This window comes from Bacillus sp. ISL-47 (genome assembly GCF_018613175.1).
In the GTDB taxonomy this organism is placed as follows: Bacteria; Bacillota; Bacilli; order Bacillales; family Cytobacillaceae; genus Cytobacillus.
In genome coordinates this window covers 1-57,671 of the sequence record NZ_JAGGQS010000009.1, presented here as the reverse complement: position 1 = coordinate 57,671, position 57,671 = coordinate 1, and the positions used below count along the sequence as shown (strand labels likewise).

At 43.3% G+C, this 57,671-nt stretch carries 49 protein-coding genes (1 of these 49 running past the window's edge); 11 read left to right on the top strand and 38 right to left on the bottom strand.

All coding sequences use genetic code 11. The annotated features are described in order from the left end of the window. The 19 genes from J7I93_RS04430 to J7I93_RS04340 form a co-directional block, all read right to left on the bottom strand. Positions 1-706, bottom strand: partial view of a GntP family permease gene (locus J7I93_RS04430; RefSeq protein ID WP_214723705.1) — the 5' portion only. It extends 647 nt beyond the left edge of the window; the window shows 706 of its 1,353 coding nt (coding positions 1-706); its start codon is at positions 704-706; its stop codon lies off the left edge, out of view. Positions 707-728: 22 nt separating this feature from the next. Continuing rightward, positions 729-1,925, bottom strand: a complete 1,197-nt coding sequence (locus tag J7I93_RS04425; RefSeq protein WP_214723703.1) for an iron-containing alcohol dehydrogenase — start codon at positions 1,923-1,925, stop codon at positions 729-731. A 152-nt stretch (positions 1,926-2,077) separates the two neighbouring features. Beyond that, on the bottom strand, positions 2,078-3,886 hold the full coding sequence (locus J7I93_RS04420) for a sigma 54-interacting transcriptional regulator (protein ID WP_214723701.1): 1,809 nt from the start codon (positions 3,884-3,886) through the stop codon (positions 2,078-2,080). 394 nt (positions 3,887-4,280) lie between these two features. After that, positions 4,281-5,591, bottom strand: coding sequence for a GntP family permease (locus J7I93_RS04415; RefSeq protein ID WP_214723699.1), 1,311 nt, complete (start codon positions 5,589-5,591; stop codon positions 4,281-4,283). Between the two features lie 37 nt (positions 5,592-5,628). Continuing rightward, positions 5,629-6,633, bottom strand: coding sequence for a LacI family DNA-binding transcriptional regulator (locus J7I93_RS04410; RefSeq protein ID WP_214723697.1), 1,005 nt, complete (start codon positions 6,631-6,633; stop codon positions 5,629-5,631). A 51-nt stretch (positions 6,634-6,684) separates the two neighbouring features. Then, entirely contained in the window at positions 6,685-7,968 is a 1,284-nt protein-coding gene (gene hisD, locus J7I93_RS04405; RefSeq protein WP_214723695.1) for a histidinol dehydrogenase, read from the bottom strand. A gap of 53 nt (positions 7,969-8,021) precedes the next feature. Continuing rightward, complete coding sequence (locus J7I93_RS04400; RefSeq protein ID WP_214723693.1) at positions 8,022-8,783, bottom strand: SDR family NAD(P)-dependent oxidoreductase; 762 nt, start codon at positions 8,781-8,783, stop codon at positions 8,022-8,024. A gap of 12 nt (positions 8,784-8,795) precedes the next feature. Then, positions 8,796-9,737: a 3-hydroxyacyl-CoA dehydrogenase family protein gene (locus J7I93_RS04395; RefSeq protein ID WP_214723691.1), complete on the bottom strand. Its 942-nt coding sequence runs from the start codon at positions 9,735-9,737 to the stop codon at positions 8,796-8,798. 213 nt (positions 9,738-9,950) lie between these two features. Next, positions 9,951-10,364, bottom strand: coding sequence for an acyl-CoA thioesterase (locus tag J7I93_RS04390; RefSeq protein ID WP_214723689.1), 414 nt, complete (start codon positions 10,362-10,364; stop codon positions 9,951-9,953). 190 nt (positions 10,365-10,554) lie between these two features. Continuing rightward, positions 10,555-11,190: a TlpA disulfide reductase family protein gene (locus J7I93_RS04385; protein WP_214723749.1), complete on the bottom strand. Its 636-nt coding sequence runs from the start codon at positions 11,188-11,190 to the stop codon at positions 10,555-10,557. Positions 11,191-11,575: 385 nt separating this feature from the next. Continuing rightward, the gene (locus J7I93_RS04380) at positions 11,576-12,997 is read right to left on the bottom strand and encodes a YfcC family protein (RefSeq protein WP_214723687.1); all 1,422 of its coding nucleotides are present in this window, start codon (positions 12,995-12,997) and stop codon (positions 11,576-11,578) included. Positions 12,998-13,009: 12 nt separating this feature from the next. After that, complete coding sequence (locus tag J7I93_RS04375; protein ID WP_214723685.1) at positions 13,010-14,125, bottom strand: mandelate racemase/muconate lactonizing enzyme family protein; 1,116 nt, start codon at positions 14,123-14,125, stop codon at positions 13,010-13,012. 99 nt (positions 14,126-14,224) lie between these two features. Continuing rightward, entirely contained in the window at positions 14,225-15,511 is a 1,287-nt protein-coding gene (locus J7I93_RS04370) for a hypothetical protein (protein ID WP_214723683.1), read from the bottom strand. Positions 15,512-15,677: 166 nt separating this feature from the next. Continuing rightward, positions 15,678-16,967, bottom strand: coding sequence for a M20 family metallo-hydrolase (locus tag J7I93_RS04365; protein WP_214723681.1), 1,290 nt, complete (start codon positions 16,965-16,967; stop codon positions 15,678-15,680). Between the two features lie 343 nt (positions 16,968-17,310). Continuing rightward, on the bottom strand, positions 17,311-17,763 hold the full coding sequence (locus J7I93_RS04360; protein ID WP_214723679.1) for a hypothetical protein: 453 nt from the start codon (positions 17,761-17,763) through the stop codon (positions 17,311-17,313). Next, entirely contained in the window at positions 17,756-18,583 is an 828-nt protein-coding gene (locus J7I93_RS04355; RefSeq protein ID WP_214723677.1) for a DUF3100 domain-containing protein, read from the bottom strand. Before J7I93_RS04355 ends, J7I93_RS04360 begins: the two co-directional genes overlap by 8 nt. A 26-nt stretch (positions 18,584-18,609) precedes the next feature. Further along, positions 18,610-19,470: an NAD(P)-dependent oxidoreductase gene (locus tag J7I93_RS04350; RefSeq protein ID WP_214723675.1), complete on the bottom strand. Its 861-nt coding sequence runs from the start codon at positions 19,468-19,470 to the stop codon at positions 18,610-18,612. A gap of 18 nt (positions 19,471-19,488) precedes the next feature. Then, the gene (locus tag J7I93_RS04345; protein WP_214723674.1) at positions 19,489-20,985 is read right to left on the bottom strand and encodes an aldehyde dehydrogenase family protein; all 1,497 of its coding nucleotides are present in this window, start codon (positions 20,983-20,985) and stop codon (positions 19,489-19,491) included. Between the two features lie 109 nt (positions 20,986-21,094). Beyond that, positions 21,095-22,690 carry a helix-turn-helix domain-containing protein gene (locus tag J7I93_RS04340; RefSeq protein WP_214723672.1) on the bottom strand — a complete coding sequence of 532 codons (1,596 nt, stop codon included), beginning with the start codon at positions 22,688-22,690 and terminating at the stop codon, positions 21,095-21,097. Positions 22,691-23,272: 582 nt separating this feature from the next. Between J7I93_RS04340 and J7I93_RS04335 the strand changes: the two genes are divergently transcribed. Beyond that, positions 23,273-24,802, top strand: a complete 1,530-nt coding sequence (locus J7I93_RS04335) for a Na+/H+ antiporter NhaC family protein (protein ID WP_214723670.1) — start codon at positions 23,273-23,275, stop codon at positions 24,800-24,802. 69 nt (positions 24,803-24,871) lie between these two features. Here J7I93_RS04335 and J7I93_RS04330 read toward each other — a convergent pair whose 3' ends face one another. The 12 genes from J7I93_RS04330 to J7I93_RS04275 form a co-directional block, all read right to left on the bottom strand. Beyond that, a complete protein-coding gene (locus J7I93_RS04330) occupies positions 24,872-26,263 on the bottom strand; it encodes a sigma-54-dependent transcriptional regulator (RefSeq protein WP_214723668.1) in 1,392 nt (463 codons plus the stop codon). After that, complete coding sequence (locus tag J7I93_RS04325; protein ID WP_214723666.1) at positions 26,260-28,395, bottom strand: sensor histidine kinase; 2,136 nt, start codon at positions 28,393-28,395, stop codon at positions 26,260-26,262. Before J7I93_RS04325 ends, J7I93_RS04330 begins: the two co-directional genes overlap by 4 nt. Before the next feature lie 144 nt (positions 28,396-28,539). Next, the gene (locus tag J7I93_RS04320; RefSeq protein WP_214723664.1) at positions 28,540-29,460 is read right to left on the bottom strand and encodes a glycine betaine ABC transporter substrate-binding protein; all 921 of its coding nucleotides are present in this window, start codon (positions 29,458-29,460) and stop codon (positions 28,540-28,542) included. Positions 29,461-29,484: 24 nt separating this feature from the next. Next, the gene (locus J7I93_RS04315) at positions 29,485-30,228 is read right to left on the bottom strand and encodes an ABC transporter permease (protein ID WP_214723662.1); all 744 of its coding nucleotides are present in this window, start codon (positions 30,226-30,228) and stop codon (positions 29,485-29,487) included. A gap of 12 nt (positions 30,229-30,240) precedes the next feature. After that, a complete protein-coding gene (locus tag J7I93_RS04310) occupies positions 30,241-31,206 on the bottom strand; it encodes an ABC transporter ATP-binding protein (protein ID WP_214723660.1) in 966 nt (321 codons plus the stop codon). 87 nt (positions 31,207-31,293) lie between these two features. Then, positions 31,294-31,947 carry an ABC transporter permease gene (locus J7I93_RS04305; protein WP_214723658.1) on the bottom strand — a complete coding sequence of 218 codons (654 nt, stop codon included), beginning with the start codon at positions 31,945-31,947 and terminating at the stop codon, positions 31,294-31,296. 613 nt (positions 31,948-32,560) lie between these two features. Beyond that, positions 32,561-33,031 carry an inner membrane protein YiaA gene (gene yiaA / locus J7I93_RS04300; RefSeq protein ID WP_214723656.1) on the bottom strand — a complete coding sequence of 157 codons (471 nt, stop codon included), beginning with the start codon at positions 33,029-33,031 and terminating at the stop codon, positions 32,561-32,563. 175 nt (positions 33,032-33,206) lie between these two features. Continuing rightward, positions 33,207-34,475 (bottom strand): cytosine deaminase, encoded by a 1,269-nt coding sequence (locus J7I93_RS04295; protein ID WP_214723654.1) that lies wholly within the window; start codon positions 34,473-34,475, stop codon positions 33,207-33,209. Then, complete coding sequence (codB, locus tag J7I93_RS04290) at positions 34,465-35,733, bottom strand: cytosine permease (protein ID WP_214723652.1); 1,269 nt, start codon at positions 35,731-35,733, stop codon at positions 34,465-34,467. Before codB ends, J7I93_RS04295 begins: the two co-directional genes overlap by 11 nt. A 328-nt stretch (positions 35,734-36,061) precedes the next feature. Next, positions 36,062-36,943 carry an alpha/beta hydrolase gene (locus J7I93_RS04285; RefSeq protein ID WP_214723650.1) on the bottom strand — a complete coding sequence of 294 codons (882 nt, stop codon included), beginning with the start codon at positions 36,941-36,943 and terminating at the stop codon, positions 36,062-36,064. 695 nt (positions 36,944-37,638) lie between these two features. Further along, the gene (locus tag J7I93_RS04280) at positions 37,639-37,995 is read right to left on the bottom strand and encodes a SpoIIAA family protein (protein ID WP_214723648.1); all 357 of its coding nucleotides are present in this window, start codon (positions 37,993-37,995) and stop codon (positions 37,639-37,641) included. A gap of 109 nt (positions 37,996-38,104) precedes the next feature. Next, positions 38,105-38,995 carry an acyl-ACP desaturase gene (locus J7I93_RS04275; RefSeq protein ID WP_214723646.1) on the bottom strand — a complete coding sequence of 297 codons (891 nt, stop codon included), beginning with the start codon at positions 38,993-38,995 and terminating at the stop codon, positions 38,105-38,107. Positions 38,996-39,355: 360 nt separating this feature from the next. On the opposite strand from J7I93_RS04275, the gene J7I93_RS04270 reads away from it, so the two are divergent. The 3 genes from J7I93_RS04270 (at position 39,356) to J7I93_RS04260 (ending at position 43,009) form a co-directional block, all read left to right on the top strand. After that, entirely contained in the window at positions 39,356-40,411 is a 1,056-nt protein-coding gene (locus J7I93_RS04270; protein WP_214723644.1) for a C40 family peptidase, read from the top strand. Positions 40,412-40,998: 587 nt separating this feature from the next. Then, a complete protein-coding gene (locus J7I93_RS04265) occupies positions 40,999-42,168 on the top strand; it encodes a copper amine oxidase N-terminal domain-containing protein (RefSeq protein ID WP_214723642.1) in 1,170 nt (389 codons plus the stop codon). A 109-nt stretch (positions 42,169-42,277) separates the two neighbouring features. Further along, on the top strand, positions 42,278-43,009 hold the full coding sequence (locus J7I93_RS04260) for a DUF4184 family protein (RefSeq protein WP_214723640.1): 732 nt from the start codon (positions 42,278-42,280) through the stop codon (positions 43,007-43,009). 150 nt (positions 43,010-43,159) lie between these two features. Here the strand turns inward: J7I93_RS04260 and J7I93_RS04255 are convergent, their stop codons facing one another. The 4 genes from J7I93_RS04255 to J7I93_RS04240 form a co-directional block, all read right to left on the bottom strand. After that, on the bottom strand, positions 43,160-45,700 hold the full coding sequence (locus J7I93_RS04255; protein ID WP_214723638.1) for an S-layer homology domain-containing protein: 2,541 nt from the start codon (positions 45,698-45,700) through the stop codon (positions 43,160-43,162). A gap of 286 nt (positions 45,701-45,986) precedes the next feature. After that, positions 45,987-46,706 (bottom strand): hypothetical protein, encoded by a 720-nt coding sequence (locus tag J7I93_RS04250; protein WP_214723636.1) that lies wholly within the window; start codon positions 46,704-46,706, stop codon positions 45,987-45,989. Positions 46,707-46,708: 2 nt separating this feature from the next. Continuing rightward, positions 46,709-47,767, bottom strand: a complete 1,059-nt coding sequence (locus J7I93_RS04245; RefSeq protein WP_214723634.1) for a hypothetical protein — start codon at positions 47,765-47,767, stop codon at positions 46,709-46,711. Between the two features lie 127 nt (positions 47,768-47,894). Continuing rightward, entirely contained in the window at positions 47,895-49,199 is a 1,305-nt protein-coding gene (locus J7I93_RS04240; protein WP_214723632.1) for a PD-(D/E)XK nuclease family protein, read from the bottom strand. 200 nt (positions 49,200-49,399) lie between these two features. Here J7I93_RS04240 and J7I93_RS04235 point away from each other — a divergent pair, with 200 nt between their 5' ends. From J7I93_RS04235 to J7I93_RS04215, 5 genes are all read left to right on the top strand, one after another. Beyond that, positions 49,400-50,212, top strand: a complete 813-nt coding sequence (locus J7I93_RS04235; protein ID WP_214723630.1) for a hypothetical protein — start codon at positions 49,400-49,402, stop codon at positions 50,210-50,212. A gap of 383 nt (positions 50,213-50,595) precedes the next feature. Beyond that, entirely contained in the window at positions 50,596-51,090 is a 495-nt protein-coding gene (locus J7I93_RS04230; RefSeq protein ID WP_214723628.1) for a sigma-70 family RNA polymerase sigma factor, read from the top strand. A gap of 76 nt (positions 51,091-51,166) precedes the next feature. Next, positions 51,167-51,385 carry a DUF1659 domain-containing protein gene (locus J7I93_RS04225; protein ID WP_214723626.1) on the top strand — a complete coding sequence of 73 codons (219 nt, stop codon included), beginning with the start codon at positions 51,167-51,169 and terminating at the stop codon, positions 51,383-51,385. A 40-nt stretch (positions 51,386-51,425) separates the two neighbouring features. Further along, positions 51,426-51,644, top strand: a complete 219-nt coding sequence (locus J7I93_RS04220) for a DUF2922 domain-containing protein (protein ID WP_214723624.1) — start codon at positions 51,426-51,428, stop codon at positions 51,642-51,644. Between the two features lie 90 nt (positions 51,645-51,734). Continuing rightward, positions 51,735-51,872, top strand: coding sequence for a YvrJ family protein (locus tag J7I93_RS04215; RefSeq protein ID WP_214723622.1), 138 nt, complete (start codon positions 51,735-51,737; stop codon positions 51,870-51,872). Between the two features lie 26 nt (positions 51,873-51,898). Here J7I93_RS04215 and J7I93_RS04210 read toward each other — a convergent pair whose 3' ends face one another. Continuing rightward, positions 51,899-52,288 carry an HTH domain-containing protein gene (locus J7I93_RS04210; protein ID WP_214723620.1) on the bottom strand — a complete coding sequence of 130 codons (390 nt, stop codon included), beginning with the start codon at positions 52,286-52,288 and terminating at the stop codon, positions 51,899-51,901. A 223-nt stretch (positions 52,289-52,511) separates the two neighbouring features. On the opposite strand from J7I93_RS04210, the gene J7I93_RS04205 reads away from it, so the two are divergent. Further along, positions 52,512-53,237 carry a hypothetical protein gene (locus tag J7I93_RS04205; protein WP_214723617.1) on the top strand — a complete coding sequence of 242 codons (726 nt, stop codon included), beginning with the start codon at positions 52,512-52,514 and terminating at the stop codon, positions 53,235-53,237. Positions 53,238-53,295: 58 nt separating this feature from the next. On the opposite strand, the gene J7I93_RS04200 is transcribed toward J7I93_RS04205, so the two are convergent. Both J7I93_RS04200 and J7I93_RS04195 read right to left on the bottom strand, forming a co-directional pair. Continuing rightward, the gene (locus J7I93_RS04200; protein ID WP_214723615.1) at positions 53,296-53,490 is read right to left on the bottom strand and encodes an acyltransferase; all 195 of its coding nucleotides are present in this window, start codon (positions 53,488-53,490) and stop codon (positions 53,296-53,298) included. 405 nt (positions 53,491-53,895) lie between these two features. Next, positions 53,896-54,396, bottom strand: coding sequence for a hypothetical protein (locus J7I93_RS04195; RefSeq protein ID WP_214723614.1), 501 nt, complete (start codon positions 54,394-54,396; stop codon positions 53,896-53,898). Positions 54,397-54,814: 418 nt separating this feature from the next. Here J7I93_RS04195 and J7I93_RS04190 point away from each other — a divergent pair, with 418 nt between their 5' ends. Further along, positions 54,815-57,544: an IPT/TIG domain-containing protein gene (locus J7I93_RS04190; RefSeq protein WP_214723612.1), complete on the top strand. Its 2,730-nt coding sequence runs from the start codon at positions 54,815-54,817 to the stop codon at positions 57,542-57,544. Positions 57,545-57,671 lie beyond the last annotated feature (127 nt).

The window sequence follows — 57,671 nt, the reverse complement described above, 5'->3', positions numbered from 1 at the left end:
TTTGCATAGCCAGCTCTGCCTCAAGAGCTGCAGCCGATTCATTGGCTGCACTTGGCGGCTGATTTGGCAGGGAGAATACCTCTCCATTTTTAACCGCTTTTTTCACCATTCTGCTGAGCAGCATCCCGCCCACAACCATGATCAAGAGTGCCATTAACACCCCGATGATTCCGCCGGCAGTCGGCTTTGTTCCGAAAAATTCGGTCGGAATCAGGTTTTGGATTTCCGGTGAGCCCGGAGCTGTCATCGTAAAGGATATCGATCCAAACACTAATGCCGCCGGGATAAAACGGTGCGGCAGATTCGCCACTCTAAATAGAGAAACCGCAATGGGATAAACGGCAAAGCCTACGACAAACAAACTGACGCCTCCATATGTCATAATTGCCGCTGCAGCCACGACAGCAAATACGGCTCTGGATGGGCCAAGCGTATCCTTCACCCAATTCGCAATACTATCAGCTGCTTTCGTCACCTGCATAATTTTTCCGAAAATCGCTCCCAGTAAAAAGATTAGGAACCAGGAGTAAAAATACTTTGTAAAGCCTGTCATATAATGCTCTGTCAGGGCAGTCTCAAGGTTTAATCCCCCTGTAAGAGCCACCACAACCGCACTAATGATGGCGGCTATAATAATATTAATGCCTTTCATAGTCAGATACATTAATAGAAGCAGTGAAGCGATTAACCCAAGCATTCCGATCATCTGTTATTTCCCCCGTCCCCTGTTAGACTTTCTCTGTTTCAGAGGAAAATTGATAATCATAGCAAACATGATAGAGCTCTTCCAGTTCGCTTTGAGTTGGCACTCTTGGGTTGTTGCCCGGGCTGCCGCTGTCAATTGCGTCTGCTGCCATTTTTCCTACAGCCGTCTTAAACGCTTCTTGATCAATTCCCCATCCTCTTAAGTTAGGAATATTTAATTTCAGGCACAGGTCTTTAACAGACTGAACGGCAATCTCAGCCGCTTCCTCGTTGGAAAGGCTTTCATTGTCAGGCTGAAAAATTCTGCCGATATCAGCTAGCCGATCCACACATGCTTCCTGGCTGAATTCTAAAACGGCCGGCAAAAGCATCGCATTTGAGATACCATGCGGCACATGGAATAAAGCGCCAATTGGACGGCTCATGCCATGCACTAGGCATACAGAAGCATTTGAAAACGCCATTCCAGCTTGAAGAGATCCAAGACTCATCGCCTCACGGGCATCGACATTGTCTCCTTCATTGTAAGCGGTTAAAATATTATCCACGATCAGCTTCATAGCCGATATCGCCATTGTGTCTGTCATCGGATGAGCTTTTTTGGAAAGGTAAGCTTCGACCGCATGACTTAGTGCATCCACCCCGGTTGCTGAAGTAACATTCTTCGGTGAAGATACCGTCAGCAGCGGATCAACAATCGCTACGCTTGGCATAAAAGCAGGCTGCTTGATCATCATTTTCACATCATTGGATGAGTTCGTGATGACCGTTACATCTGTCGCCTCAGAGCCTGTACCTGCTGTCGTCGGGATCGCAATGTGAGGAACTGGTGCATGCTGGGCCAGCTTCTTCCCTCCCATATAATCGCCAATAAAGCTGCCGTTGGTTGCAAGGACCGCTATCGCCTTTGCTGTATCGATACAGCTGCCGCCTCCTACTGAGATGACCAGATCACATTGTTCTTTTTGGAAAAGCTCCAATGCTTCTGCTACATACTCATCTGTCGGTTCAGAGGCTACCCCAAGATAAACCTCGCTTTGAACACCCTCTTCTTGAAGATAAGTTCTGCATTCACTTACATATCCAAGCTGATCCATTATTTTATCACTGATAATTAATGCCTTTTTCCCTCTTAGTGCCGCTTCAGCTCCAACCTTTTCAAAAGAGCCTCTACCATAAAAAATCGCTTCCGGCACCCGGAAAACTGCTGGTTTCTCCATTGAGCATTCCACCCCTTTTGTTCTGTTACTACTATACTTGCAAGGAGCGTGCCAACTTTGAAAACCTATTAAAATCAGGGTTTTTGAATTTCAATAGTGTAGTCACTACACTACAGTTGTAGATTTTTTGTAGCGGAACCCCTACACTACATTCACGAAATTCCGTGCTTTTTCAGCTTTTGGTAAAGAGTCGTCCGGTGGATTCCCAGCAAATCCGCTGCCTTCGATTTATTCCCGCCCGCTTTTCTTAAGGCATCGAGAATTAATTCTGATTCTCTTTGGTTCCCGAGAAACCGGGCTTCTTCTATGGATCCGACAGCTGATGGGGTTTCTTTCACTTTTTTAATAGAAGGTTCTGCCCTTTTCAGCATTTCCGGCAAATGATGATAATCAATGACCTTCCCATCCACAAGCGTCACCAGCTGCTCAACCGTATTCACCATCTCGCGAATATTCCCTCTCCACGGATGCTGCACAAAAGCGTTCACTGCCTCAGATGTAAATAGTTTTCCAGGTGTCTTGTACCGTTCACAGATTTCTCTCAAATAATGAACCAGCAGAACCGGGATGTCCTTTTTTCGTTCGCGCAGCGGCGGGATGTGGAGCTGAATGATGTTAAGCCGGTAGTATAAGTCCTCCCGGAATTCCCCGTCTTCGATCATTTGTTTGAGGTCACGGTTTGTCGCCGCAATGACTCTGACATTGATTTGATATTTTTTTACACTGCCTACCCGTTCTGCTTCCTTTTCCTGAAGGACCCGCAGCAGTTTCGTTTGCATGACGAGCGGCATTTCCCCGATTTCATCCAGAAAAATCGTGCCGTTATCAGCCAATTCAAATTTCCCCGGCTTACCGCCTTTTTTCGCACCGGTAAACGCCCCTTCTTCATATCCAAACAGCTCGGATTCGAATAAATGCTCAGGAATGGCGCCGCAGTTGACGCTAATAAACGGCCCGGTCGAGAATGGGCTTAAGTGGTGAATGCTTTTGGCGAACATCTCTTTTCCCGTTCCGCTTTCACCGGTGACCAGTACAGTAGCCGCGGTTCTTGCCGCCTTTCGTGCCAGCCGCTTAACCTCCGTGATTCCCTCGCTCGTCCCAATAATTTGATCAAGGGTAATCCGGCTGTCGCTTTCCTTTTTCTTTGTTAACAGATCCGGGTTTGCTGTTTGGTTTTCCTGCAGCTTTTCATAGATTTTATAAACCTCGGTTACCCCTTCAAAAATCAGCATCCCGATGGCGCCGGCAATTCGGCCTTCCTTCCAGATTGGAATCCGGTGCACCACCATGTCATGGCCTTGAATGTTTTGCAGCACCCCGCGTTCCGCAACCCCGGTTTTCACGGTCTCATGGAGATGAGTGTTATCAATTACTTCAGTCACATGCCTGCCGATCGCATCCTCCCGTTTGATTCCGGTAAAACGGCTGTACGCCTCATTGAACTCCTGAAGGATGCCATTTTCATCCACAACCGCTATTCCCTCATACGCACTTTCCAAAATGGCACCAAGAGCACCGGCCGAATTATGCTGCTGCTTAAGTCTATAAATATATTTGGAAAGGCCATCAAGAATATCCCTAGTGGTCAGGATGCCAAGCAGCTTCCCATCCTCCCCCATAACCGGCAGCTGATCATACGGAAGCGATAACACATCCAGAATGGAATCATCCGGCCGAACAGCAGGCAGATTCGATTTCGGAATGCTGCCAATCAGATCGTCTCGCCGATTGCCCTGCGCAAAATAATTGAGCAGCTTTCTCGAAGTAATCATCCCAACCAAACGATTGGTTTCATCTACAACAGGCAAGCTATCCAGGCGAAGCTGCACCATCATTTTCGAAGCTTCTTGCAAAGTTTGACCCGGCTGAATGCAATAAGGACTGGGTGTCATCCAATTTTTCACATGGAAGAGTTCATCACTATGTAGATCATGATTTTTTTCAGAAACAACTTGAGGCATGTCGGATCCCTCCGTCAGTCTTAATTTTCTAAATTATAACACTCTTTGGGAGCGGTAAAAACTGGCGGGTATTGACAAGGATACGGGTAAGTTGTGAGTCAGTCTGAGAAAAATGCAAATAAACCAACATTGTTCAGCTTCACCTATATACAAGAAATGTTGCTCTGATAAATTTGGCCTGTTGATTTCCGCTCCAGGCACTCGCTTTCCGCGGGCGGTCCGGGAGCCTCCTCGGCGCATTCGCGCCTGCGGGGTCTCCCTTTGACTCGCTTCTCCCGCAGGAGTCTCGTGCCTTCCGCTCCAATCAACAGGGTGCTAAAATCAAAAAATCAGCTTTCACACAGCTAAAAAGAAAGACAGAGAGCATTTCCCCTCTGTCTTTCTGCAAAGCTTTTTAGAAAATCGAGAACAACACAACTGCTAAAATAACACCCAGGATCGGCACAACAACTGTCAGTGCACCAAATGCAGGGTATGCATCCTTATGAGACTCACCGGCAATCGCACGAATCGTGGTCACAACGTATCCGCCATGCGGCAGGGAATCAATCGATCCGGATGAAATCGCCACAACACGATGGAGCTCGTCTGCATTAACACCCATATCAAGATAATGCGGTGCAAGGAGCGGCAGGGCAATGGATTGTCCACCCGATGCAGACCCAGTCAGTCCTGCAATGACAGCGACCGCAAGAGCTCCGCCGATTAATGGACTTCCCGGAATGCCTGTCATTACATCAACCGCACTTGCAAAGGCAGGAGTCGCTTTTGCTACACCGCCAAAGCCGACAACCGCGGATGTATTGGCAATCGCGATTAAGGCACCAATTGTTCCTTCCGATACAGCTCCCCATACATTTGCAAAGTACTTCCGGTTAAGAAAATAGGTAGCAAAGCAGCCGCTTAACAACGCAATGATTAGGGCTGACTGTGCCAATGAATCATGGAAAATAAATGAGATCACAAGAACAACCAGCAATGGAATCATGCTTAACATCGGGCTTGGCAAGTTTTCGCGGACCAAGGTAGAATCGGTTTCCCTTGCCTCAAATTTTTCACCATTGCGGATAGCCTTATTGATCATTTTCTTTAGCCACCAATAACCAAACGCCATCATGAAAACAGCGACAATCAAGCTGACTTCCCATGCTGCGTATGGGGAGGTTCCCAAGAACTCAATCGGAATCCAGTTCTGGATTTCCGGAGAACCGGCTGATGTCATCGTAAACGTAGTCGAACCGAAGGCAAGAGCTGCCGGTATAAACCTTCTTGGCAGGTTGGCTTCCTTAAATAGGCTCAATGCCATTGGATAAACGGAGAACGCAACGACAAACAAACTTACGCCGCCATACGTTAAGACTGCACAGGCAATAACCACGGCTAAAGCTGCCCGCTTCATGCCAATTTTGTCAATAATCCATTTGGAAACGCTGTCCGCTGCTCCGCTGTCCTCCATTAATTTTCCGAAAATCGCACCAAATAAGAACATCAGGTACCAGGACGTAATAAACCCGGCAAATCCATTCATATAGTTGGTTAGAAAATTGACCTCACCTTCACCTGCAAGCTGAGGAAAAATCGGTAATCCGCTGAATATTGCAACAATAAATGCTGCAAGAGGGGCAGCAAGCAGCAGGTTCATCCCTCTCATTGTGAGAATGATTAGCAGTGCAATGCCCCCAAGCAATCCAATCATACTTAGCATAAAATCCTCCTATCCCGAAAACCCTGCCTTCTCTCCGTCACCTTCTGTCCTTTACGGATCCTCTTTCAACCAAATGCCCTTCTACTCTTTGGATCTCAGGAGTTTCTGTATCTCCTGTAATATGCTCCAGCAGCAGGTGAATGGAATCATCGACCATTTCATCAATCGGCTGATGCCAGGTGGTTAATTCATAGGATGACCAATCTGCCATCGCCACATTGTCAAAGCCTATGACTGAAATATCCTCGGGAATTCGGATTCCCTGTTTTTTCAAATAATCCATCGCACCAAACGCCGATATATCATTTGCACAGAAGATGGCGTCTATCTTTTTATCACGTTCCAGCAGTCTTTGGGCTGCTGCAAATCCTCCTTCATAGGAATAATGACCGTTTTCTATTAAAAAGGAAGAGATGCCGTGTTCAGCCAAGGCTTCCTGGAAGCCATTTTTCCGATCAACTGTTGTTGATGTATTCATCGGTCCGGAGATAAAGGCGAGATTTTCATGTCCTTTTTCTAGTAGGTAGTGCCCAATCCTTTTCCCGGCAGCAAAGTTATCGCATACAACAGCACTGCTTAAGGAATCGTTCACATATCGGTTAAACAGGACGACCGAGATGCCATTGCGGGTGAATTTCTGTACAGTCGAAGAGGTCAAAAGCGCATCCGTGATGATGGCTCCCTCTACGCTGTATTCAATTAAATGGCTCACTTCGTCTTCTTGGATTTCATTATTCTGGGAGTTGATAAACATCACCTTATACCCTTTTTCCGCCAGCCTGCTGTAAAACTTATCAAGGACTTCCGGATAAAAAGGGTTCTGGATATTCCGCATTACTACGCCTATGATGCGGGACTGGTTCGTGATCAGGCCGCGTGCAATGGCATTCGGCTGATAGCCCAGCTGTTCGGCAGCCTCCAGAATAAGCTTTTTCTTTTTCGATGAGATACTTGAATTTTCACTAAAAGCCCTGGATACGCTCGATTGCGAAACACCAGCCAATCGAGCGACATCCACTGCTGTCACTTTTTTATTTTTCAAAGCATGTTCCTCCTGCCTGAATCTAGACAGAGAAATTATAACAGATTCCGCTTACTTTACGAGGCTGCCGTAGCGCTTCACGCGAAGATCGGCCTGTGCCTGGTGTCCCTTAAAGCCTTCAAGATCACATAGACGGGAAGCATATTCACCGATCATGGCACTCGCTTCAGGCGTTGTTCTCTGGTATGTGCACGTTTTCAGGAACTTTCCAACCCATAGTCCGCCAGTGTAGCGGGCAGCTTTTTTCGTTGGAAGCGTGTGGTTGGTGCCGATGACTTTATCTCCATATGCTACATTCGTTTCAGGCCCAAGGAAGAGCGCACCGTAGTTTGTCATGTTTTCAAGGAAGTAGTTTGGATCTTCTGTTAAAACTTCTACGTGTTCATAAGCCAATTTATCCGCTTCCACCACTGCTTCTTCCAGGCTGTCTACAAGAATGATGGAACCGTAATCCTTCCATGCTGCACCTGCAACATCAGCTGTTGGCAATGTTTCCAGCTGGCGCTCGATTTCTGTTACGGTTTCATTCGCTAATTTCTCTGAAGTTGTAATCAGACATGCCGGAGAGTTCGGACCATGCTCAGCCTGTCCTAAAAGATCTGTTGCAATCATTTCCGCATCGGCTGTTTCATCCGCAATGACAAGAACCTCTGTTGGGCCTGCGAACAGGTCGATTCCGACTCTTCCGTACAATTGGCGCTTTGCTTCTGCAACAAACGCATTTCCTGGTCCAACTAGCATATCAACCGGTTCGATTGTTTCTGTTCCAATTGCCATTGCACCCATTGCCTGGATTCCACCCAGAAGGTAAATTTCGTCAGCGCCTGCAAGATGCATCGCTGCAACCGTCGCAGAAGGGATTTCCCCTTTAATCGGAGGCGTGCAGGCAATCACGCGCTTAACGCCCGCCACTTTAGCTGTCAAAACACTCATATGGGAGGAAGCAACCATTGGATAGCGTCCGCCAGGAATATAGCAGCCCACACTGTTTACCGGAACATTTTTATGGCCAAGGAACACACCAGGCAATGTTTCTACTTCAATATCCTGCAATGCTGCTTTTTGATGTTCAGCGAAATTGCGGATTTGTTCCTGCGCAAATTTGATATCGTTGATCGTCTGTTCAGGTACAGATGCAACAATTTCCTTGATTTGCTCTTCAGATAGTCTGAATTGTTCCGGTGACCACTTATCAAACTGCTCGGAAAGCTTGCGAACCTCTGCATCTCCGTTTTCTTCGATATTTTTAAGAATCGCACTTACCGATTCTCTTACTTTTACATCTGCTTCCTGTACCTCTTGATCGTTCTTGCCTTGTTTTAAGAAAGTTGCCATTTTGTATCACTCCTGTTTTATATTTTGAATACGTATGCAAAAATCAGTAAAAATTAGATGGCTGTCCAGCCGCCGTCTACTTTAATCGTATCGCCTGTAATAAACTTTGATAGATTGGAAGAAAGGAATAGAGTTGCTGCAGAAACATCCTGAGCCTCAGCCAGCTTTCCCAGCGGAATCCTGCCGTAGACTTCTTTTTCGAATTCCTTATCCTCGAACATCCTGGCAGTCAGTTCCGTCTCGATGAAGGTTGGAGCCACTGCATTGACATTAATGCCATGGGATGCCCACTCAACCGCAAGTGCTTTTGTCAGCTGAACCATTCCTCCCTTGCTGGCACAATAAGCGGCGCGTTTGTAATAGCCGACAAAGGCCATCTGGGAAGCAATATTGACAATCTTGCCGGATTGATTCGAAATCATGTATTCGGCTGCTTTCTGGCTGCAGAAAAAGGCTGCTTTCAGGTTTGTATCGAGCGTGAGGTCCCAATCCTCTTCCGTTACTTCCATGGCAGGCTTAGCCCGGTTAATTCCCGCGTTATTGACCAGTACATTGAGAGAGCCCATATAATCCACTGCCGCTTCTGTCATTCTTTTAATCTCTGAAACATTGTTCAAATCAGCGGAAACGTAATAGCTGCTGCTGTTTATTTTTTTCAACTCATCGGTTGTCTGCTGGAGAGCCTCTTCGTTTCGTCCTACAATTACAACCTTCGCTCCGTTTTTGGCAAAAGAAAGGGCGATATCCCTACCGATTCCCTTGCTTCCGCCCGTTACAATCACTGATTTATTCTCAAGATCGGGAAAGTTCCTCATACCATTCCTCCATCAGTTTGATTGGATTCCTAAATCCTTCTTTAAAAAGCGGATCAGCTCAGCTTCCCTTTTCTGATTGTACTCCTTGGAAAAAGCCTCGTCCCACTTGTAATAGCCTTCTCCTGTTTTATCGCCGAGCCTCTGTTCTGCCACAAGCTTTTTTAAAATCGGCAAGGATTCCTCTGCACTGGATAAATGCTGGAACAGATAATCAGATATGGCAGAGAATACATCCAGCCCGCCCATATCGGCTGTCATCAATGGACCGGAAACAGGCAGCCTGCGGCCAATTCCGTAAGTGACTGCATCATCAATATCTTCCTTGCTCGCGATGCCTTCCTCCAGAAGATACTGTGCTTCACGGAATAACGCATATTGAAGGCGATTGCCGACGAAACCGGGAACCTCTTTTTTCACTTCAATCGGCTTTTTCTTCATTTGCTTTAAAAGCTGAAAGGACCTTTCTACTGCTTCATCGCCCGTCTTCTCACCCCGTACGACTTCGACGAGAGGAATCAGATGAGCCGGATTCCAGAAGTGTGTCACCACGGTCCGTTCCGGGTGTGCCGTTTCTGAAGCAATCTCCGTTGGACTGAGGCCAGACGTATTGCTTGCGAGAATGACATCCGGAGTGCAAAGAGCGTCAAGACGCTTGAATAATTCTATTTTTAATTTAATATTCTCTGGCACAGCTTCAATCACGAAAGTTGTGTCTTGGACCGCTTCCTCTACCGAAGTGGTCATTTTGATGTTTTCTTGAATTTGGCCAGCTTCCGAATCGGATAAAATACCGTTGTCGAGCATAACCTCCAGCTTCTTCAGCATATTGGTCCAGCCCTGTTCCAGGTCGGCGTCACTGATGCCCTGCATCTTCACACTCAACCCGGCCCAAGCCGCATTAAGCGCAATCGAATGCCCCATTGTGCCGCACCCAAGCACAGCTATTCTCTCCAATCGTTCACCAACTTTCTGAAATTTCTACTTTTTGAATACGTATTCAATATACATTGTAAGCGCTATAATTTCAAGCGGAAAAATTAGACTATTAAAAAGGTTTGGGAAAATACCATGGAGAAATACAGTAGAAAACCTATTAAAAGAGGGGTTGGTGCGGGAGAGAGCGGAGTAGTTCTTGCAACCCCTTTTTTGCTATTTTAGAAGCCTGCTCTACTCTCCTAAACTTTCATCCCCATCATATAAATGCTTCTCCAGCTCACTTCTTATACTTTCAGGAATCGATTCAGAGCTTTGGGTCTTAAAGTTATAATTTACGTATATGACGGTTCCTTTTGCACATACATGACCATCCTGGTGAATCTCCTCATACAGCTCAAAGCTTGTATTTCCAACTCTTTTTACCCAGTTTCTCACCTCAACATCCATGCCAAAATAGATTTGGCTCAAATACTCCACATTCATTTTCAGCAAAATTAATTTCCAGTTCTCGAAGGTGTGCTCAGGTGTAAACAGCTTAAACACCTTATTCCGCCCCGCCTCAAACCAAACAGGCACCGTCGTATTATTAATATGGCCGACCCCATCCGTCTCAGAAATCCTGGGTTCAATAATCGTTTTATACAAATCTGCCGCCCCTTTCATTTCATCTCTGATTCTTTTTAAATTCTAGGCTTCTTTCCAAATTCCTGCTATTACTGGCACCACATGCTGCAACATGACCGTATTGGGACAAAGTTATTTTTAAACAAAAAAGTCTGCTGAAGATAAACTTCAGCAGACTCCTTTTCGACAAAATTCGGGAGGTACCTGGTACCTATTTGGATGTTCCAGGTATTTCGCAGCCCTCAGGACCGCATGCCAGTCCGCCTTTTAATTTGGCCTCTCTGGCTTTTTCTTGTGTTAATTGCTGTTGCTGCCATTCTATATCGATTGTCGGCGAGAATTTCTCCGGATGGCGGATATACCAGCGCTGCTTGCGGATCAGGAAGTTGTCTGTATCTAAAAGCAAAGCTTCATCCAGTTCCTTTAAGGCAGCGTCTTTGTTGCCATTCTTCGCATATTCCATTCCAAGCTTGTATTTGGTTTGTGCAAGCTGCTGCTCTAGATCACTCGGTGCTGTGGAAGGATTGAAATACTGGTCTTCCAGCTCAACTTTTTCAGCTTCTTTGTGAATCAATTTTTTAACAGCCTCAACATGTTCTTCTTTGGACACCTGAAAGCCCTGCTTCAGCAGGCGAATGGTTCCATCCTTATCAATGAAGATGCCATTTGGTACGATTTTAAAACCAAACAAATTGGCCAATTTACTTTCCGTATCAATCAAGGTTGTAAAAGGCTTGCCCTTTGCAAAAGGTTTTACGACTTCCGGTCCCTGGATATCAACCGCTACAGATAAGAGCTCAAAATCCTCATCTTTATTTTCTTCATAAAATTGCTGCCAGCCTGACAGCTGTTCCCTGCATCGTCACCAGGAAGACCACATGAAAATAAGTGTGTTTTTACTGAGATAATCCTGGATGGAAACTTGCTTTCCATCCAGGCTAACAAGCTCCACATTAGGCATTTTTTCTAATAGCAATATTATCCCACCTTTGCCACTCAGTTTACTAATTAATTATGGGTGTAACAAATATTTTGTATTTTAATTTAAAATATTTAGATAAATGTAAGACAGACCTACTGCTATTTTCTTAATTTACGGGTTTTACCAGTCTATTTCCAAAAGTTCATGATCTAGTTGCCGAATTCACAAATGTTCCCGCTGATTTAATCAAACGTTTGATTAAAATAAGGAGACGCCCTTTGGCATCTCCCTTTCCCATTCAAAATATCTGCTATTGTACTCCAGCCAATACAGCCACAACTAATGCTATGGAACCTATAATCAGCCATCCCATAATGAGTTTCCAGATGAACTTCACCCAGCGCTCATATGGTATTCCGGCAACCGCCAAATACCCCATTAGAGCTGCAGAGGTTGGAATAATGGAGTTGGTAATTCCATCTCCATATTGGAAGGCCAGCACCGCGATCTGGCGTTCGATCCCAAGCAGGTCGGCAAGCGGGGTCATGATTGGCATGGTTGTAGCGGCCTGCCCGCTTCCGGATGGAATGAAAAAGTTGATGACAACCTGAACAAAGAACATCCCAATTACATTTAACGTATTTGGCAGGGCACTAATGACGGAAGCAAGACCATTGATCATCGTATCAATTATCACGCCATTTTCCATGACAACTAAAATGGCGCGGGCGAAACCAACGATAAGTGCACCAAATGCAACCAGCTTCATCCCATCAACAAAGGAGTCAAACAAACGGTTGATTCCAATGCCGCCAACAAGACCAGAAGCAAAACCGATAATAATGAAAGATGCCGTCAGCTCGGTTAAATACCAGCCCCATTCAAAAACACCGTACATATTAAAAGCTAGTCCGCCTGCAATGATCAGGAGAACAAGGGCGTGGCGAAGGGAGAATTCTTGAAATTGGCCTTCAGGCGAATCCCTGCGCTTTTCTTTTTCCTTTAATTCAATATCGTACATCACGCTTTTTTCCGGATTTTTCTTTACTTTGGACGCATATCTCATCACGTAAAATATGGCTAGTGAAAGAACAAAAATATAAATAGCGAACCGGAAGCCAATTCCGCTGAAAAGCGGTACTTCTGCAATGGACTGGGCGACCCCAACCGTAAACGGATTCATCATCCCGCCAATAAAACCACTGGCTGCTCCAATGCTGATCATGGCCGTCCCGGTGATGGCATCATACCCCATCGCCCTTGCGATCGCGATCCCAATTGGCACAAAGATAATGCTTTCTTCTGCCATTCCGGTTGTGGCTCCGGCAATTGAAAAAATAATCATCGTGATCGGAATGAGCAGCTTTTCCCGCTTCTCCAATTTCCTTACGGCCTTATGAATCCCGGCTTCAATTGTTCCGGTTTCACGAATAATCCCAAAGGCTCCGCCTACCAGGAAAATATAAAAAATAATGGTAGACCCTTTGGCCATCCCCTCTGGAATTGCCTTAAACAATTCAAAGAAACTAATCGGATTCGATTCAACGACCTGGTAGCTGTCTTGAACCACAATGGTTCTTCCATCCTGCTCCATTCTTTCAAATTGACCTGCAGGTAAAATATAGGTAGCAATGGCAGCTAAAACTATAATGGCGAAAATGATGGCATACGTATGAGGAATTTTTCGTTTCTTTTCAGCCACAACCTCCTGGTGGGGCGATTCCACTTTCATCTCGGTTCCTCCTTATCCTTTTTCAATCGAATCATATTGAATGGTTAGCTCTTTTAAAATATCCTCGTTAACCGTAACTCCAAGTCCAGGCTGATCACTTAAATGAACAAATGGAATCTCATATCTCAAGTCCCCAATGTCTTTGCTGAATAGCAGCGGTCCTGTAAGCTCCGTGCTGATGATATTTTTTCTCGAAATCGCCACATGATAGCCTGCCGCAGAACCGATTGAAGACTCTACCATCGAACCAATCTGGCATTCGATTCCAGCGTATTCAGCTGCTTTGGCCATATGGACAGCCGGATAAATACCTCCGGATTTCATGAGCTTAATGTTAATTTTATCTGCAGCCCCATTCCGGATAATCTCCACTAAATCCTCCCCGGAATGAATGCTTTCATCAGCCATCAAAGGCGTGCTCGTTTTTTGCCTGATTTCGCCGAGGCCGTGAATATCCCCCATCCTAATCGGCTGTTCAAGCCAGGAGATATTGAGATTCTCCAGCAGTTTTATTGCCTGCAATGCTGTAGAGACATTTCTCCAGCCCTGGTTAACATCCACCCTAATGGGAACTTCCATGCCCACCTGCTCACGGACATGCGCAATCCGTTTGCAGTCTTCCAGATAATTTGTGCCTACTTTCAGTTTTAAGGACTGGTAGCCCTGCTCAATTGCCGCTTTAGCCTTTTTGGCCATCAAAGCTGGCTCTTCAATGCTCAGCACCTTTGGATAGGTAAGAGTGTCATGGTATTGGCCGCCGAGCAAGTTGTAGACCGGCTCTTGCTTATATTTTCCCAAAAGGTCATAGCACGCAATGTCAACCGCTGCTTTGGCAGAAGGATTGGAGTTTATAAGCCCATTCATCTTATGATGAAGTTCTTCCATGTTGATAGGAGAAAATCCGATCATGGCAGGTAAAAGGGTATGCTTCAGCAAAGATATGGTGCTGTAAAAGGATTCCCCTGTCACATGTTCATCAGGAACCGCTTCTCCGTATCCTGTTAGCCCGTTATCTGCTTCAAGGCGAACGATCACCGATGGCATATAATCGAAACTGGCATAAGAGATAATAAACGGCTCTTTTAGAGGCAGATGAATCCCAAAGATTTCGGCTTTTACTATTTTCATAAAATCAGTCCTTACATAGAATTTAAGTTGTCGTTAAGGTGTCGTTAATTGGTTATGTTTTATAATATACTGAAAATTCAGCAACGGTCAAGAGGCATTTTAAGCCTCTCTCAACCCTTTTAACATGGTGCCTGCTTGATAGAGCGAACGCGGACGCCCCTGATCATAAGGCTGCTCCTCTCCTGATACCTGCAGTAATTCCTGATCCAGAAGCTTTTTAACCATTCTTTCTGCTGACCTTCTGCTGATGCTGAAATAATCGGCAAGCTCCTGTGCTGAAAATGGCCTAAAATCATTTACCTGCAGAAAGTTAATAAACCTGGAAATGTTTTTGCTGCTCATTTTCAACTCGGCACTTAACTTCTTCACTGCCGGGTCTTCATTTTTCAGAGAATATTGCTCTTCATTGCGGAATAAAGGACCTGTCAGGTTTTTCTCCTCATCCACTATATAGACGGCATGTTCATCAGGTTTTTTCTCTGCAAAGTTCAATGCGGTAATAGCATGAGTTTCCGCTTCTTTTACCGTGTATCCAAACCCAATTCCAACCGCTGTTTTTTCAAATTCGTTTCGAATGCCGGTTAATAAACCATCGAGCTTTTGATTCATGATCAGCGTCTGCAGCACTCCGCGATTCGAAAGAACCAGCTGCAAGCCTGAATCACTTGAAGTCATCTTCGCTTGCAGAGCCTTTGCAAACTGTTCAATTTGGTGCATTCTATTGCTTTTAAAACAAATGGCTGCAACCTGCGAATTCTTGGATTGATTCAGCTCAGTAAGGGTCGCGGCCTTCTCCAGGCCTTCCTTTAACGTAGGAACCGACTGAATCATAAACATGGAGGGAATCCCTTTCTCCTGAAGCTGATCATATACAGCATGAATACTCGTTAGGGCAAAAGCTGTTTTCCCTTGCTCGTATAAGGCAGAATGAAATTCCACGAATTCATCGATTGATATTTCCCTTTCCTCCTGAAAATCGTATATCCACGGGTACTCCTTCACATGGCTAACACGCTCTGTAATCCCTGTTTCATTCAAGACTCCTTCAAGAAATCTTCTCCCCGGCAAATCAATCGATACCTCACCAAGCTTAAAAGAATGGTGGTAATGAATAGACAGCAGTGATAACGCTACCATATTTTCGTTAAAAGAAAGATAACTGGACCCGATCGGATAACGATCCAACAGCTTCTTGGCATGGTGATAAGGAATGATACCTGAAAACAGCAAAAAATGGCATTCCTTTACCGCCCGCTTAATCAGTGCGTTTAACTCCTTCGGGGTAGCGTATGTATAGGAAATCAATTTATATGCAGGATAATGATCATAAAACTGGTTGATCTCATCGATAAACTGCTGCGAACCAACAACACCAATGGCTAACAAATGAACTCACCTTCTTTGGCAAAACTCTAATTTCGTTTATATAGAATACTATCATAATAACTGCAAGGGCAAACAGAGTTTTGTAATGAGACCTTTCAATCAAACGTTTGATTGAAAATCTTTATTCGACAAAATTCGGGTGGTACCTGGTACCACCCGAATTTCATTAATCTTCCATCAAGCCCTCAACAAAATCCTTCAGCACATGCACGCCGTAAACGCAGTCATTTAATGACGTCCATTCCCGCGGGTTATGGCTGATGCCATCCTTGCTGCGGACAAACAGCATGGCGGCCGGGATTTCAGTTCCGACGATCATCGTGTCATGGCCGGCGCCGCTTGGGATGTAAACTGGTTTTATATCGAACTTCGTTAGAGAATCTGCTATTTTTGTCAGCAATTTTTCTTCAATGGGCAGCGGCATTATTTTTGCATTCAGGTTCATCTGTACTTCCATATTTCTTTCTTCAGCTATTTTACGTGCTTCGTTAGTGATTATGTCAAGCAGCCGGTCACGGGTATCTTCAAAAATATCCCGGATATCCACAATGAGTTTTACTTCCTGGGCGATGACATTAAAGCCATTTGGATGTACGTTCAGCTTTCCAACAGTGGCAACGGCTGTATCGCTGACCTGCTTTGGAAACTTCTCGATCGCAGCTACAAACAATGCGGCGGTCACCAGCGGATCTTTGCGTCCAGCCATTGGCGTATTTCCTGCGTGTCCGGCTTCCCCCGTAAAAGTAACCTCCAGCGAGGCTGGGCCTGCAATGCCTTTGACCACTCCAACAGGCTGATCTTCTCTTTCCAGCACCTTTCCCTGTTCAATATGAACTTCCACAAAGGTTTCAATTTCACGCCTGCTGTTCCCGGCCTTTAAGCATTCCTCAGCACTGCTTCCATATTCGGATAGCACCTCTCTAAACGACTTGCCTTTTTCATCCCGCAGACTATCCATTTCCTCCGGCTTCATTTGCCCCATAAAAGCCCGGCTGCCTGTTAAGCTGCTTTTGAATCTCGAACCCTCTTCATCTGAAAAAATAACAACCTCATAAGGCTTTTCCGGTAGGTATCCTGTTTCCTTCCACGCTTCCACTACCTCCAAAGCAGACAGGACGCCGAGGGGCCCATCAAAGTGCCCTCCGTTCGGAACGCTATCAACATGGGAACCTGAAACAATCGCTGGCCCTTCCGATTTTCCAGCCAATCTGCCAAATACATTTCCCGCTCCATCTGTTGTTACACTTAGTCCTGCACTTTTCATCCAGCCAATGATTAATTCCTTTGCTTGTTTCTCTTCCGCTGAGTAGCCGGGGCGTGTCACGCCGCCGCTTTCCATAAGACCTATTTTTGAAAGCTCATCAAGTCTTTTAGCTAATCTCTCGCCGTTAACACCTGAATGAGTGAGTTCATCATTATAATCTTTTACAAGCTGTTCAAATAATTTTCTTTCCATTGCTGCTTCACACTCTTTCCTTTTTATTTAGATTGCTTTGAATCCTATTAACACTGTGAAATGCTAGAATGTTGATATGGCGCAAAGTGACCGATATATCGGAGAACTGACTGATAAAAATGAAATCTGACCGATATATCGGAAAAGTGACGGATAAAACTCAAATCTGACTGATAAACATCGCAAAGTGACCGCTATCTTCCGCAACAGGCACAACAAAGACGCTGAACCCCTCGTTCAAGCAGACTATTTTATAAAAAACTCCTGAACCAAGCTAAATTCTTCTCGAAAACAGCTTTTTTAACAAGAAAAGCCCAGCAGATAATACCTGCCAGGCTGCAAATTAAATAATCCCCTGCATGCGTAAGATAATTTCAGCTATCACCGCAGATCCAATGAAGGTTCCGAAGAACACAAAGATTGCGACAATGACGCTTCTCCAGCCCAGCTTGGAAAAGTCAGCCCAGTTCTTTCCGATTGAGATCCCTGCATAGGCAAGGATTGGCGTAGCCAAAGCTAATATATTGATTTCACTTGTCCATCTAACCACGTATTCTGAACCTGGAAATCCCGGAATTGAAATAATAATACCAATGATACCAATATATCCGACACTTGGAATATTGCCAGGAACAACTTTTTCGAGTACAAGACCCAATACGCTGATCAGGATTAAAACAAGCATGCCTGGAATCGCAGCAGTTGGGAGCACATCATATCCAACCCAGTTACCGACAATCGCGGACAGCCCGAACACTGTTAAAATCAAAAACCACTCAATGACATTTTTAAACATTCATGTCTCCCCCTTTGCCAGCACCCGCTGCCTTTTTCTCTTTGCGCCTCATCATGATGGAATATAATTTTTCCGTTAACGGGAGACCAATAAAGATACTTACATAAAGGCCGGTGGAGAGAGAAATCAAGTTACTTGCGCCAGCAAAGGCAACAATCTGGCTTTCAAGCTCAGGAAACGCCCCGATCAGCGAACCGCTCGCAGCAGCCATCATACTTCCGCTTCCAACTCCTGAAGCCATCGCAAAAGAAAGTGGATGTAATGGCGTAATAGTAGCTAAGAATCCTGAGATTAACCCAAGGAAAACCGCTCCAAAAACAGTTCCAAAGATATAAATGGCCATTACGCCTCTTCCTTCAGGCGAATCAAAGCCAAATTTATTCATGATCAAACCAACATTCGGCTCCCGGGCGACTGAGTGGGTCATGCCGATACTTTCCCTTTTGAACCCTAGCAGAATAGCAATAGGAAGCGCAAAGAAAATAGTACCAAGGTTACCAAGCTCCTGAAGCAATAAAGCGGGTCCTGCTGCGATCAATGCCTCGATCTGCGGGCCGATGGTAACCCCAATCTTGGCAATTAAAAGGGTAACTCCCAGAATGATTAAAGGTTCTGCATTTTTTGCCTGCTTTTCTTTAATAAGCGGAGTAAAATATAAACCCAAACCTAAGAAAAAGGCATAAAGCATAGGCAGCAGCAGCACGACACCGCTGCCGACTTTAAAGCTGAATTGCCCAATTGCTTCCGTAATTCCTACAAGAATAAAAGCAATAAGGTGCAAGCGCCAATCTTTTAAAATTTCTGTCTTTTCATTTTTCATAATTTCCCCCCTAGATTAAAAGATTACTAGATCCCCTCGCAGATTGCCGATGAATCGAGCTGGGCTTTCCCTTGCTCCATCGCCTTCTTATAGAGGCTGCAAACCATTTGCCCCAATGGAGAATCCGCGCTGTAATGTTCGGCTGTCTCTTTATATAAATGGATATCCTTATTCATGTGCTCAAGGCTGAAAAGCACATTCTCGTATGTACCATTAAGGATATTCTCACCGAACACCGACATCACCCGATTATGGGCCGAGCCGCTTTGAATGACTTCCGCCAGCTGAGTCCGGCTGACACCTGCTTTTTCCCCCACTGCAAAGGCCTCCCCCAGGCCTGCAGTAATCAAAGCAACTAGCATATTATGGCACAGCTTCGCCACTTGTCCTGATCCTGAAGAGCCAAGCAGAAAAATATCCTTTCCAACGCTCTCCAGGACCGGCCGAATCTCTGCAATATATCTATCGTCTCCCCCAACCATTATGGTCAACGTACCGGCATCAGCACCCTTAGGTCCTCCGCTTAACGGACAGTCATAAAAATGGACTTCCCTCTCCTTAGCAGCACTGTATAATTCCTGGGCTGTAGCAGGATCAATGGTACTCATATCCAGGACAAAACTGCGAGGCTTTAAAGCAGCAAAGACTCCGCTTTCACCCATCATAACATCCCTGACAATACCTGGTCCAGGCAATGAAGAAATTACTAAGTCCGCTTGCCTTCCCAACTCAAATGGCGAAGGCTGGGGAATCGCCCCAAGCTCCTCGCATTTCGCCAACGCATCTGCACTGGGATCATAAGCATACACTTTATATCCGTTCTTGAGTAAATTTTTAACAATCCCCTTGCCCATGGCTCCGCAGCCAATCACACCTATATGTTTCATCCTCTCCCTCCTCTTGTTTTAAGGTTTAATATAGACCGTTTTCGTATCCAGCCAGAAGTCCAATGCCGTGCTTCCCTGTTCACGCGGCCCAATACTTGATGTCTTTTTGCCGCCGAAAGGAAGCTGATTTTCATAATGATTGGAAGGGATATTCACATGCGTGACACCTGTTTCAATTTTCCGGACAAAATCAAAGGCTTTTTGAAGGTCATTTGTAAAAATAGCAGATGATAACCCAAAGTCCGTATCATTTGCCAGCTCGATCGCCTCTTCATAAGAATCTACTTCCATCACCGCAACCACTGGTCCAAAAATTTCTTCTTTTGCGATGGTAAAATCCTTTATTACTTTGCTAAAAACAGTTGGGGCAACAAAATAGCCATTTGCTTGATCCCCATCAGTCAGCTGCTTGCCGCCGTATTCGAGGACAGCTCCTTCATAGATGGCGCTATTCACATAATGAAGATAAGTATTTAATTGATGCTTATTGGCTACAGCACCATTATCATATCCTTCGCGAATACCATTTCCGACCTTAATCTGTTTCGCTTTTTCAACTAATAATTCGATTACACTTTGCGAAATAGATCGAGGAACAATTACGCGGCTCGTTCCTGTACAGCTTTGTCCGTTGTTGTAAAAACCGCTGATGACTACGCTCTGTACGGCCTCCTCCAGATTCGCATCCTCCAAAATAATCGTCGCATTCTTTCCTCCCATTTCTGCCTGCATTTTTCCGCCATGTGCTGTAACGAGCTTGCCAAGATGAATGCCCACTTCAGAGGAACCTGTAAAGGAAACGGCTTTGATCTCCGGATTGGTTCCAAGCTCTTCTCCCACGACAGAACCTGGCCCCGTGATCATATTAAGCACACCCTTTGGCATTCCTGCTTTTTCAAATAGCTCTGCGACTTTTACAGAAATAAGAGACGTATCACTTGCTGCTTTATAAATAATCGTATTTCCCGCCAGCATGGAGGGGGCAATTTTATAAATGGCAATCCCCAGCGGAAAATTAAATGGAGTTACAACTGCAACAACCCCAAGCGGCTCCTGGATCGTGCAGGCAAAGGAATTCGGATCAATAGCTGGAACTGTTTCACCTGATAAACGATTGGCTTCACCGCTAAAATGTTTCAAAGCCTGAACCGTTGCATCCACTTCTTTGCGGGCAGCCTCAATTGTTTTACCGACTTCCTTCGTGATGATTTCTGCCAGCGCTTCTTTTTCCTGCTGAATTAAAAAGATCAGGTTAAAGAGGATGTCTCCGCGGCTGATTGGAGATGTTTGCTTCCATTTAGGGAAAGCCCTCTTTGCGCTTTCGATCGCTTTTTGCACATCAACCTCATTTGATTTCTGAAAGTAACCCAATACCTCATCCGTATTTGCAGGGTTTATGCTTGGATACGTTTCCCCCGTTACAGATGGTACCCATTCTCCGCCAATATAATTGTAATAGGTTTTAATCCCATCATTTCCAACTGTAATGCTTTGGCTATTAACCTCTGTACTCATCAAACCTCTCCTTATCCCTATCATTTAAAACTAATTATAATATTTAGAAAATTCTATGTACATGTGCCAATAACCAAATAATCCTGTTTTTCATTGTGACAAGCACCAATTAAGGGGTTAAATAATCGAAAATTTGAAAGGCAAGCACAATTGCGATCCAATCGTCTTTTTTATTAAAGTCCATATCTAATTGATTCTCTATTTTTTTTAGGCGGTAGGTAAGCGTGTTGGGATGAATATGCATTTCTTCTGCCGTTTTTTTATGGCTTTTGTTATTGGCAAGGAAGGCTTGCATCGTTTGCAGATATTCTGGCTCCATTTGTAAAAGAGAGCCCATCTTATCGGACACGAATTTTTTCAGCAAACTTCGGTCCATATTGAGCCAAAGCCTTTCTGCCCCAAGCTCTGAATAGGTAACAAAGGTCTTGTGTTTATGGTTTTTACAGTAGGAAACCGCTTCGGTTGCTTCCTGGTAGGAATCAGCTATTTCTGTTAAAGCAACTTCTCTGCCTAAGCCTATTACAGCTTGTTTGTTTGTCGTCATAAATTTCTGTATTTCTTCAGCCAGGTGATGATCGTAATTTTTCCACCCGTTCACCAGCAGGGCAACAATTTGGTCTGATTTAGTGAATACAATGCTGGTTTCAGAATATTTCATGAGAACTTGCTCTAACGATTTGATAAGCTTTTCTTTTTGGAGAATGGCTCTTGCATCCCAAAGAAAACCGGCTTTGCAATCAATGATCATGCAGGAAACTCTGCTTTTTTCATTCAATTGGTATTTTTCCAAAACTCTCTGATTCAGGCGGGTATCGTTGATAATATCATGAAACGCCTCTTCTCTTAAGTGCATTTCTTTTTCAAATAGCGTATTTTGTTTGACAAATTCCAGAGATAAAGCAGTAGCAGCATGCTCAAGAGCGGCCCTTTGGATGCTTGTTAAGCTTTCAATTGGCATTTTCAAAAGAAAATACCCGAAAAGTTCGTTGGAGCTAATAATCGGAAAAGAACTAGATTTCTCATCAGCTATTTCCGCATAGGTGACAGGTGTCCCAAGGATATGGCTGATGGTTTCAAGAATATAAGAAACCCCTCTTCCCTCCAGCAAAATTTTGGTGAACCTGCGGTGAATATCCAGGGAATGGCTCAGTTCATTATTTTTCCGCTTAACTTCTTCGTAAAGCTTTGAGTTCATAATCGCAATCGCTGCCTGGTCTGCCACAACCTCCAATATGTGAAATTCATCTTCTGTAAACTGAACATCTTTATCAAAATTATCCACCACAAGCACGCCAATACACTCTTCTTTATATACCAAGGGGACAAGGATTCCGCTTTTAACCTCCCGCCGGAAAACCCCGTTAAAGAAGTGGACATAATTCGTTTCAGACATGCGGCTCATATGCTCCCTGAACTCATGCCCGGAAGCAATGACGCCCTTTTTTGTAAGAAAAACCAGCCCAGTCAAAGATTCTCCAGGCTCGAATTTCACCTGGCTCATAAATCCGGCATCGACCCCGACGCCTTGGGAAAAATGAAGCAGGCCATCATCTTTTAACTTATAAAGAATCGTCGTATCAGCATTTTCAACCAGATCAAAGGCGGCTTCCACCAGCTTCTTTAATATTTCCTCCAAATCGAGGGACTGAGTTAGGCTGCGATTTATTTCCAAGAGGCTTGAGATTTTTTCTTGCATGATGGTCATGGCCTTGCTCCTTTCTGTCATACTAGTTATATCTATTATAGGGGATTATTTAGGCAAAAGGAGCTTTTTCGAGTACTGCTTCTGAGAGCTTCTGAGCGAGTAATACCTTAAATAACGGATCGACAATACATTTTACTATCTAGTTAAAGTTATTTTTTGCTCTATTTGCAATTCCTTGATGACTATTTGCAGATACAAGCTTCTATTTGCAGGTTTTCTAAGTCTATTTGCTGGACTAGCCTTTCCAAAAACATTTATTCGCAAAATTCCAATGTTTATTCGTAAGTTATAGTGATTTATTCGCGAGTTTTCATAATTTATTCGCAAATTCCTGCTGTTTATTTGTGAGTTTCACAGTATTATTCTTAAAGTTCACAATTTGCCAAGCAAGCCCGTCAATGTCCTCATCCTGATTGGCGTTTTCTATCAAACGTTTGATTGAATCCCCTGCTTGCAATCATGTCATACTTCCAGTTCTTTTCTCCCTTTCAAAAAACAAAAAAAATTATATTGCATAAATAATATATTTATTGCATAATTACTCATAGTTTATTTTCCAAATACTACTAGGAGGACATATTCATGGAACACTTAGGCTGGTTATCTATCATTCCGCCCTTGCTGGCAATTATAGCGGCAATCGTAACGAAAAACGTTATTATTTCATTATTTTTAGGTTCATTTTCAGGTGTCTTAATTTTGGCAAAGGGTCTGCCGCTCACAGCGACCAAGACGATGATTGGCGATTATTTGTTTGTTCAGCTGACAGACAGCTATAACGCTGGTGTGCTGGTATTGCTGGTTTTTATCGGCGGGTTTGTCGCGCTGATGGAAAAGTCTGGAGGAGCTGCCGCATTTGCGGAAAAAGTTATTAAGTATTTAAACACAAAAGCCAAAACGCAATTGGCTGCCTGGTTTGGCGGGATCGTCATCTTTTTCTCGGATCTCGGCACCCCGCTTTTGATTGGGCCTATTTTTGAAAAGGTATTTGATAAAGCAAAGATCTCCAGGGAAAAATTAGCCTGGATCATCGATTCAACGGCTTCACCCGTTGCCGTCCTTATTCCCTTCATCGGCTGGGGCGTATACATCATGGGACTCATTCAAAAAGAGTTTGAAGGACTGAGCATTGCTGAATCAGATTGGGACGCATTTATCCAGGCAATCCCTTATCAATTTTATCCAATCCTAACAGTTCTGATGGTGCCGCTTGTAGCATTTACAAAGCTGGAGTTTGGTGCCATGGCGAAAGCCGAAAAGCGGGTAAAGGAAACGGGTGCACTGTATTGGCCTGATTCCAAGCCGATGAGAAAACCGGACAGTTTTAACGAGTTAAAAGAAACAAAAAGCAAGCCGATCCTCATCTGGCTGCCGTTGCTTGTCCTGCTTGTAACCTTATTCGGAATGCTGATCCCGCTAGGATTCCCGTTCCAAAAGATTGAAGGCAGTGCCTTCCGGGTAGCTCTTACAACCGCCTATTTATTTGCTGGCATTCTATTAATTGTCATGATGGTATTTTACAAGGTTAAAAAGTTTGGAGAAGCATTTGATATTTATGTATCAGGCATGCAAAAAATGATGTATGTGGCAGCTACACTGGTCCTGGCCTGGTCTCTTGGCACAGTCATGAAGAATCTGGGCACCGCCAATTATATGGTTGAAATCATGGATGGAAATGTCCCTGCCTTTATCGTTCCTGCGATCTTATTCCTTGCAGGCGCATGCATGTCGTTTGCGACCGGAAGCTCATGGGGCACATTCGCAATCATGATGCCTTTGGCCATCCCAATGGCGTTCCATCTGGATGCATCCATCTATGTCTGTATTGGAGCTGTTTTATCAGGGGGATTATTCGGTGACCACTGCTCACCTATCTCGGATACAACGATTTTATCCTCTACCGGAGCAGGAAGCGATCACATGGACCACGTAAAAACACAGCTTCCTTACGCGATTTTGAATGGATCTGCTGCCCTTGCTGCTTATCTTGTCGCTGGGCTAGTTGCGAATACCCTCTCGCTTGCAGTTGCAATTGGAATCATGGTTTTAGCCGTTTTTGTTTTAGCAAAATGGCAAAATAAGAACAATACTGGGACACCCATGAATATGTAAAAAACAGCAAGCCCTATTCCACTTTTAGGAACAGGGCTTTTATTTTGGAAAAATCGGCAGTACAAAACGCTAATTCCTGCCCCTTCCAATCTTATACTTTCTAATCTTATACAATAGTCCTTGCCTGGTAATGCCAAGTACTTCTGCGGCACGTGACTGGTTGCCGTTTTCGCTATCGAGGGCGGTTTCGATAACTTCCTTTTCAACCTGTTCCAGATGTTCTGTTAAAGAGAAGTCCTCGTCAAGCTCCAGCGGCGCAGCTGGCGTTCCATCTGCTTCCTCTCCGGAGAAATAGTTTACAACCTCCAGCGGAAAATCCTCCAGCCGCAATTGACCGGCTGGTGAGAGGACAGCTGCCCTTGACAAGGCATTTTGAAGCTCCCGGATGTTGCCGGGCCATGGATATTGGGTTAATTTTGTTAACAGGTCTTTTGACAGTGAATAATTCTGGTTATGCTCTTCTTCAAACTCTGCCAAAAACTGCTCAATCAGCAGCGGGATGTCCTCTGTGCGTTCGCGCAGCGGCGGCAGTGTGATCCCGATTATATTTAACCGGTAATACAGGTCCTCACGGAATTCCCCGTTTTGGACCATTTCCCATAAATTTCGATTCGTTGCCGCAATGATGCGGACATCCGATAATTCCTCCTTGGATGTTCCAAGTGGTGTAAAGGTTTTATCCTGTGCGAACTGCAGAAGCTTCGCCTGCACATCAAGCGATATCTCGCCAATCTCATCCAGAAATAAAGTCCCTTTATCCGCAGCTGCACATTTCCCTTCCTGCGATCGGACCGCTCCGGTAAAGGCTCCTTTTTCATAGCCAAATAATTCGCTTTCGAGAAGGTTAGAGGGAATGGCCGCACAATTTACCTTGATGAACGGTCCTTCCCTGCGTGTGCTATCCAGATGGACAGCATGGGCACATCTCGATTTCCCAGTCCCGCTCTCTCCCTCCAGTAAAATAGTGATGTCCTGGGATGCGACGCGTTCAATCAGAGAGTAGACCTCTTGCATTTTAGGACTTTTCCCAATCATTCCATGGAGATTATATTTTTGCTGAACAGCCTGTTTCAGCTCTTTATTTTCTTTTTTTAAATTTTTCATTTCAAAGGCTCGTTCGATAACGACCTTTAATTCGTCCGCCTTAATGGGTTTTGTTAAGTAGTCATAAGCTCCCATCTTCATGGCTTTAACTGCATCCTCGATATCCCCGTAGGCTGTACAGGCGACAAATGCGGTATCAGGGTAGTTTGGCGCCCATTTTTCGAGGAGTTTTAATCCCGTCGTGTCGGGCAGAAGAAAATCCAGCAGAACAAGATCAACACTTTCGCTCTCCATCAGCTCTTCAGCCAATTTCCCGGTCTCCGCTTCGATGACATCGTAGCCTTCCTTTTTTAGGGTCAGCTTTGTCAGACGGCGGAATTTCTCATTGTCTTCAACTAACAAAATCGTCTTTTTCATCGTGAATCGCCTTTCTCATGCTTTTTCAAAGAAATCAGGAAGGTTGTCCCTTCACCCATCTCACTTTCAACTTCGATATGGCCATTATGGGATGAGATGATATCATGGGTAATCCATAATCCCAGTCCGGTGCCTTCTTGTTTGGTCGAAAAAAACGGATTAAAGATGCGCTTGATCTTTTGCTGGGGAATTCCGATCCCATCATCCTTCATTTCTATTTCAATCGTACCATGATTCGTTTCTCTCATCGCGACGGAAACCTGCCCATGCTGGGAGACCGCTTCTATACTATTAATAAAAATATTGATGAAAGCTTGAATCATCTGATTTCTGTCGCCTTTAACGAAATACGCTTCCCCTTCAGCTTCCATGGTGGCATTGATTTGCTTTTTCCTGAACTGATGGGATAAAAGCTGTAGCGTTTCAGCGGCTAATGTTTTGATGTTAAATACGGATTCATCCTTCTTATTTTCACGGCTAAATTGCAGAAATCTCCTAACAAGGAGGTCCAGACGCTGAATTTCGTCCTGGATATCTTTCGCTGCTTCAGAGATAATCTCAACGGAAGCATCCCCATCCTCTGCTGAAACAGCCAGATCCTTTATTTCGCTCGCGATTAAATCACTGGCTAGCTGGACTGTTCCGAGCGGATTTTTCACTTCGTGGGCAAGCCCGGCCGTCATTTGGCCGATAGCAACGAGCTGCTCTGAGCGCTGAATATGCTTTTCAAGCTGCCTGATTTTTGTCACATCCCAAAAGGTTGTGAGCACACCAATCACTTCATGTTTTTCATCCAGTAAAGGCGAGCTTGACTGCTTGATAATCTTTTTGCCAAATTCATTTTCAAACGTAAAATCATCTTCAAGACCATCGAATTTTTTGGAAACATGCTTGCACTGTTCAAAATGATCTCTGAAAAACTGCGGCAGGACCGAGATTGATTTTCCGGTTAAATCTTTATTGGTGACGTTAAGCAGGTCTTTTGCCGTTGTATTCATGGAGGTAATGAACCCTTCAGGATTAATGGCAATGACACCAAAAGGAAACGACTCCAATATCAGCTGCAAATGGCGCTCGTGGGATTTCAGACTTTCCGCCATATATTTCATCGTACTGGACAATGTCTTAATTTCATCTTCTTTCTCCAAAACTGGCGCAAACCACTCTCCGCCCCGGGCATAGCTGGCCGCCTCATTTGTCAGAGTTTTAATCGGCTTTATGATCCAGCGTATACCAAAAACAAGCAGTGTCAGCGCCGCTAAGAAAATCAGGATGAATCCCTGCAATAATATATTTTTCAAAGAAGAAATAACGGCATCTGCCTCTTCCAGCGGAATGGAAGTAGCTGTGTAAAAAGGCAGGCGGTCTATGGGATTATAGGCCACTAAAGATTCTTCACCCCAAAGCTCTCCCCTGTACACCCCTGTCCGGTCCAAAACGGCTTCCCGCGAAAACGAATAGTCCTCAAGGAGACTGCCCGATTTGCTGAAATCATTCGTATCAAACAAGACCTTCCCATCCTGGCTAAAAAGAAAACTATGGCCAGAATCACCAATTACATTTTGTGTAAAATACTTTTGCAGGTAAACAAGGCTGACGTACGCAATCAATCCTCCTTTCACTTCTCCAGCTTCATCTGATTGAAAAGGAACAAGAATTAATAAAGTTGGCTCTCCGTTCATTTCTTCCATTGAATCCGCTACAAATGAGCTGCGCCGCCATGTAAGCTCCTCATATAAATCTTCCTCGGCAGCGCTAAGCTTGGCATCCGCTTCCTGGAAAGGAGCATTATATTCAATTCTTCCGCTCTCATTAATCATGTGGATTCTTTTAAAAAAGGGGTCGTTCACCGCCAATTTGGTCAGAAACTCTTCCAAGGTCCCTTCTTCTCCATATTGCCGTTCATTATCAGCGATATTCTCCAGCAGCTGGATTTTAAAATTAAATAAATTACTTGTCTTGTCTGACATGACTTTCGTAACCTGTATAGCCTGAGTCTCTGTCTGTTCTTTAATAATGTCTCTTGAAGAAGTAACGGCAAAAATAAAGATGATCAGGATAGGAATAAAAATAATGACTGTCGTTAAATATAGGAATCTCTTGGTTAGTCGTGATGGAAAAAGCCGTTTCATCGATTTCCCCTTTCTAAAAGGAAGGAATTTTCTATTACCTTTATACCATACACCTTGGCTCATGGGGGGCCATCCAATATAAAGGAAGAACTTAGTAGCATCTATTAAAAAGGAGGAAACCTTTTCAGTTTCCTCCCTGCTGTCTTATTCTTCAATTAAGCCATTCTCAGTAAGCCATGCTCTCGCAACTTCTGTTTCGCTTTTTTCCTCAATATCAACTTGATAGTTTAAGTCTGTCATTGTTTCAGTGTCCAGTTTTTCCGCTAATGGCTTCAGCAGCTCTTCCAATTCAGGATATTTTTCAAACGTTTCCTCATGAATGGTGATTGCAGCATTATAGGCAGGGAAAAATTGCTTGTCATCCTCAAGGTTTACGAGCTTAAACGCTTTGATGCGGCTGTCAGTAGCAAAGCCTGTTGCCACATCCACCTGCCCATCCCTTAGTGCCTGATAGAAAAGACCAACGTCCATCTTCTTCAGATTGGAAGAACCAAATTTAAATCCATATGCCTTTTCCACGCCTTTAACTCCATCCGGTCTAGTCGCGAATTCAGCATCTGTACCTAGTGATAAATTCTTGCCAGCATTTAAATAATCGGCCAAATCACTGATCGACTGAATTCCAAGCTCACTTGCTTTGCCTTCCTTCATCATTAGCGTGTACGTGTTATTGACTGAAGATGGGTCAAGCCACACAATCCCGTTTTCCTTGTCAACTTCTTTTACCTTTTCATAGGCTTTCACTGAATCTGAAATCGGATCAAGCTTGTTATAGGTTACAAGACTAGTTCCAGTATATTCCCAATAAAGGTCTACCTGTTTATTTTCCAAAGCCTGGCGGACAACCTGGCTAGCCATATTGCTTTTCTCTTCGATTTCGTAACCATTTTCCTTTAAGTAAATTGCAAGGATTTTAGAAAGAACAAATTGTTCCGTGAAGTTTTTTGCTCCTACAACAAGCTTTTTGTCAGTAGCAGAAGCAGATGAATCTGATTCGCTGCTGCATGCGGCTAGCAGCGACAGCAATAACGTTACGATTACGGCAAATGATAATATCTTTTTCATTTTGGTTATCCCCCTAATGTATTCTTAATCTGAGACTGTTACGGATTGCCTCAATCCTTTGGAAACAATCAGTTTCTCAGCTACTCTTATCAGCTGATCGGCAAAAAGAGCAAGCAGTGTAACCGGGATGGCACCGGATAACAGATAAGAGTTGTCCCTCATCATGATTCCAGTGAAAATCCAGTCACCCAATCCGCCGCCTCCTACTAAATAAGCTAAAGCAGCCGTTCCGATATTAATAACAACCGCTGTTCGGATGCCTGCCATAATAGGATAAGCAGCGTTTGGCAATTCAATTTTTAAAAGTATTTGTGCTGGTGTATAGCCAATTCCTTTCGCAGCATCCAGCAGATCGGGATCAATCGACTTAATCCCAGCCACCGTATTTCTTAAGATTGGCAATAAAGAATAGAGAAACAGCGCAAAAACTGCAGGCTTAAAGCCAATTCCCATCCAGGTCATCGCCAGTGCCAGAATAGCCAGGCTGGGGATGGTCTGTCCGAGGTTTGCTGTATTCATAAATAGCCATTGAAGCTTTTGAAATTTCGGTCTTGTGACCAATATGCCCATCGGAATCGCCAGCACAATGGCCAGGAATGAAGACAAAGCCACCATATTGATATGCTGTTTTAATAGAAAAATAAATCCCTCTGAATCATCTAAGATAAGCTGGTAATAACCTGATTTAAAGGACCAGGCAAAAAAGCTCATAACCATCGTAAAGAGAGCGAGCTTGATGATAAAAGAAACTAAGCGTTTATTGTTCATGCTATCTCTCCCCTATTTAATATGGTGATGCAAGTATGCCTCTACATCATCAATCTGCATCGCTCCGACCAGCTTGTCGTTTGCCTGCACAACCAATTGATCGGCTTCCTGATTCAGGAGAATGGATAAGGCATCCCGCAAATTCGTTTCGACCGTAATCGTCTTTTTATTATGCTTCTGCAGTCCGTCCACTTTTCTCAGCATCCGCTCTGAAACCAAATCCTTAACGGTATGAAGACTTAAGCTTTTAAGCGCTCGATCCTGTCCGACAAATTCACGGACAAATTCATTCTTCGGACGCGCTAACAGCTCGCTTGGAGAATCATACTGCATCAGCTGTCCACCCTTGAAAATGGCAATGCCATCGCCCATTTTAATCGCTTCATCAATATCATGGCTGACAAACAGAATCGTCTTTTTCACTTCCTGCTGAATTTGCAAAAATTCATTTTGAATGCGGGAGCGAATCACCGGATCCAAGGCTCCAAATGGTTCGTCCATTAACATGACAGGCGGGTCTGCGGCCATGGCACGGGCAATCCCCACCCTTTGCTGCTGCCCTCCTGAGAGCTCGTGCGGGTATCTCTTGCGGTACTCATCAGGATTTAAGCCTACAAGGTCCATTAAATAGTTGTACCGATCCGCTTTTTTCTTGCGGTCCCAGCCTAACAAATTCGGGACTGCCATCACATTGTCTTCAATCGTCATATTGGGAAACAGGCCATTATGCTGGATAACATAGCCGACATTCCGTCTAAGCTCAATTTGATTCAGGGAATTAACATCTGTTCCATTTACAAAAATCTTCCCCTCTGTAATGGACTCCAGCCTGTTTACCATTCGTAATGTCGTCGTTTTTCCACAGCCGGATGGCCCAAGAAAGACGACAATATTCCCTTCAGGAACATCAAAGCTTACATTATCAACGGCTTTCACCTTTTCGCCATACACTTTAGTGACTCCATCAAATTTAATCATGCTCTCACCTCATCTTACTTGTAATATGTGTTCAAAAAGGAGGAGAAAACCTCGAAGCTATTTTTCAAGCCTTTTGAACAGCATTTTTTATTGTTGAAACCCTTTTGGCGTCATCCGTTTCTGGAGAACCCCCAGCAAGCCATCCGTCACAATGGCGAGGATGGAAATCGCGATAGCACCTGCCAATACCATTGTTGTATTAGATCTGGAAATCCCCTGATTGATCAAGACACCAAGGCCGCCAGCTCCAATAAACGCTGCAATGGCGCCGATTCCGATATTCATGACCACAGCCTGCCTAACACCTGCCATAATAATGGGAAGGGCATTGGGAATCTCAACCCGCAGAAGGCGCTGCATCGTGCTCATTCCCAGTCCAATGGCGGCATCACGAATATTGGGATCGACGTTATTGATGGCTACATATGTATTACGGATAATCGGCAATTGCGAATACAAAATAAGGGCGATGACTGCCGGCACAAATCCTATCCCCTGATTAATAATGGATAAAATCGGAATCATAATCCCAAAAAGGGCAATACTCGGAACGGTCATAATAACATTAGCTACCTGCAAGACCGTCTCGGCCAGCTCCTCATTCGTCGTCAGATAAATGCCAAGCGGCAGGCCAATGGCGATTGCGATAAAGACGGAAAGCCCAACAAGCTGAAGATGCTCTGCACTATAAGCCCATATCGAAGACTGATTCTCTATAAAATAGTTCATTAAATCATTCATTACTCTACACCCCCTCAAGCTTCACGATCGTACATTTTTTATAGATGCAAGTCCCGTGCCAACTTTTTAAATGCACTAAAAAAAGCGCCCAACCCTGAAATTGTAAAGGGTTTAGACGCTTTTAAATAAAAATGGCTGAATGTAGAAAGTCTTGCTTAACGCAAAGAATTTTTACAAATTTGTTAAAATATTTTTACAGAAATGAGATTTTGCGAAAGATTTGTAACACTTATTTGTCAGTTACCCTGTTTTGATAGAAAAAACAGCTTTTTTAAGAATTGGGTCATCTTTTTCTAGATTTAGCTGTCTTTCCAGATTGATCTAATCAATCAAACGTTTGATTGAATTCCCTAATGGTTGATGGCGTCTGTTGTGACTATATGGCTGTGAATGCACCGCGGAGCTTCGGACCGTTACGTCGCTGAGTCCCTGTAGCGGAAATCAACAGGCCAAATTTTATAAAGGGATTACCTATCGAAAAAAGGTGACCCAAAGCTATACTTTTGGGACACCCTTTTACTTTATTAGCAATGTCAAAATAGAGGAAAGAACCTGTCTTTCCATGGACAAATTACTTCTTCAAAGTTATCCGCGTTACATTAACAAAAATAACTCAGCCTCTTTCCTTTGCCTTCTGTGTATCCCGGATATTCTTCTGAACCGTTACAGCAGCAAATAAACTAAGAATAAATGACATCGCGTAAAATCCTTTTTCGCTTAAAATGATACTTCCCGCGTTGTATAAGCCGATAGCCATCAGTGAAATGGATACAATAAGGGCAAACCAGCTAATCCCATAATAAATGCCTGTTACCGGGATTCCTTCCTCTTTATCTCTTACTGCTTTTTGCAAGGAAACCGCTGCATAGAGACCGAACACTAAAACGGCAAAGTAATAGCCTTTTTCGTTCAATTGCATGGATGCGTTAAACAAGCCGATGAGATAAGCTGTAACACCTACCAGCAATGCTCCCCAGGAAGCCCCTTTGAACGCTGGAGTCGGTTCTCCCTCTTTCCGTTCCGTTTTTATTTTTGAATCATTTTGTTTTCCGTTATCTAATAAAACATCCTGATCATTGGACATTGAATGTCTCTCCTCCATCCCTTTTTCTAAAAAAATATAGTGCTCTTTCCTTAACCTATTATATAGAAATTTCTTACAAAAAATATATAATTTTTTCAATATTTACCGAAGTGATTTAATCCAACTTTCCCCAAATAAAAAACTAGCTCACCAGAAGAGCTAGTCCTTCCATCCTCTATTTTCTAAAATCAACTGTTTCCGCTGTTTCCCCCAGATGAATGGCCGTGTCACTCGGTTTTGTTTCCGCAATCACCTTGCCATTTCGAATGGAATATCGTACAGCCGCCTGCGTTCTAATCGCTTCATATTCATTCTCCGCATCCAGCACGATGAGGTTAGCCGGCTTTCCGGTTTCAATTCCGTAGCTGTCTTCAATATTTAATGTCCTAGCACTGTTATCAGTAATCAAATCAAATGAGTTAACGATTTGCTCATAGCCCATTAACTGCGTCACATGGATGCCCATGTGCAAGACCTGCAGCATATTGCCCGTCCCCAGCGGATACCATGGATCAAAGATGTCATCATGGCCGAAGCTTACATTTAGCCCGGCTTCCAGCAATTCTTTCACCCTTGTGATTCCTCTGCGCTTCGGATACGTATCAAAGCGACCCTGCAGGTGGATGTTCACGAGCGGGTTGGCCACAAAGTTAATGTTTGATAGCTTTAACAGTCTGAACAATTTATACGTGTACGCATCGTTGTATGAACCCATCGCCGTTGTATGGCTGGCTGTTACCCGATTTCCTAATCCGCGTTCATAGGCTTCCGCTGCAACAACCTCCACAAAGCGAGATTGTTCATCATCGATTTCATCGCAATGGATGTCAACAAGGCGGTCATATTTTTCAGCCAGGTCAAAGGCTGTTTTCATGGAGGATACGCCGTACTCTCTTGTGAACTCAAAGTGCGGGATGCCGCCCACAACATCAGCTCCCATTTTCAGCGATTCCTCCAGCAGCTCCGCTCCGCTTGGGTAGGAATTGATCCCCTCCTGAGGAAAGGCAACAAGCTGCAAGTCTACATAGGAGGACATCTCTTCTTTTACTTCTAAAAGAGCTTTAAGGGCAGTTAAACTCGGATCCGTTACATCCACATGGGTGCGGACATGCTGGATTCCCTGTGCCATTTGCCACTTCAAAGCCGTTTTCGCTCTCGTTTTTACATCTTCATGTGTCAGTGTTTCTTTTCTTTGCGCCCATCTTTGGATGCCTTCGAATAAAGTCCCGCTCTGATTCCACTCCGGCTCTCCCGCAGTAAGGGTGGTGTCCAGATGGATATGCGGCTCGATAAAAGGGGCTGAGACAAGGGATCCTTCTGCATCTAGAATCTCCTGCCCCGCTGTATCCACTTCGCCTTGTGAAATATCATGAATTTTCCCATCCTGTGTTGCTATATTCCATAAGCCTTCTTTGCCTCTAAGCTTTGCGTTTTTAATAATCACTTCTTAGCTCACCTTCTCTGACTGTATTCTTAACCTGTAACCCGGCAGCCACTTTTGAAACCAGTACAAACGTGATGGCTGAACCTAGCAGCGCGTTAACCGGCGGAATTCCCGGCACCAGATTCGCGATCGCAACACCGGCCACCCATGCAAGAATAGCCACCCAATTGACTGCTTTAAATTTCATGTCTGCAAACTTCTTATATTCTCCGCGATTGACAATGAAGTAATCTGCCAAAATGATCGCTCCGATAGATGGCAGTGTTGAGCCGAGAATGGTCAGGAAGCCAACAAAGTTGTTATATAACCACATGGCTGCAATCGTTCCGACGATTCCGTTGAAGATGACAACCTTGCTTTTTGAGATTTTCAAAATGCTGGCAAACCCTAGTCCTGATGCATATAGTGCATTATCGTTTGTCGTCCAGATGTTTAATCCAAGAACCAGAATCGCTGGTAGGATCAATTTTTGGATGAACATAACCTCTGAGATATCGGACTGCCCTGTTGCGATTGCCCCGATTGCGCCAAAGATGAACATGACAGAGTTTCCAATAAAGAAGGCAATCACGGTTGAAACCACCGCTGTACGTTTTGTATTTGAAAAGCGTGCAAAATCAGGTGTCAGTGTTCCTGCGCTGATAAAAGAGCCGACACAGATCGTTAATGCAGTTGCAAGTCCAATCGCTTCAGTCGGCTGATACTGCATAAGGCCTTCCAAACCGCCTGCTGTTTCAGTTGCCTTAAAGACTGAGAAGCTTCCCAGGATGGTGATTAATGGTACTGCGATAAAGCTGAGAATGGCCAGTGCCTTCATTCCGAAGAAGGCCGTTGCTGTCATTAAAAGTCCTGCCACTAAAATCAGTAGATTGGCGTCAAGCCCGGTTACTTTTTGAACCGGAAGAGCAAACATTGCAACCCCTACCCCAAACCAGCCAACCTGTGTGGCAGCCAGCAGGAAGGAAGAAAGGTAAGATCCTTTTTCACCAAAAGCATAGCGGGTAAGCAAGTGCGTTGATAAACCCGTTTTTGCCGCAATATAAGCAAGCGCTCCTGTATAAGCTCCCAGGATTAAGTTACCTGCCAAGACGATTCCGATAAATTGCATGAAGGTTAACCCTGTTCCAAGTGTTCCGCCTGACCACATACTTGCCGAGAAGAAGGTCAGCCCCAGCATCACCACAAGCATTTTCCAAAAACCGCTGCGATGCCCCTGAGGTACCGCCTCTAACGAAAAATCCAAATCCACTTTTTTCATACCAATTCCTCCAATCATTTTTTGAAACTGGTACCGAAGGATTTCTTCGATATTAATAGACGATGGAAAAGAAAAAGGCTTCTTGCCGTTTTCCGACAAGAAGCCTTTTTCCTCATGAAGAACCCCTGGGCAGGATACACCTCACCCAATGATTATCATAATTCCGCTGTCCTTGTCAGCCTCACGGGACTGAATTAAAGGTACCAGTATTTAATTGTTTACTATTATTTCAGAAAAAAAGGATTGTGTCAATACCACTCAATTGGAAGTTACTGGGCTGTGATTAAAGGAAAAGAGTACTAGCCTTGGCCAGCACCCTTCTATTTTACTACTCTACAAATTGATACATGTACTCCATCGCTTCAGGCAAGGATTCTCTCCATACTTTCCATTCATGGTCACCATCTACCACTCTGAACTCCACTAATTCTTTCTGGTGTTCTCTTAAGCTCTGGTAAAGCACCGCAGCGTGGTAAGCAATATCAAATGTATCGTGGTCTCCGGAATTAATGTAAAGCGGAACCTTGTGTCCGCCTGCTTTGTAATCATCAATGTATTGTGTGTAGTTCAATTCTTCCCATTTAGCAGCGTCAAATTGGCCATCCTTTTGGAAGGTAGGATGCGTTCTTCCTGAAGAGTGGCTTGGCGGTTCCGGTACATAAACCGCAGGGCTTAAAGCCGCACCGGCAACAAACATTTCAGGATATTTTAAAACAAAATTAACCGTTCCGTATCCGCCTGCTGATAGACCCGCGATTAACCGGCCTTCTTTTTCCTCAACCGTTCTCCAGGTTTCATCAATATGAGGAATCAAGTCATTCATAAATGCAGTTTCAGCCGCTTCATTATGGCCATCCACCCACCAGCTTTTGCTGGCTGGCATAACGATAATCGATGGAGGAATAACCCCTTTATTGATCAGCTTATCAGCTGTTTCCTTCACGTTTCCGCTTTGAACCCAATTATGTTCGTTACCGCCAGATCCATGAAGAAGATAAAGGACCGGATATTCTTCGCCGGAATTTTTATATTCGCTTGGCAAATAGATGTTGTAATTATATTCCCGCCCCAATGTTTCTGAACTGAAGCTTTGATGAATGATCTGGCTGTTGCTCGATTTCGGCGGTGTAATATTATCCGCAAAAGAGAGACTTGGAATCAACATGGCTAACAATAAAACAAAAATAAACAGGGACTTTCTACTAAACATGTTTATACCTCCTCAAAAATTTTTCTTAGGGTCATTTCTCATAGATTGTTGTTTTTGTTTTGAACTCTGCCCGTTGATTTCCGCTGCGGGCACTCAGCGAACCCGCCGGGAGGGTTGCGAGCCTCCTCGGCTTCGCCTGTGGGGTCTCGCACTTCCCTCTCTTCCCGCAGGACACTGAATCAGCTTCCTCGAATGATCACCGCACGAAGAAAATGCGAATGCATTTTTGAGGATCAAGTGCCCTCCGCTACAATCAACTCAGTTGGTTAAAATACGTTTGCCTTCAAAAAGCAACAAACTTTATGAAAACAATCTTCTTAATAAAGGTAAAACAGCCCTATGACACTCATAAACCCTTCATAACCCGGTAAAACTAGACCCTTCTTCTTTACGCATTCTCCTCCTTCTTCCATTTAAGTTTGATTATTCCGAATAAATAGAAAACATTTACATTGTGCTCTATTCTCCCTATCAAACTATTCAACCTTTCGAAAAAGGAAAAATAAGTAAATCGAATTAAACGAAATGATAGAAATGAGGAATTGGTAGGAGATTCCTAAACTACTTTAGACACAGTACTTCAAACCAAACAGAGCTGCTCGCATAACGCGGCAGCTCTCTCTAATTGGCTACTATTCAAGAAGATGTCTGTGGAACATGATTGTGAAACAAGAAAATTCGGGTGGTACCTGGTACTACTTTTTTATCCACATCCAGGCTTCCTCCAGCTGATGACCTTCGAAGTATTCAACTGTAATTCCAGGCAGGTAATTGGAAAGCTTTGATACAGTGCCAATCCAGTCTTTGTCACTGACCACGGCAAATTTATCAAACTGCTTCCACCTTTTTATATCGAATTTGACGCCTTCTGTTGCGCCTTGGAAGGTGGTGCCGTCTACATCGGTCATGATGGCTAGAATATTAAATTTCTCATCCTCATTGAAGTTCTCTCTTACATACTGATCCAGTTTTTCAGCGTCTTCTTTTGTAGCATTGCCATTAAAGGCGAGTGCGATGGTGGATGGGTCTTGGGATTCTATGAATTGAAGCATATCATTACCTCCAAATAGTCAATTTTTAATAGAATAGATTCCCTTGATTTGATTTAACGAAACAAGCAAAAAGAACCAGCGAGGGGATATCCCCCGCTGGTTCTTCTATTTATTTCTTGCTATAAAACCGATCCCGTACCTTCTTCAAGCGAGCATGATATTTCAAAATATCCAGCCTTGCCTTCTCCGCTTCCGGTGCAATCGGCCTCAATTTTTCAATCTCCCAATATTCAATAATCACATCCAGAACCTGATCAAAATACTCCAGCGGGCCATAGTTCGCTTCTTTAGCAATGATAGACATCCGATCTTCAAAGTCCGGCATCACTGCACCAGGCATCTTGAAGTTCATGATAACATTCCCCAGATAGTAGCAATAGTTAGGCTCCAGCTGCAGATGATGTTTAATCACATCCCGATAAAAGGCATAGTGCAAGGTCTCATCCTTCGCCAAGCGCCTTAGCATACTGGCCAAATCCTTATCATGCGGCCCTGCTACCTTCGCCACATTGTAATAAAAGACCATGGTGGCAAGCTCCTGCATGGACGTGTAAACCATCGTTTCAAACGGTGTATGGAAGTCGGGATTCCAGCCATTTTCCACTGTTTGTTTATGCAGCTGGTGAAGCCTCGCCGGATTTACATTCCGTGTGATTAACAGATACGTTTCAAGCAAATTCGAATGCTGATCCTCTTCCGCTGTCCACGTATGGACAAACTCCTTAATGACAGTCAATGATCCTTTAAAAGTCTGATCCAGATACGAGGTGAACCATGGCAGGTTCACTTCGGTTAAAAGAGCTGTTTCAACAGCTGTAATAACCGAGCTTGGCAGAGTCACCTGGCTTTCATCCCAAGGAACGCGCCGAAAATCCTGTGCCTTATCCCATGGCAGGAATTCGTGATAACCCCAATCTATTTTCTCTGCCCGCTTTTTATGCTCCTCATACAACTCCCTTACCTTTGGCTCCAGTCGAAAATCAAGATGATTCGTTAACAAGTTTAGACCTCCATTGCATAAATGTATTAACTATCCTGAATATCCATTTATAACTAACTATTATGACCTGTTCCTAAACCTACTATATCATATTTCCCCTTAAATTAACTAACACAAAGCTTGAATTTTCAGCATATTAGGACTTCCAACCTTCTATTTTTCTTGGATTTTCCTTTTTAATAAAACAACCCCCTATATTTCGACGTCAGTCTCCAGCAGATGACAACATCCGATTCGACATAGGTCGACAGTCACCGATTTTTGTAAATAACTTGTATAAGAATGTAAAATTATCATTCTTTTAGACAATAAATGTGGTAAAATTATCTAAAATTATGTCGATAGGAGTGAATCGGAAAAGTGAAAAAACAGATGGTTACCATCGCTGCTGCCGCTATGCTTTCTTCTGCCTTCGCGGCCCAGGCATCAGCTGATACATATGTGGTAAAGAAAGGCGATACTTTATCTCAAATTGCCACAAAGAATAAAACAACTGTGACGGAGCTTAAAAAGACAAATAATTTGAGCACGGATTTTCTTTCTATAAACCAAACACTCCAGCTGCCTGGGACTTCAAAAGAACAAAAAACCAGTAAGCCAGCCATTGTAACGCCACCTGCAACTCCAACTGCCAACCATACATATACAGTCAAACCTGGCGATACTTTATCCAAAATTGCCTTAAACCATAAAATTAGTTTAGTAGATTTAATGAGCTGGAATAATCTTACCCACCATATAATCCGGCCTGGGCAGGTACTAAAGGTAACAAAAGCCGCTGAAAGTACTGCAGGCAAACAAACGGAAACATCTGCTGCACCTCCAGCTCCGGCTGCTCCTGCTCCCGCCGTTAATTCAACAGCATACACAGTCGTAAAGGGCGATACACTGAGCACGATTGCTGCCAAAAATAAAGCAACTGTACAGCAGATTAAAGATTGGAATAAGCTTAGCTCGGATATAATTTATATTGGCCAAAAGCTAGTGTTAGGAGGCACCGAACAAACCCCTCCCAAACAAGCCGTAAATGAAAAGCCTGGCAAGGTAGAAAACAGTTCTGCAAACTCCCTGCTGGAAGAAGCCCAAAAACATATCGGGGTTCCCTATAAATGGGCAGGCTCTACCCCGGAAGGATTTGATTGCAGCGGTTTTATCTATTATGTCCTTAATAAATCCGGTTCCCAGCTGGGCCGATATTCAACAGACGGATATTACAGCCGTTCCTACTATATCAATCAGCCTCAGCATGGTGATCTCGTATTTTTCGAGAATACCTATCGGCCCGGCATTTCACATATGGGCTTCTATGTGGGGGATAACAAGTTCATTCATGCAAGCTCCAACGGCGTTGAAATCTCCAGTCTCGACGACCCTTACTATAAAAAGCATTTTGATGGTTTTAAAAGATTTTATTAGACACCTGTCCATGGTGTCTTCTTTAATTTGGCTCTGTAAAAGCTCATTGATTGGAGTGAAGTCTGTAACACTTCTTAAAAAACCTTCTTACTTTCTTCGCCGGGGGCCACTGAAAATCTGCCGATTGTTTGGTTTTCCTGAGGGTACATGAATGAATTAGTTAAGTAGCAGTAGGTTGATTGGAGCGGAAGGTGCGAGACTCCTGCGAGAGCAGCGGGACAGGTGAGTCCCCACAGGCGCTTAAGCGCCGAGGAGGCTCACCGCACGCCCCGCGGAAAGCGAGCATCCTGGAGTGGAAATCAACCGGCTAATTTAACAGAGGATGTCCTTCAAGGGCTTTTTCAGAGGCCTCCTTTCTCTGAGCGGTTTTATTCCAAATGCCCATCCAATGTCCAGCAGGTGAAGCGAATCAAAGAGACCCTTCAGGCTTAATGCTTGATGAGGTTCATCAGCTGGCAGTTTATCAGAACCTTAAATTAACAAACCTATTAAATTACATAATATTCCTCTTTTACCATATAAAACTAGTAAAATAAGGTAATTTGTATTATAGTAGAAGAGAATTTTATCGAATTGGAGGAGATTTTTTGAAACGCTCAGCAATCTGGTCTATTGTCATTGCTTGTATCTTGTTGGTTGTATCACCTTTTCAGGCAGCCGCTGCAAGCCCTAAGGTGAAAATTGTGGTTAATGATGAAGCGTTAAAGCTTGATGTTGACCCTTATATGAAGGATAACCGTGTCCTTGTTCCTGTCCGCGGCGTATTTGAGAACATCGGCCTGAACGTGAATTGGAATGCATCCACAAAGACAGCTACAATCAAGAACGAAGAAACATCCATAAACATGAAGCTTGGCAAAAAAGATGTTCAGGTAAATGGAAAAACGGTAAAGGTAGATTCAGCCGTAGCGATGAAAAATAATCGTCTGTTCATCCCGATCCGCTTTGTAATCGAAAATTCCGGTGCACAAGTTAACTGGAATCAGGCGCAAAAAACGGTTTATGTAACATCTGGATTGTCTCCTGCAGCAAAGGCATTCTTAAGCAAGCTTTCACAGGTGGAAATGAATAGCTTCACTGCCGATATGAAAGTACAGCAGTCTATGACATACCTTGGTGAAAAAATGACAATGGATATGGATATGAAAATGGACATGGTCCTTGATCCGATCGGTTTATATCAATTTATGTCCATGACCATGAAAGAGTTTGGCGAAGAAAATGTAACAACAGAATCCTATCTGACAAAGGATGGGTACTATTCTTTTGATCCTATGTTTAACAAATGGGTGAAATACGATGATGAAATGGCTAAAGAAATGCTTAGTCTATCGGACTATCAAATGTCTCCCACGGAACGTTTTGAGTTAATTCAGCGCTACTACAAAAATGTAAAGATTATTGAAAACGCTGGTACTTATGAGCTTCACGCTTCTCTATCAGGAAAAGGATTCCAGGATCTTATTGACGAGATGTTAAATCTTTCTGGATTAGGCGTAGAGGAAGATATTTTTAACGGCATGGAGATTATTATTAATAAAATGAATATTGTTTCCATCATTGATAAGAAGACTCTTTACCCAATTTCAGACACGATGGACTCTGACATGACCATCAGTGCTGAAGGCGAGAAAATGAACATTAAGCAAAAAGCTAATAACACATACTCCAACGTTAACAAGCTTGAAAAAATTACGATTCCACAGCATGTGATTGACACTGCGGTTCCTTTTGAAGAGCTTTATGGAGAAGAATAATTGGTTTTGGAGGCCACCCTTGAGTTTAGGGTGGCTTTTTAATTAAGATTTATCTTCCAGCGCTGCTTATGATAGATTAAGACTATCTAATTGAACAGGAGCGGACACCATGCCATTAACTTTTGCTCACCCGGCAGCGATACTTGCATTCTCAAGAAAAAGCAGATATGTTCATTTTTCTGCAATGGTTTTAGGCAGTATGGCTCCAGATTTTGAATACTTTTTAAGAGGTCAGCCAATCGCGGAGATTGGCCATTCCTTTACTGGTTTTATTTTGTTTAATCTGCCCTTGGCAGCAATCATTTATTTAATCTACCATCACTTTGTTCATCAAATTCTGGTCAGTCATTTACCCTTTTTCCTGCAGGACACTTATACATATAAAACAGAATCCAATCCTCTGATGAAAATAATTGTGTTTTGTTATTCTGCTCTATTCGGAATGCTTACGCACGTAGTATGGGATTCTTTTACACATATGAATGGATATATGGTATTAAAATTTCCTGTCTTTTTTACTTACAGTTTTAATATCTATGGCTTTTCCATACCTTTGTATAAATTCCTGCAGCATGGAAGTACGATTTTAGGGATCACAGCGATTTTGGGGTATATGTATTACAGAGCTATGTCTCAGAGAAAACATAACCATACTAATATTCATCCTAAGCAAAAAGTTATTTTTTGGTCTTCTATAACTCTTTTAACATTATTATTCCTAATCCTCTGGCAGCTTCTTAATTATGTTCCAATTAATAGTTATGGAATTTTGGTTGTCAGAATGATTGATTCTTTTTTCATAAGTTTATTAACTGTTTCTTTGGTCTTTAAAAAAATATAAAGTAAATATTTGGGTTCCCTCCAATGAGGGGCCCATTTTTATTTCTACTCGTATGTTAGAATCCTAAGCCATATTTCCCAGCACCCCACCCCCATTCAATCAAACGTTTGATTGAAAAAAGGCCCTGCATAAGCAGAGCCTCTTAATCTATTACTTCGTCACTGTCAATCCAGCCTTTTGCGCATTTCCTGCTTCGTCCTGGATATCAGCATTGGCATCATCCACTTTATTCGTTACCAGTTTGTTAACTAGTGCGGAATCAGCAACTGTTAAAACTAGCTTGCCATCGTCCGTCACATCATAACCAGTAAACTCAACTTTTGCTCCGCTACTATTAAGCAATGAAATTTCGTCCGCAATGGATGCCGTTACACCATCCACTAGTCCCTCTACCTCAATCGGTTCAGAATAAGTGACAGTCAATTTATTTAGTTCTGTTGCCACAAATGATGTCACTTCCGGAGCCGTGTTATCAGTGATGGCAATCGTTTTTGTGAACGGCTGGCTTTCTTTGTTATCTAATGTCTGCACACCATCAACCGTGAAAATGGCCTTATCGTCACTTTCCTTCACAAATCCATCTGGAAGTGTGATCTGTACCTTTGTCTGATCAACTGTTGTGTTGTTTCTGACAAAAGCAATGTTGGTTCCGGATGGCAGTGTAACGCCATTCACTTCATAGGCATCCGGGTTTAAAGCGGAGCCTGTACCAGTTGCTTTAACCTTTGCACCATAGTCAACAGTGATGACATTATCATTTGCGGATGCTCCCACTATTTCAAAAGTAGTTGCAGGAGGCTGTCCATCTTCTGTTACTTCCACGGAGAAATTATATTGCTCACTCTTATTTGGCGTGAGGGCATCATCAACAACAAAGCCTTCACCTAATACAAAGCTGTACTTATCTGCCTCTAGATTTTGATCCAGTGCAAAGACAACCGTTTTAGAGCCATTGGCCATTGATAGGCTATCAACAACTTGTGAGACAGTAAAAATTTCTCCTTTTGAGTTCACAACTGATATTTTGGTTCGGTCCGGAGAATTCACCTCTTCATTATAAGTAACCGCAAAGGACGTTACTTTTCCATCTGTTTTCGAAGTTGCTACTTTAATTGGTGCCGGAGCTGTAACATCTTTCGAAACCGTTACTGTTTTTGTGATATTTGATGTATTCTCGTTGCCCATTTCGTCAACCAGAGCACCTTTGGCAAAGGTTAAAGTGACAGTGTCAGAGTTTCCGGATTTATATAAATAATCGCTATTTAATGTAATGAAATACTCTTTATGATTCGCTGGATTTACTTCAACATCTTCTACAACATTAGCTGTGTAGGTCCCAACCTTACCAGTTACTTTTAATGTGTCACCATTAAGCTCTTCATCAACCGTTACTTTCACTTGATCTTCGCCGGCAGCAGCCACATTTGCAACAGAAGGAGCCACATTGTCAACGGTAACAGCTAATGAAGCTGCTTGAACATCCTTCACATTGCCGACAGCATCCTTAGCGTTTACAACGGTTACGTTGTGGGATTGTGATGCATCCAGATTCACATCCACAGTGGCTTTATTTCCATCAATTTTTGCTGTGTAATTGGCATTGCCGATCTTAACAGTTTCAATCGATGTAACTTCTTCATCAAATGTTAACGTGATTTTCTGAATGCCTCCGCTTGTATCTTTTATCATTGCTTTTGCAGATGTTAAAACCGGAGCAGCTTTGTCGTTTACATTTACAGGGGCATTAATCGGCTTCACGTACTCGCCATCTACATCCTTCACCCCTTCATATGGAACCTTTACCAAATAGTCGCCGCTAAAAATCTCAGTCGTTTTGAAGGTTAATGTTTTTCCATCTTCACTCAGTGCCTGGGTAACATCGCCGGTTCTAACTGCTTCTTTTCCAGGAACGAGTGTAATCACATCACTGCCATCAGCAGTTTTCAGGGTATCTGCGTCAATTGGTTCTGAGAATTTCACTTCAATTGTCTTCGCATTCACTCCCCTTACACTTGCTACTTCAGTGGCACCTTCATTCGGCTTCTCAAGTGTTGACCCTACTGCCCAATCTGTTTCCGTCAGCAATTTAGCAAAGTCTGCACGTTTGATTTGTGCATCAGGAGAGAAGGTTGTGCTGGTAGTACCGGTGATTAAACCGTGAGAGTAAAGAATTTCTATATATTCTGCGTACCACTTGCTTTCTTTTACATCCGTGAAGTTTACTTTAGGGCCGTCAGGATTTAAGCTAAGATCATAAGCATCAACGACCATTTTAGCAAATTCACCTCGGGTCAAAGTCCCTTTAGGATCAAACATGCCCGCACCTTTTCCATCAATTAAACCTTCATCATATAGGGCATTAATGTATTCCGCATACCAAACAGATTGATCCACATCTTTAAAATCAGCAGCCGGTGCACTGTCAGTATCCAGCTTTAGAATGTTGGCAACCATCTTGGAAGCTTCCGCACGGGTAATCTTTCCGCCTAAATCAAATGTTCCATCAGGACGGCCATCAATAATGTCTGCGTCTGCAAGCGCCATAACATAGTCATAGTAGAAGTTGTCTGGTGAAACATCCTTAAAATCTGAGGCTGCAAAACCGGCAGATGGAGCAACAGCAGCTGCCACCATGGCCGCTGTCATGCCGGATGCGATGAACTTGCGATAATGTTTGGATTGATAAGTCATAAATGAGAATTCCTCCTTGTAGTTAAACTAACCAATGAATCTAGCAAACCTACAGACTGCAAAAAAAACGTTTCCAAAAGAGGGCACACCAAAAAGAGGCAGAAACAGAGACAAACCAATGTTTCAAGTTATGTAAATAAATAACATTGGTTCTACTTCAATAATCTACCACCTTAAATTAGGTTTAAACACGATATCCATGGATTTTTTACTTTTTTAGGGAAATATGGATATAGCCCTATAAATAGTAAAAAAGAGCCATTACTGTTATGTAATGGCTCACTTATTAATTTGCTAACTTAATATTTATATTATTTTCCGCCCAATCATTCAACTTTAGATTCTGGTATGTGTTACGGCCCTTCATACGATTAAACTCCTGGATCATTTCACTCTTAAATGACTGAAACGCCTCTTCTGTATGAGTTTTGTCCCCTCTTGTTTTGAAAAAGAGCGTACCTTCCGCGAATAGTCCATCATAATCTTCATAGTCCGCTATTGTAATGCCGCTCTCAAACCCAAGAACATATGTATCATTCTTCATTCCCATATCAAAAGCTTTTTCCCTGAACTCTTCCTCAAACTGCTTTCGCAATTCATATTTTTTCTCTTCGATCGATTGTTCATATTTATGATTTGAATACATTTCATGGATATATAGAACAGCCATAAAGCCAATCATCAAAGTAAATATGGCAATAAGGCCATACTTTATAGCCTTTGCACCTCTTTGAACAGTGCCACGTTTTTTATCCACTGCCCGCTGAATTACAAAGCCAAGGAGCACGCCGACAACCACTCCCGGCGGAACCATCATGACTAAAAGCAGACCGCTGGCTGCATCTTCAGTCAAAGTGGTGAGAAATAAGGCTACCGGCAGCAAAATTCCAGCTAAAAAGCCGCCAAGGATATAAAATTTCCGATAATAAATCAGCAAGCCTAAAATCAAAAGAATGCTGATCGGATTTAGCACCACCACAGCAAAAGCTGATAACAATAAAGACATAATTAAGCACCTTGCTCTTTAAATTTGGCTTCAAGCAGACTTTTCATAGAATCATATTTATTCCAATCATCGCGCTCGATGGTGATTCTCTTAAAATCTATCGTATCGTTATTCTTTTTCGGCTGTTCTACATCTTCAACACCCGCCAGGACGATTTCAAATTCCGAGTCCTTCGGCAAGAGTTCAGTAAGAATCTTCCTTGCACGCTCCAAATCCTCTGCAAGAAGTGGACTACCCGGCTGAAACTCTTTCTGCGGATAGGCAACATGCGCCTCATAAGGCGAACAATAGCCTGTGATCGGATAGATATTTCTGCATAGTAGCCAATCATCTTCATAAACAGCCCCAAACCTGAAACGTTCATTTTCAGCTTTCGCTAGTGCCTCATCGTATGCTTCACTAATATAGGCATTTTTCAAATCCCAATTGTCAACTCTCAGCAATTCCTTTACTTCTTCTTCAGATGTTGGTTCATTTAGGTCTTTCATTGCGAAATAAATATCACCTGGATCATCTTCCGGTTTTGTATAATAAACCCGCAGACCCTTTACATTGATTTCACTTTGATCAATAAGCTGGACCAGCTGAAAGAAGTCGTTAAATTCCTCTTCCTCAAAGGAGTGGGAATCCAGCTTGCCTTCACGGGAAAATTTTAGATTGTACTCCCCTGCCACTTCCCTGATATATTCCAAGTAATTTCCGAAAGGCGGTTCCCCAAAGCCAAGCGCTTGGATTTCCGGCAGCAGCGGTTCAAGCTTTTTATACTGTTCATAAGCATCCAGCCCTCTATGGTATGTATCTCCAGTTATTTCTCCACCTGACTCAAACACATTAAATTTAATATTTTTATTTCCTTTTACTGCGACCGTATGCGTCAGGTCTCCCATATTGCCTGTATTCCATTCTTCTTCGTCAACCAGCACGACTTCAATTTCATATTTCTCCTTAAAATAGCGGTCAAGCTTGTTTTCAATGCTGTTATTAGTAAAATAAACAACTGCTGCTCCAGCACAAATTGCAGCAAATAGGATAATGGATAGGCCAAGCTTTCTGTTAAACATATATGCATTCTCTCCCTTTTAAAGGCTATAAATCCATTATATAGTAAAATTACACTTTATTTTAATGAAATTTTTTCCATGAAAAACACAAAAAAACTAGCATTGCAATAGCAAGCTAGTTTATCGTTTAATATTTCTTCAATTCTTCAATCGTTCTCTCCATATCTAATAGCCCTTCCGGAGTAGTTTGCAGATAGTCATCCCGATGGGCAATGGTCATGACTTTGCCGGTGCCCAATCTTGCTGGTTTTGTCAGCGAGAGATTGCGTTTTTCAGATTCAGCCAGGATCTCTTTCATTGCCTGCATTCGGACATCCCGTTTGTTCTCCCCCTCTTCAGGACTTATTTTTACACAAAGGCGGCGCTCCTGAAGCTGCAGAAAATAAGTTTTCTTAAATGCAGATGCCCACCAGAAAGCCCAGAATCCCCCGGATGGATTCGGAACATACCCCCAATTTCCATCTATTTCTTTTTGCAATTCCTGATAAAATCCTTGCCAGGCATAGTGATTCCACTCGCTTACAGGGTTGACTCTAAATGAAGAGATTCCCTCTTCGATCTCCTCCAAATAATGAAGATAATCCAGGAAGATGGGGTTCTGTACACCTTTCTTTCTTCCTCTCTGTAAAACTTCAAGCATCCTATTTCGCTTGAACGGAAGATAGCCTGGGCTTTCAAGCGAACGGTAATGACTTTGGTCAGCGATTTTGTAATAAATCGGCAATTGAACCAGGTCAGGATAAGCGTCTTTCACAGCAGCACGATAGCGGGCAAGCTGATTGGAATGATCTTTCGTAAAGGTCTTATCTTCAATTAATATGGCATATGTATCGTTGATAATCACTAAAATATCCAGTGCCTTAAATTGGCGCTTAATGCTGATTGACTCAATGACAGGCACGGGAAGATGATGCAGGTTGAAAATCATTCCGATAAAATCAACGGCCGCTTCATGCAATGGCCCGTCCAGCGAACGGTAGGGCTCCTCGCTCCATGCCATCAGCCAGCACAAAAATGCATCCTGTGACAGCTCACTAGTGGCAAACTGAAAAAGGTTCGGCATTTGCAAATGAGCTGCCCTGCTGTCCCTTGCTTTTGCAAGTAATTCCTCTACATCATGATTTCCTGTATACTCCTCCCAATAGCCTCTTCCCAGGATCGATTGATAGTGCATCGGCGGCCATAATACCCTATTACGGAGCTCTAATATTCGCCCCTGCTCGTTGGGATATAACACTAGCAGCCGGTCATCCCCTTGCTGTGCAATGACTTCTGGAGCATCTTTAATCTCTTTCAAATATCCGCAATTATTCCTGCAAACATAGGCTGGATAAGCATTTACCACGAACTCGCCGTTAGGCTTCTCTTTTACATCCTCCCAAGCATCTTCGATTAATTCAGCTTCGCAGCGCGGGCACATGAGTGTATTCATTTATATCTCCTCCCTGCGTATATAAACGGTTGAATCTAGTAAAATAATCCTCTTCATAGGATTATTTTACCATTTATCATCATTTGCCAGGAACATAAATTAACTTTAGATTTCACCATTCTGCCACAATTCCCCTCACCCCTCCCTGACCTTCTCCCCCTTTCATTTCTATTTATAAAGAGAAAGGGCGGTGCAATAATATGAATTTAAAATCAGGCAGTGTTGACCAGTTTGAACAGTTTTCCCAGTTTAAGAACCTTCAAGAGTTTAATGCCCATTTGGAGATGTGGCTTGCGGTGAATAAGGATAAGTTCTCAAAGGGTGAGCTTGTTGGCTTAAAAAGGCTGGCCCGTTTTGCCGCGAAAGTACCTGGAGTATCTAACGCGAAAATAGGCACAGTATTAAAAGCCATTCATGAAGAATACAACGGAAACGGGATTTCCCGTTCCACTTTTAAAAGAATGATCGCAAAAGCTTCCAAATTAGGCATTTTTACAGCCCATGAAACAGAAAGAAAGAATGGCTCCCAGTCCAGCAATCTATATGTGTTCAATCGTTTTCCAAAGAGTGAACCACCTAAGGATGAAAAAATGGACCACCCTAATAAAACAATCAATCTTTCTAAAACTACTAAAAATCAAAAGAATAATAAACGTAACGAAACCGGACTTGACCACACTTTTACAAGTGATCGAGTTCCAAATGCCTTCGTGGATGTGGTGAAGTACTTCTTTCCGGAAGCTAAGAGCATTGAGGAGTTTTGGAGAATGACCACTATTGCGGCCTATCGAAACAATCGCGAGCAGGATAAAGTCCAGGTTCTGGAAACAGCTATTCATTCTTTTAAGCAGCTGATCCGGAAAATGAAATCCAGTTTTGTGTCAAAGCCTATTGCTTATTTCTATGGCATTTTGAATAAGAAGCTGGAGGAGGTTTACTTTGAGGAACTTTTGGAGATGGGATTTTCAATTGATAAAAACCAATGGTATATGGACTTCTTTTATAAAAAATAAGCTCTGTTAAACGTGGGTGTTGATTTCCGCTCCTGGATGCTCAGCGAACGCGGGGTGGGCGGTGAGCCTCCTCGGCGCGCAGCGCCTGTGGGATCTCACCTGTCCCACTCCTCCAGCAGGAGTCTCGCACCTTCCGCTCCAATCAACAGCGCTAATTCAACATTTAGCATTTTCACAGCTAATAAAATTAAAAAAGTGAATTTTTCCCGAAAATCGGCGAGTTAGACCCTTCTTTCGGGGAGTTTGGCACCTAAACTCGGGAGTTTAGGGGGTAAACTTCCCGAAACTCGACTTTTTTTCGATTCGCAAAAAAATAGGTTTCCCGCTATCTTAAAGCTACCCGGGAATACAATGAGAGCGCGCTGTCCTGAAGGGATAGTCAAATGGAGAGCTTTGAGCAGGTGGCAGCACAATATGAACCGATGATTCACCAGATTATCAAAACGCTGAATATCTATAAAAATCAGGATGAATTTTTTCAGCTGGGGTTAATCAGACTTTGGGAGATTTGGAAGAAGCATGACCCTGCAAAGGGTAAATTCCTATCCTATGCTTATACGAATATAAGAATGAAAATGCTGGACGAGCTGAAGAGAAGCAAGGTACTAGAGGGCCGCAGCGTTGTTCCGGATGAAGAGTTTTGGACGCTAATGGAGTGCCCTCTTACCGATCAGCCCCTGAAAGAGAAGATGATTCTTTCCTATTGCGAGGGACTGACAACTAACCAAACGATATGGGTTACCTCTACCTTCTTATATAATTTATCAACGAATGAAATTGCTGAGCAGCACCAGGTCACAGTCTCTGCCGTCAAAGCTTGGAAAAAAGGCGCTTTAACCAGACTGCGAACCATCCTCCAACCAGAACAGCTACATTAATTAAAAATTATTTTTACCCGCCATGACTTTTTCCGCTGCTCATTTCTATTATAAGAGTGAAAGGAGGTGAGACAGCATGGCACAAGCAAATGTCATTGATACAAAGCTTCGCCTGGTTTTTGAAACAGGTTTGGACGAAAAGGGCAAACCGATTCACAAATCAAAAACCTACAGCAGCGTAAAGCAATCCGCAACAGCAGACCAGCTTTTCTCAGTTGGACAAGCCCTTGAAACGCTATCCAACTATCCGTTAGCTGCGATTAACCGCAACGACAGCTTCGATATCGTAGGCTAATCTTCTATCAAAACACTAAACTAGCAAGGAGGTGAAGAACATGGCGAAAACATTAGAAATGACTTTCCTATCTGAAATGGGAAAGCCATCTAAACTAACGATCGATAATCCAAAGGAACCGATTGATCCAGCAGCTGTTAAAGCAGCGATGGACCAAATCATCCTTGCCAATGCCTTTGACGGCAATGGCGGTGACTTCGTTCAGGCGCAAGGTGCCAGATTGCTAGAGCGCAACGTAACCGAATATGAATTAGTGTAATGTGAAGAGGCCGGTTTCTTTCTGAACCCGGCCTTTTTTTAGGGTACCTGGCCGCATGCAAAGAGCCTGGCACCCGGAAAGGAGCAAACTATGGAACAGATGGTCACAATAATCAGCGAGCTTGGCTTCCCGATTGTTGTCACGCTATTTTTGCTGAACAGGATTGAAGCGAAGCTGGATGTTGTCGTGTCGTCGATCCAGGGGCTGCCGGATCGGTTGAAGGAATAGCAAGATCTATGTTGAAAGGGAGAACATCACATCAACTTTTTTATGTTCTCCCTGCTCCCCTCAGGCAATCCCGAAACCAATTTATCAATCATTTGTTTCATTTGGACATCTGAAAGAGCCCTTTTTTCAATTAATAACCTCGCTATGACTATAACTTCTTCTGTTGTTAATCTAAGGGTATTATTTCTTCTAAGGATGTATCCCCTTTCTTTTCTGCTGAAGACAATGCTTTTAGATAAAAAATTAGTTTTATAGTTCGAAAAGTAAGCCCGTAAATCCTTAATATCTCTTTGAATCGCTTTTTCACTTACCTTAAAATATTCTGCTTCCTTCTGCTTGTTGATCACTTCCCCCTGGCTAAGACGTTCAAAAAGGGACAGCATCCGCATTGTTTTCTGGTGTGATTCTTCAATCACATTCATATTCCCCCTTCTATCTGTTTTTTTCCGGTTTACCGTTTCCACTAGTTGGAAATCATTGTTTATAGGAAGATAATAACATATCCATAATGAAAATTAGTTCTTTTATACTCCCTTTTTCCTATTTTTTAAACTTATTAAAAAAGTTTCCAAATAATTTCATTTTTATGGTAGAATTCTAATGCTAACTTACACCTTGAGAGGAGATTTATCTTACGAAATGAAAAAGGTCTGGAAAATCCTTATTTCTTTAGTCCTTATTTTAATCGCTGGAGCCGGTGGAGCAGCCTACTACTTTTTAAAGGTGAAAACCTATGATATCGCGGATAAAAAGGTTGAGGAAATCACCAAAACAGAATACGACATTATCTTGCCTGGAGAAGATAATGAAAGTGATTTAACAGAGGAAGCTTCAGGGAAGGAAACAGCTAATACGGTTGGTGAAAAAAGCGGGAGTGGCAAATCTTCAGCTATTGTTATTAACGCAAAAGCAGCTAATACAACTAATGAAGAGCCAAAGGCTGAAAAAGCCAATATGAATAAAAAAGAGGTAAAGGTCCAAAAAGTAAAAAACAAAACTAAACCAGCAGAACCGACTGTTGCCAGCATCAAACAAAAATACAATCCATCTTTTAAACACCTGCAAAAACAGGCAAACAAAAAGATTGATGCGCTTCTTGCCGAAGCCTATAAAGAATACTCCAATCAACAGCTTAAAGGAGATTCTGTATCGTATATGTATTTCTACCAAAAATACACCGCTGCAAGCTCCGATTTAGAAAGCAATACAAATGCTGCATTTAATGAAATAAATAAAGCATTGCAAGAGGACCTAAAGAAAAACGGTTTTAGCCCTTCTCATGCTGAAAGCTTTAAAGAAGAGTACGAGGCTGCTAAAAAAGCCCGTGAGACCGCTATTTTGAATAAGATAAAGGAAGCTCTTTAATTTGCATACATTCAAAAGACTAGCCTAAGTTCAAGCTAGTCTTTTTTTATGTCCTTAATTAGGAACGCATACTTTCCTCTTTAACTGAATCAAACTTCTGGACAAAATTGCAGGTCATGCACGCTCTGCCAATACATTGTTTTGTAACTGGATCTCGGTAGTAAGTTTCATTAAATCCGCATATGGAGCATTCGATTTCGTGGATCATTTCCCTTTTGCCAAATACAGCCTCAAGCAATAACTCAAAATGCAAATCTACCACTCCCATCCCTTTTATTTTTTTATATCAAAAAGGAAATGCGAAGATCCCCGAACCTTGTACAGTCCATAGACGCATCTTTTCGACATTGCCAAAAAGGAAATAGGACTCTTTACAGAGGAATAACAAATTCTATTTACAGAGTTCGAGTAATTCAATTATTTTTCGGGAAATAAAAGGCTAAATTATGTCGACTTATTGCATCGATAGAATACGATAACTTTTAAATTTGAACCATTTGGCTAACTTTATGGGAGGGAAAAATGAAAAAAGACTAGCATCTGAAAGGGCATTTAATTTATTTTTACTTGTTTGAAGATAAAATATCCTGTACAAAAAAAGCTAGCTCAGCAACACTAAGCTAGTCTTCAAAACTTTACCATATTAAGAATCAGGCATTTATTTCAGGTCACCTGAACAATGCTCATATAAAAACTCCTTAAAAAGCTGGTTTAGTTCCTTGCTTTTCTTCTCCTTCAGCCACTCCACTTGATCAATCGGCAAATTTAATTTAAGGGTAACTTTCTCATTTGGCATTTCCACTTTCCTAATCTCCTCTAACGTAATGCCTTCTTCGATATCCGGAAATGCCAAATCATTTTCACTTATCCTAAGGACATCTTCGTAGGGTTCATCTTCATCCAGTTCGCATAATAAATTTAGCCTAGGCAGTTTCCCAGGCAGCGTTTTTAAAAACATAAATGAACTGATGATCCTGCCATCTTCCAATTCTATTTCTGCTATCAGACTTTCTCTATTTTTATATTTTCTTAGAGTAACCTCACTCACAACCATATCCACTTCCAACGTATTTCCAGAAGAGGTTTCAAAAATATAGATGGCACTGTTAAACACATAGATTGCTTCCCCATCAATGCTTACCGACTTTACACCAGCCATACTTCTTCCTCCATGCAATATGATTTTAAACGTATCCAAACAATAGTATTAAATACATCATATCAAAAAGAGGTGTGAATTGGGGTTCCATAATTTCTTTGTTATTTCTCCTAAACAGCTTTCCATCAATGTCGCGATCAAACGAATCAACGTTTGATCATTTCCGCGACTGATTCTCTATACAACCCACGGATACCTCCCAGATTCCCTCAGCTTCTAAAATGCATCTTTCGCACTAATTTATCCTCATTTTTAGTCAATATAAAGAGACTGGTTCAGTCACACCAAGCTGATCCTTAGCCAGGTACCTATACCCAGCACTTTCTTCCCTCTCTTTATTCTGAATAAACTAGGAAAAACCAGCATAAGCATAGCAAGAAAAATTTGCTTTTATTTCAAATAAAAGGAGAAAACCTCGATGCCAAATGTCATGCTTAAGGAAATGCTGATTAAACCCTTACCATTTAATCTGAATGTAAATCCTGCCACAGTCAATCTCACCAATAACAGAATGCAGCATCACAAAGCCATCTTAGAATCATTCGGAATTACCAGTTTGTCAGGTCTCGGTAAATTAACGATCCGCGGCAATGTCATCCCGCAATCAGGATTAACAAAGCCGGAGACCAGCGTTATGGGTGCGGAAACCTTATTTCAATCCGTTTTCCGCAGCACCGAGGCAGGACAAAATGGGATGCGTTTCGAGCCTGCTGGAGGACGGGCTGTGCAGCTTAAGGCGATTCCATTCCCCCAGCAAGTTCCAGTACCGCCAATACAGCCTAAATTCCCTGGCCCGATTAAAGGGCCTGTTAGACCATTTCCTGGTCCAATAAGCCGCCGTACTGTATCGCCACCACCAGCACCAGCCAATCTAGTCCGAAGCACGAACACTGTACCCATCGATACAGCCTATTGGGCCGCCGAAGAAATTGACCTTGAAGACAACACCTTGGTTATTCTGAAGTATCCTCAAAAGCATTTGATTATACTTGCAGAAAAAATTACGGTCGGTAAAAACGTCACGTTTACGTGGGAACGCCCGAATATACAGAAGCCGGCAAAACCTGCTAAGAAAAGCCAGGTTCAAGGGTTTCAGACTTCTACAACATTGGGCGGCATTACCGGTAAGGACGGAATTGCCGGCATTAAAGGAGAACCTGGACTCGATGGTGCGGATGCGCCAGAACTGGAAATCTGGATGTTGGAGTTAAACGGCAGCCCGGCATTCGATCTTCGCGGACAGGACGGAACCCAAGGCGGCGATGGGCAGGATGGCCAGGATGGCGGCAACGGCTGGAAAGGAAGGGCTGGCATTAAAGATTTCGCAGGTGCCTGGTGTACAAGCGGAGCAGGAGCAGGCGGCAATGGAGGACGCGGTGGTGCTGCGGGAAATGGCGGTGACGGCGGCGATGGCGGACATGGAGGAAAATTGTCTTTATATGCTCCACAAAGCGTTATCAACAACTACTTGCAGAAGGGGTTTTACGTAACGGTGGATGGCGGTAAAGGCGGTCCTGGCGGCATTCCAGGTGTTCCCGGTGCTGGCGGCAAGGGCGGACCGGTTGGTGACTCGGTGAAGGCGATCTTTGAAACATGCGGACCAAGAGGAGGTCGAAGTGCCGGCCAGCCGGGAGCACAAGGTTACCCTGGAAGCGCAGGTTATCCCGGGAAAGATGGTGAGCGGTTTACAGAACCATTGAGCATGAAAGTCATAGATTCCGATGAATACAGAAGGAAATTGCTCGAACCAGCTATTTTTCACACAATGCCCAATGTGGCTTGCATTGGGGATACAGTATCGATCGATGGAAAACGCTTTACGAAAACCGATGTCGTACTTGTGGAAGGCATTCCAGCTCAAACCCTTGTCTACAGTGACACAAAGCTGCAGTTTACGGTTCCCTCCATTAAAGGGGGAAGCAGGTCGGTTCAAGTGAAACAAAGCGATAATACCTTATCGAACCGAGGGACCATTTTTGTGAAACCCAGACTGCTATCGGCCATGAAGACCCGGGTGCAGCCGGGTTCGAAAGTACAGCTCGCTGGTACTGGATTTGCTGAGGGGGCAATGGTTAAAGTCAATGACCAGAACATGCCTGACGTAAAATATATTAGTCCGACCAGCATTGAATTTACGCTCATTCGACCGGTTAACATTCAGAATAACCCCACCGGAGAGAAAGTACGGGTAAAAGTCATGCTTGGAAATGGCACCCCCTCCAATGAGATTGAATTGGTACTCGAGACATTCCAAATGCTTGTGCTTGGGGATTCGATTCAATGGGGTCAAGGATTGATGGAGCACGAGAAGTTTCACTCGCTCGTAGTTGCTGCGGTTCAAGCTCGTACAGGCGGTATCGGATTTTATAAAGAAGTTCTCGCACACTCAGGCGCCATCATCGGAGCGGGTAATACAGAGGTCCACCCGCGTCTTCCTGGAGAGGTGCCTTCAAAATTTCCTACTATCCTGCAGCAGGCAGATATGTTTACAGGGTCAGCGGATTTTGTGGATCTTATCCTGCTGGACGGAGGGTTTAACGATATCGGAATCACGAATGTGTTAAATCCTCATGGACCAGACTTAGTGCAGCCATCACAAAAGATTTTCTTCGAAGATATGAAGAAGCTGCTGCTGAAAGTGTCAGGCACATTCAAAAATGCAAAAATCATTGTGACCGGCTATTATCAGCCTCTTTCCGAACAAAGCAACACGGCGTTCATAAAAGCAATGCTTACAGCGTTAGGTGTTGTCATAGGAGGTATCCCTGTAGCCGCTGCCACCGTGCTTAGCGCAGTTGAAATTCAACTAGTTATTGCCCGGAGCAAACAAATTATGGAGCTGTCCAGGATGCATCTTAAAAATGCAGTGGAGGCTGTTAATCATACCTTCGATGGCGGGAACCGCATCTTTTTCGCAGATCCAAACTTTGGGCCGTCCCACGCAGGGTTGACAAATGATCCTTTCCTATACGGAATACATCCGAATTTATCGCCAGAGGATATAAATGTCGCACCTTCCCGTGCCGTAGATTGTGTTAATTCCAATCAAAGCGGACTCGATTTAGAGCTTTGCCGGATCGCTTCAGTAGGACACCCTAATCCGAAAGGAGCCAAAGCCTACGCAGACTCCATCATACCTCTGTTGTGATTGAATAAACCTTGATATTGGGTCATCTGATTAGCATTTTTATATAATAGGCTAAGTTAAAGATAATGTTGATCTTTATTATAAAAATAGACCATCATTTGATGGTCTCAGACTGTCGACAAACTCG

Coding starts and splice junctions, on each gene's coding strand:
- J7I93_RS04250 (WP_214723636.1), bottom strand. CDS start 46,706: ATGTCTTTATTGTTATCAGCTTTTGCTGTGGTGGTGCTAAATCCGATC.
- codB (WP_214723652.1), bottom strand. CDS start 35,733: ATGAAAAAAGTGGATTTGGATTTTTCGTTAGAGGCGGTACCTCAGGGG.
- J7I93_RS04340 (WP_214723672.1), bottom strand. CDS start 22,690: ATGACCATCATGCAAGAAAAAATCTCAAGCCTCTTGGAAATAAATCGC.
- J7I93_RS04360 (WP_214723679.1), bottom strand. CDS start 17,763: ATGTTTAAAAATGTCATTGAGTGGTTTTTGATTTTAACAGTGTTCGGG.
- J7I93_RS04420 (WP_214723701.1), bottom strand. CDS start 3,886: ATGCCTCAAGTTGTTTCTGAAAAAAATCATGATCTACATAGTGATGAA.
- J7I93_RS04235 (WP_214723630.1), top strand. CDS start 49,400: ATGAATTTAAAATCAGGCAGTGTTGACCAGTTTGAACAGTTTTCCCAG.
- J7I93_RS04330 (WP_214723668.1), bottom strand. CDS start 26,263: ATGAAAAAGACGATTTTGTTAGTTGAAGACAATGAGAAATTCCGCCGT.
- J7I93_RS04325 (WP_214723666.1), bottom strand. CDS start 28,395: ATGAAACGGCTTTTTCCATCACGACTAACCAAGAGATTCCTATATTTA.
- J7I93_RS04310 (WP_214723660.1), bottom strand. CDS start 31,206: ATGATTAAATTTGATGGAGTCACTAAAGTGTATGGCGAAAAGGTGAAA.
- J7I93_RS04355 (WP_214723677.1), bottom strand. CDS start 18,583: ATGAAAAATGAAAAGACAGAAATTTTAAAAGATTGGCGCTTGCACCTT.
- J7I93_RS04400 (WP_214723693.1), bottom strand. CDS start 8,783: ATGAGGAACTTTCCCGATCTTGAGAATAAATCAGTGATTGTAACGGGC.
- hisD (WP_214723695.1), bottom strand. CDS start 7,968: ATGGCAACTTTCTTAAAACAAGGCAAGAACGATCAAGAGGTACAGGAA.
- J7I93_RS04260 (WP_214723640.1), top strand. CDS start 42,278: ATGCCATTAACTTTTGCTCACCCGGCAGCGATACTTGCATTCTCAAGA.
- J7I93_RS04320 (WP_214723664.1), bottom strand. CDS start 29,460: ATGAAAAAGATATTATCATTTGCCGTAATCGTAACGTTATTGCTGTCG.
- J7I93_RS04225 (WP_214723626.1), top strand. CDS start 51,167: ATGGCACAAGCAAATGTCATTGATACAAAGCTTCGCCTGGTTTTTGAA.
- J7I93_RS04365 (WP_214723681.1), bottom strand. CDS start 16,967: ATGGAAAGAAAATTATTTGAACAGCTTGTAAAAGATTATAATGATGAA.
- J7I93_RS04380 (WP_214723687.1), bottom strand. CDS start 12,997: ATGAAAGTGGAATCGCCCCACCAGGAGGTTGTGGCTGAAAAGAAACGA.
- J7I93_RS04245 (WP_214723634.1), bottom strand. CDS start 47,767: ATGTTTAACAGAAAGCTTGGCCTATCCATTATCCTATTTGCTGCAATT.
- J7I93_RS04305 (WP_214723658.1), bottom strand. CDS start 31,947: ATGAATGATTTAATGAACTATTTTATAGAGAATCAGTCTTCGATATGG.
- J7I93_RS04285 (WP_214723650.1), bottom strand. CDS start 36,943: ATGTTTAGTAGAAAGTCCCTGTTTATTTTTGTTTTATTGTTAGCCATG.
- J7I93_RS04230 (WP_214723628.1), top strand. CDS start 50,596: ATGGAGAGCTTTGAGCAGGTGGCAGCACAATATGAACCGATGATTCAC.
- J7I93_RS04195 (WP_214723614.1), bottom strand. CDS start 54,396: ATGGCTGGTGTAAAGTCGGTAAGCATTGATGGGGAAGCAATCTATGTG.
- J7I93_RS04255 (WP_214723638.1), bottom strand. CDS start 45,700: ATGACTTATCAATCCAAACATTATCGCAAGTTCATCGCATCCGGCATG.
- J7I93_RS04375 (WP_214723685.1), bottom strand. CDS start 14,125: ATGAAAATAGTAAAAGCCGAAATCTTTGGGATTCATCTGCCTCTAAAA.
- J7I93_RS04205 (WP_214723617.1), top strand. CDS start 52,512: ATGAAAAAGGTCTGGAAAATCCTTATTTCTTTAGTCCTTATTTTAATC.
- J7I93_RS04425 (WP_214723703.1), bottom strand. CDS start 1,925: ATGGAGAAACCAGCAGTTTTCCGGGTGCCGGAAGCGATTTTTTATGGT.
- J7I93_RS04335 (WP_214723670.1), top strand. CDS start 23,273: ATGGAACACTTAGGCTGGTTATCTATCATTCCGCCCTTGCTGGCAATT.
- J7I93_RS04190 (WP_214723612.1), top strand. CDS start 54,815: ATGCCAAATGTCATGCTTAAGGAAATGCTGATTAAACCCTTACCATTT.
- J7I93_RS04315 (WP_214723662.1), bottom strand. CDS start 30,228: ATGAACAATAAACGCTTAGTTTCTTTTATCATCAAGCTCGCTCTCTTT.
- J7I93_RS04345 (WP_214723674.1), bottom strand. CDS start 20,985: ATGAGTACAGAGGTTAATAGCCAAAGCATTACAGTTGGAAATGATGGG.
- J7I93_RS04220 (WP_214723624.1), top strand. CDS start 51,426: ATGGCGAAAACATTAGAAATGACTTTCCTATCTGAAATGGGAAAGCCA.
- J7I93_RS04280 (WP_214723648.1), bottom strand. CDS start 37,995: ATGCTTCAATTCATAGAATCCCAAGACCCATCCACCATCGCACTCGCC.
- J7I93_RS04350 (WP_214723675.1), bottom strand. CDS start 19,470: ATGAAACATATAGGTGTGATTGGCTGCGGAGCCATGGGCAAGGGGATT.
- J7I93_RS04415 (WP_214723699.1), bottom strand. CDS start 5,591: ATGCTAAGTATGATTGGATTGCTTGGGGGCATTGCACTGCTAATCATT.
- J7I93_RS04240 (WP_214723632.1), bottom strand. CDS start 49,199: ATGAATACACTCATGTGCCCGCGCTGCGAAGCTGAATTAATCGAAGAT.
- J7I93_RS04215 (WP_214723622.1), top strand. CDS start 51,735: ATGGAACAGATGGTCACAATAATCAGCGAGCTTGGCTTCCCGATTGTT.
- yiaA (WP_214723656.1), bottom strand. CDS start 33,031: ATGTCCAATGATCAGGATGTTTTATTAGATAACGGAAAACAAAATGAT.